Origin of the sequence: Halostagnicola sp. A56, from assembly GCF_000691505.1 — an archaeon.
GTDB lineage: Archaea > Halobacteriota > Halobacteria > Halobacteriales > Natrialbaceae > Halostagnicola.
On the sequence record NZ_JMIP02000015.1, the window covers coordinates 56,006 to 113,676 of the forward strand.

Annotated in this window: 48 protein-coding genes and 4 pseudogenes (1 of these 52 cut by a window edge); 29 read left to right on the forward strand and 23 right to left on the reverse strand. The window is 63.1% G+C overall.

All coding sequences use genetic code 11. The features are described 5' to 3' along the window. Window positions 1-200 precede the first annotated feature (200 nt). A complete protein-coding gene (locus EL22_RS05620; protein ID WP_050050570.1) occupies window positions 201-803 on the forward strand; it encodes a hypothetical protein in 603 nt (200 codons plus the stop codon). 120 nt (window positions 804-923) lie between these two features. Here the strand turns inward: EL22_RS05620 and EL22_RS05625 are convergent, their stop codons facing one another. Next, window positions 924-1,121: a DUF5800 family protein gene (locus EL22_RS05625; RefSeq protein WP_050050571.1), complete on the reverse strand. Its 198-nt coding sequence runs from the start codon at window positions 1,119-1,121 to the stop codon at window positions 924-926. Window positions 1,122-1,338: 217 nt separating this feature from the next. Here EL22_RS05625 and EL22_RS05630 point away from each other — a divergent pair, with 217 nt between their 5' ends. The 5 genes from EL22_RS05630 (at window position 1,339) to EL22_RS05650 (ending at window position 6,939) form a co-directional block, all read left to right on the forward strand. After that, window positions 1,339-2,193, forward strand: coding sequence for a polymer-forming cytoskeletal protein (locus EL22_RS05630; RefSeq protein ID WP_050050572.1), 855 nt, complete (start codon window positions 1,339-1,341; stop codon window positions 2,191-2,193). A gap of 156 nt (window positions 2,194-2,349) precedes the next feature. After that, on the forward strand, window positions 2,350-3,213 hold the full coding sequence (locus EL22_RS05635; RefSeq protein ID WP_050050573.1) for an electron transfer flavoprotein subunit beta: 864 nt from the start codon (window positions 2,350-2,352) through the stop codon (window positions 3,211-3,213). Window positions 3,214-3,215: 2 nt separating this feature from the next. Beyond that, entirely contained in the window at window positions 3,216-4,844 is a 1,629-nt protein-coding gene (locus tag EL22_RS05640) for an electron transfer flavoprotein subunit alpha/FixB family protein (RefSeq protein WP_050050574.1), read from the forward strand. After that, window positions 4,844-6,541 carry an FAD-dependent monooxygenase gene (locus EL22_RS05645; protein WP_050050575.1) on the forward strand — a complete coding sequence of 566 codons (1,698 nt, stop codon included), beginning with the start codon at window positions 4,844-4,846 and terminating at the stop codon, window positions 6,539-6,541. Before EL22_RS05640 ends, EL22_RS05645 begins: the two co-directional genes overlap by 1 nt. A gap of 11 nt (window positions 6,542-6,552) precedes the next feature. Further along, window positions 6,553-6,939 carry a hypothetical protein gene (locus EL22_RS05650; protein ID WP_050050576.1) on the forward strand — a complete coding sequence of 129 codons (387 nt, stop codon included), beginning with the start codon at window positions 6,553-6,555 and terminating at the stop codon, window positions 6,937-6,939. 369 nt (window positions 6,940-7,308) lie between these two features. Here the strand turns inward: EL22_RS05650 and EL22_RS05655 are convergent, their stop codons facing one another. Continuing rightward, the gene (locus EL22_RS05655; protein ID WP_050050577.1) at window positions 7,309-7,803 is read right to left on the reverse strand and encodes a MarR family transcriptional regulator; all 495 of its coding nucleotides are present in this window, start codon (window positions 7,801-7,803) and stop codon (window positions 7,309-7,311) included. Between the two features lie 503 nt (window positions 7,804-8,306). Here EL22_RS05655 and EL22_RS05660 point away from each other — a divergent pair. Genes EL22_RS05660 through EL22_RS05675 form a run of 5 tightly spaced genes read left to right on the forward strand, consistent with a single transcriptional unit; the run spans window position 8,307 to window position 13,881 of the window. Beyond that, window positions 8,307-9,704 carry a nucleotide sugar dehydrogenase gene (locus EL22_RS05660; RefSeq protein WP_050050578.1) on the forward strand — a complete coding sequence of 466 codons (1,398 nt, stop codon included), beginning with the start codon at window positions 8,307-8,309 and terminating at the stop codon, window positions 9,702-9,704. Next, window positions 9,701-9,871 (forward strand): hypothetical protein, encoded by a 171-nt coding sequence (locus tag EL22_RS17070; protein WP_156184065.1) that lies wholly within the window; start codon window positions 9,701-9,703, stop codon window positions 9,869-9,871. Before EL22_RS05660 ends, EL22_RS17070 begins: the two co-directional genes overlap by 4 nt. After that, window positions 9,868-10,944 carry a DUF354 domain-containing protein gene (locus EL22_RS05665; protein ID WP_050050579.1) on the forward strand — a complete coding sequence of 359 codons (1,077 nt, stop codon included), beginning with the start codon at window positions 9,868-9,870 and terminating at the stop codon, window positions 10,942-10,944. Before EL22_RS17070 ends, EL22_RS05665 begins: the two co-directional genes overlap by 4 nt. A 2-nt stretch (window positions 10,945-10,946) precedes the next feature. Then, window positions 10,947-11,909: a glycosyltransferase family 4 protein gene (locus EL22_RS05670; protein WP_050050580.1), complete on the forward strand. Its 963-nt coding sequence runs from the start codon at window positions 10,947-10,949 to the stop codon at window positions 11,907-11,909. Further along, window positions 11,899-13,881, forward strand: a complete 1,983-nt coding sequence (locus tag EL22_RS05675) for a DUF2206 domain-containing protein (protein WP_050050787.1) — start codon at window positions 11,899-11,901, stop codon at window positions 13,879-13,881. Before EL22_RS05670 ends, EL22_RS05675 begins: the two co-directional genes overlap by 11 nt. Before the next feature lie 990 nt (window positions 13,882-14,871). Here the strand turns inward: EL22_RS05675 and EL22_RS05680 are convergent. Together EL22_RS05680 and EL22_RS05685 are read right to left on the reverse strand one after the other, a co-directional pair. Continuing rightward, the gene (locus EL22_RS05680; RefSeq protein WP_050050581.1) at window positions 14,872-15,873 is read right to left on the reverse strand and encodes a DUF1616 domain-containing protein; all 1,002 of its coding nucleotides are present in this window, start codon (window positions 15,871-15,873) and stop codon (window positions 14,872-14,874) included. Window positions 15,874-16,237: 364 nt separating this feature from the next. Next, window positions 16,238-17,026 (reverse strand): TrmB family transcriptional regulator, encoded by a 789-nt coding sequence (locus tag EL22_RS05685; protein WP_050050582.1) that lies wholly within the window; start codon window positions 17,024-17,026, stop codon window positions 16,238-16,240. An 83-nt stretch (window positions 17,027-17,109) separates the two neighbouring features. Here EL22_RS05685 and EL22_RS05690 point away from each other — a divergent pair, with 83 nt between their 5' ends. Next, on the forward strand, window positions 17,110-17,442 hold the full coding sequence (locus tag EL22_RS05690; RefSeq protein WP_050050583.1) for a multidrug efflux SMR transporter: 333 nt from the start codon (window positions 17,110-17,112) through the stop codon (window positions 17,440-17,442). 61 nt (window positions 17,443-17,503) lie between these two features. On the opposite strand, the pseudogene EL22_RS05695 reads toward EL22_RS05690, so the two are convergent. Next, window positions 17,504-18,779 (reverse strand): annotated as a pseudogene (locus EL22_RS05695) (RNA-guided endonuclease InsQ/TnpB family protein). Continuing rightward, complete coding sequence (locus EL22_RS15905; protein WP_007540613.1) at window positions 18,776-18,931, reverse strand: DUF2080 family transposase-associated protein; 156 nt, start codon at window positions 18,929-18,931, stop codon at window positions 18,776-18,778. Before EL22_RS15905 ends, EL22_RS05695 begins: the two are co-directional and overlap by 4 nt. A 53-nt stretch (window positions 18,932-18,984) precedes the next feature. Here EL22_RS15905 and tnpA point away from each other — a divergent pair, with 53 nt between their 5' ends. From tnpA to EL22_RS05710, 3 genes and pseudogenes are all read left to right on the forward strand, one after another. Next, window positions 18,985-19,383: an IS200/IS605 family transposase gene (gene tnpA, locus EL22_RS05700; RefSeq protein ID WP_050050584.1), complete on the forward strand. Its 399-nt coding sequence runs from the start codon at window positions 18,985-18,987 to the stop codon at window positions 19,381-19,383. Window positions 19,384-19,515: 132 nt separating this feature from the next. Continuing rightward, a pseudogene (locus tag EL22_RS15910) lies at window positions 19,516-20,073 on the forward strand (NAD(P)/FAD-dependent oxidoreductase); the annotation flags it as partial. A 342-nt stretch (window positions 20,074-20,415) separates the two neighbouring features. Continuing rightward, entirely contained in the window at window positions 20,416-22,143 is a 1,728-nt protein-coding gene (locus EL22_RS05710) for a methyl-accepting chemotaxis protein (RefSeq protein ID WP_050050585.1), read from the forward strand. A 117-nt stretch (window positions 22,144-22,260) separates the two neighbouring features. On the opposite strand, the gene EL22_RS05715 is transcribed toward EL22_RS05710, so the two are convergent. The 7 genes from EL22_RS05715 to EL22_RS18395 all read right to left on the reverse strand — a co-directional run bounded on the left by EL22_RS05715 (window position 22,261) and on the right by EL22_RS18395 (window position 30,934). Then, window positions 22,261-24,654 carry a S8 family serine peptidase gene (locus EL22_RS05715; protein WP_082146687.1) on the reverse strand — a complete coding sequence of 798 codons (2,394 nt, stop codon included), beginning with the start codon at window positions 24,652-24,654 and terminating at the stop codon, window positions 22,261-22,263. Window positions 24,655-24,733: 79 nt separating this feature from the next. Further along, window positions 24,734-26,209, reverse strand: a complete 1,476-nt coding sequence (locus EL22_RS05720) for an NAD(P)/FAD-dependent oxidoreductase (RefSeq protein ID WP_050050587.1) — start codon at window positions 26,207-26,209, stop codon at window positions 24,734-24,736. Between the two features lie 85 nt (window positions 26,210-26,294). Next, a complete protein-coding gene (locus EL22_RS05725) occupies window positions 26,295-27,461 on the reverse strand; it encodes a hypothetical protein (protein ID WP_050050588.1) in 1,167 nt (388 codons plus the stop codon). A gap of 141 nt (window positions 27,462-27,602) precedes the next feature. Then, window positions 27,603-28,556, reverse strand: coding sequence for a bifunctional 2-dehydro-3-deoxygluconokinase/2-dehydro-3-deoxygalactonokinase (kdgK1, locus tag EL22_RS05730; RefSeq protein ID WP_050050788.1), 954 nt, complete (start codon window positions 28,554-28,556; stop codon window positions 27,603-27,605). A gap of 112 nt (window positions 28,557-28,668) precedes the next feature. Further along, complete coding sequence (gene rtcA, locus EL22_RS05735) at window positions 28,669-29,718, reverse strand: RNA 3'-terminal phosphate cyclase (RefSeq protein WP_050050589.1); 1,050 nt, start codon at window positions 29,716-29,718, stop codon at window positions 28,669-28,671. Window positions 29,719-29,803: 85 nt separating this feature from the next. Next, the gene (locus EL22_RS05740; protein WP_050050590.1) at window positions 29,804-30,769 is read right to left on the reverse strand and encodes a proline dehydrogenase family protein; all 966 of its coding nucleotides are present in this window, start codon (window positions 30,767-30,769) and stop codon (window positions 29,804-29,806) included. A 27-nt stretch (window positions 30,770-30,796) separates the two neighbouring features. Continuing rightward, complete coding sequence (locus EL22_RS18395; RefSeq protein ID WP_231587892.1) at window positions 30,797-30,934, reverse strand: hypothetical protein; 138 nt, start codon at window positions 30,932-30,934, stop codon at window positions 30,797-30,799. 116 nt (window positions 30,935-31,050) lie between these two features. Here EL22_RS18395 and EL22_RS05745 point away from each other — a divergent pair, with 116 nt between their 5' ends. After that, window positions 31,051-32,640 carry an aldehyde dehydrogenase family protein gene (locus tag EL22_RS05745; protein WP_050050591.1) on the forward strand — a complete coding sequence of 530 codons (1,590 nt, stop codon included), beginning with the start codon at window positions 31,051-31,053 and terminating at the stop codon, window positions 32,638-32,640. 60 nt (window positions 32,641-32,700) lie between these two features. On the opposite strand, the gene EL22_RS05750 is transcribed toward EL22_RS05745, so the two are convergent. The 5 genes and pseudogenes from EL22_RS05750 to EL22_RS05770 all read right to left on the reverse strand — a co-directional run bounded on the left by EL22_RS05750 (window position 32,701) and on the right by EL22_RS05770 (window position 41,385). Then, window positions 32,701-34,368: a globin-coupled sensor protein gene (locus EL22_RS05750; protein ID WP_050050592.1), complete on the reverse strand. Its 1,668-nt coding sequence runs from the start codon at window positions 34,366-34,368 to the stop codon at window positions 32,701-32,703. Window positions 34,369-34,489: 121 nt separating this feature from the next. After that, window positions 34,490-35,890: a globin-coupled sensor protein gene (locus tag EL22_RS05755; protein ID WP_343123184.1), complete on the reverse strand. Its 1,401-nt coding sequence runs from the start codon at window positions 35,888-35,890 to the stop codon at window positions 34,490-34,492. Window positions 35,891-35,916: 26 nt separating this feature from the next. Continuing rightward, window positions 35,917-37,968, reverse strand: a pseudogene (locus tag EL22_RS05760) (DNA-directed RNA polymerase subunit A'); the annotation flags it as partial. A 1-nt stretch (window position 37,969) separates the two neighbouring features. Then, window positions 37,970-39,798: pseudogene (rpoB, locus tag EL22_RS05765) on the reverse strand (DNA-directed RNA polymerase subunit B). Between the two features lie 6 nt (window positions 39,799-39,804). Continuing rightward, window positions 39,805-41,385: a DNA-directed RNA polymerase subunit B'' gene (locus tag EL22_RS05770; protein ID WP_050050594.1), complete on the reverse strand. Its 1,581-nt coding sequence runs from the start codon at window positions 41,383-41,385 to the stop codon at window positions 39,805-39,807. A gap of 283 nt (window positions 41,386-41,668) precedes the next feature. On the opposite strand from EL22_RS05770, the gene EL22_RS05775 reads away from it, so the two are divergent. The 13 genes from EL22_RS05775 to EL22_RS18400 all read left to right on the forward strand — a co-directional run bounded on the left by EL22_RS05775 (window position 41,669) and on the right by EL22_RS18400 (window position 52,642). Then, window positions 41,669-43,180: a phosphoenolpyruvate carboxykinase (ATP) gene (locus tag EL22_RS05775; RefSeq protein ID WP_050050789.1), complete on the forward strand. Its 1,512-nt coding sequence runs from the start codon at window positions 41,669-41,671 to the stop codon at window positions 43,178-43,180. 208 nt (window positions 43,181-43,388) lie between these two features. Further along, a complete protein-coding gene (locus tag EL22_RS05780) occupies window positions 43,389-43,574 on the forward strand; it encodes an HEWD family protein (RefSeq protein ID WP_050050595.1) in 186 nt (61 codons plus the stop codon). A 91-nt stretch (window positions 43,575-43,665) separates the two neighbouring features. Then, window positions 43,666-43,968 (forward strand): divalent-cation tolerance protein CutA, encoded by a 303-nt coding sequence (cutA, locus tag EL22_RS05785; RefSeq protein ID WP_050050596.1) that lies wholly within the window; start codon window positions 43,666-43,668, stop codon window positions 43,966-43,968. 102 nt (window positions 43,969-44,070) lie between these two features. Then, a complete protein-coding gene (locus EL22_RS05790; protein WP_049952550.1) occupies window positions 44,071-44,547 on the forward strand; it encodes a 50S ribosomal protein L11 in 477 nt (158 codons plus the stop codon). Between the two features lie 137 nt (window positions 44,548-44,684). Beyond that, on the forward strand, window positions 44,685-44,972 hold the full coding sequence (locus EL22_RS05795) for an amphi-Trp domain-containing protein (RefSeq protein WP_050050597.1): 288 nt from the start codon (window positions 44,685-44,687) through the stop codon (window positions 44,970-44,972). A 169-nt stretch (window positions 44,973-45,141) separates the two neighbouring features. Next, entirely contained in the window at window positions 45,142-45,774 is a 633-nt protein-coding gene (locus tag EL22_RS05800; RefSeq protein WP_050050598.1) for a 50S ribosomal protein L1, read from the forward strand. A gap of 1 nt (window position 45,775) precedes the next feature. After that, entirely contained in the window at window positions 45,776-46,813 is a 1,038-nt protein-coding gene (locus EL22_RS05805; RefSeq protein WP_050050599.1) for a 50S ribosomal protein L10, read from the forward strand. A 15-nt stretch (window positions 46,814-46,828) separates the two neighbouring features. Next, entirely contained in the window at window positions 46,829-47,176 is a 348-nt protein-coding gene (gene rpl12p, locus EL22_RS05810; RefSeq protein ID WP_050050600.1) for a 50S ribosomal protein P1, read from the forward strand. 117 nt (window positions 47,177-47,293) lie between these two features. Continuing rightward, on the forward strand, window positions 47,294-48,535 hold the full coding sequence (locus tag EL22_RS05815) for a tripartite tricarboxylate transporter permease (RefSeq protein ID WP_050050601.1): 1,242 nt from the start codon (window positions 47,294-47,296) through the stop codon (window positions 48,533-48,535). Between the two features lie 83 nt (window positions 48,536-48,618). Next, complete coding sequence (locus EL22_RS05820) at window positions 48,619-49,425, forward strand: N-acyl homoserine lactonase family protein (protein ID WP_050050602.1); 807 nt, start codon at window positions 48,619-48,621, stop codon at window positions 49,423-49,425. Next, the gene (locus EL22_RS05825; protein ID WP_050050603.1) at window positions 49,422-50,735 is read left to right on the forward strand and encodes a hydroxyacid-oxoacid transhydrogenase; all 1,314 of its coding nucleotides are present in this window, start codon (window positions 49,422-49,424) and stop codon (window positions 50,733-50,735) included. The genes EL22_RS05820 and EL22_RS05825 overlap by 4 nt, the downstream gene beginning before the upstream one ends. Window positions 50,736-50,832: 97 nt before the next feature. Continuing rightward, window positions 50,833-51,738 (forward strand): PLP-dependent cysteine synthase family protein, encoded by a 906-nt coding sequence (locus EL22_RS05830; protein ID WP_050050604.1) that lies wholly within the window; start codon window positions 50,833-50,835, stop codon window positions 51,736-51,738. Window positions 51,739-51,901: 163 nt separating this feature from the next. Further along, entirely contained in the window at window positions 51,902-52,642 is a 741-nt protein-coding gene (locus tag EL22_RS18400) for a hypothetical protein (RefSeq protein WP_050050605.1), read from the forward strand. A gap of 76 nt (window positions 52,643-52,718) precedes the next feature. Here EL22_RS18400 and EL22_RS18405 read toward each other — a convergent pair whose 3' ends face one another. The 5 genes from EL22_RS18405 to EL22_RS05860 all read right to left on the reverse strand — a co-directional run. After that, window positions 52,719-53,663, reverse strand: coding sequence for an alpha/beta fold hydrolase (locus EL22_RS18405; RefSeq protein ID WP_050050606.1), 945 nt, complete (start codon window positions 53,661-53,663; stop codon window positions 52,719-52,721). After that, window positions 53,660-54,310: a DUF5804 family protein gene (locus EL22_RS05845; protein WP_050050607.1), complete on the reverse strand. Its 651-nt coding sequence runs from the start codon at window positions 54,308-54,310 to the stop codon at window positions 53,660-53,662. Before EL22_RS05845 ends, EL22_RS18405 begins: the two co-directional genes overlap by 4 nt. A gap of 103 nt (window positions 54,311-54,413) precedes the next feature. Then, window positions 54,414-55,517: a DUF354 domain-containing protein gene (locus tag EL22_RS05850; protein ID WP_050050608.1), complete on the reverse strand. Its 1,104-nt coding sequence runs from the start codon at window positions 55,515-55,517 to the stop codon at window positions 54,414-54,416. Window positions 55,518-55,809: 292 nt separating this feature from the next. Then, entirely contained in the window at window positions 55,810-56,988 is a 1,179-nt protein-coding gene (locus EL22_RS05855) for a tRNA sulfurtransferase (protein ID WP_050050609.1), read from the reverse strand. A gap of 131 nt (window positions 56,989-57,119) precedes the next feature. Next, window positions 57,120-57,671, reverse strand: partial view of an MFS transporter gene (locus EL22_RS05860; protein ID WP_050050610.1) — the 3' portion only. The gene runs 723 nt beyond the window's last position; only the last 552 of its 1,275 coding nucleotides appear in the window; its start codon lies beyond the right edge, outside the window; the stop codon is at window positions 57,120-57,122.

Below are 57,671 nucleotides of genomic sequence, written 5' to 3' on the forward strand. Positions count from 1 at the left end.
CTCGTTTCCGGGCTCGAAACAGCCGCTGGCACGGTACAGAGCGATCCTTGACGAGTGCAGTCGCGCCGTGGTCCCCGGGTCGGTGAACGCCTGTCGGTCGCGCTCGGGGACGTTCGCCTCGAGTAATCGGTGCCAATACTCACGAGCTGGTGATAGTACGGAGATCCTACCTATGTCGCTCCGACGCGAGCATCGACGCGATGGAACGATCCGATTCGATAGCCCGCCGCCGAGTGCTGGCGTTGGCTGGCAGCCTCACGACGACCGCGCTCGTCGCCGGCTGTCTCGGCGACGGCGAGGCGGCGACTACAACCGACGAATCGTCGAACGACGGCGGATCCGATAGTGACGGCGACGGCGGCGGGTCCGGCGCAAACGACGGCGAACCCGATGGTGGCGGCGACGGCGACACCGAACGAGACGACACTGACGATGAGGCGGCAGGTTCGGAGTCCACGTCTCCGGAGGCGTGGGCTGACGTCGAGGAAATCCGGTTGAGCGCAACCACCTCGCGGTTCAAAGGCGTCGAACCCGCACTCATCGAGGGCCAAGAAAATCCGACGCTGGTCCTCACCGAAGGCCAAGAGTACGTGATCACGTGGGAAAACGAAGACGGGCAGTCGCACAATCTCGAGCTCTGGGACGAGAACGAACAGGTCGTCGACGGTCACAGCACCGAGGTGATGGCCGAGAAAAACGAAACCCGGTCGCTCGAGTTCGAGGCCACGGCGGCGATGACCGAGTACGTCTGCCGAATTCACGTCGACTGGGGCAAACGCGGCGATATCGAGATCGTGACCTGAGAGCGTTGTACGGGCGGATTGGAACGCTGTTGTACCGTTTCGCTACTCGATACGTCGAAGGGAGCCGTTCACTCGAGATGCTGCGGAGAAGTATTCGCTCGAGATGCTGTGAAGAATCAGTTACTCGAGAATGTCGCCGATCCGGCGCGGCTCGCCCTGCAGGTCCGGCTGTTCGGCGACCATCTGGAGCACCTCGTGGTCGGTGACGTCGTAGTAGGACTTCTCGGTTGCCTCCTCGATTAAGTCCTGCTCGAGTCGAAACTCCGTTCCTTCGTAGACGACGTCGACGCCGGTGTCGTCGAACGCGAGCGTAGTCATACCAGACGGTACGGGCCGCTTGACTAAAAGCGGGACGACTTCCGCGCCGAACCTGTCCGGACTCTCGGTCGCTTGTGGCTCTGGGTGGTCCCCTGGGGTTCACAAATCGACACGAATCCGCGGGCGCGGCTCGCGGCACGGAACCTGTCAGCAGTTCGTCTGACGAACGGCGACGGCGCGAGAGGTTTAATACAGGGGGGCCACATTCGTTGGGAGTGTGGCCTTCAGTAGGGATCCGCTCGACGAACTCGTCGTTCCCGACGGGACGGAAGCCAAGGAAGTCGACCTCGTGACCGACGGCGACGTGCTCGTCGGCGGCCGATCGACTATCGAGTTCGGCATCCGTGGCCGAAACGTCCTGCTCGGGGAGAACGTCGAAGTCGACGGCGCCATCGAAGCCGAGGGCGACTGTCGCCTCGATATGTGGTGTGACGTCGACGACGATGTCCTCGTTGGGCAGGACGCCTACCTCGGCGAACGCGTACACATAAACGGCGAACTCAAAGTCGCCGGGGACCTCGATATCGGCGACGACGTCGACATCGAGGAGGGGTTCGAAGCCAACGGCTGGATCGTCATTCGGAACCCGATGCCGACCATCGTCTTCCTGTTCGTCTACCTCAAGCACCTCCTCCTGATCGGGGAGGACGACGCGGCCCAACAACTCATCTCCGAGATGGTCGACGAGGACGAAGCAGCCGAAACCGAGCCGCTCGTTATCCCCGGAAACGCAACCGTCAACGACGACGCCTGGCGCGTGTCGACGCCCGCCCGAATCGGCTCCGACTGTCGGCTCCACGGCAACGTCCGAGCCGAGACGATCGACGTCGGTGCCGACTCGAATATCTTCGGAAGCCTCCGCGCTCGAGGCGACATCTACGTCGGAAATGGAACCCGGATTCACGGCGATCTGACGACCCGAAACGGGGACGTCGTCCTCGAGAAGGACGTCCGCGTGCTCGGCGACGTCTCCTGCGAGACGCTCGATATTGCCCCGCGGGCCGAAGTCGACGGCACGATTCGCGCCGACGGCGACATTACGATGGGAACGACCGAACGCGACCTCGAGTAACTGCTGGACTGCCAGAGTGCGTCAGTTCGACGCTCTAAAAGAGCGCCAGCCCACTCTTCCGCCGGTGATTTTCACCCACATTCTTAAGAGCGAGAGTGTCGATAGAGTGAGGTGAGTTATGTCACGGATACACATACCACAGCTACGGAGGGATGCATGCGATCCGTCGTGTTGACCAAAGGCGTCCCCGACTTCTCGGAGGGAGCCGTCTCCTTCGACGAGGATGGCCACCTAGAGCGCGGGAAGACGCCGACGGTGATGAATCCCAACGACGAGGTGGCACTCGGGGCCGCGCTTCAGACGAAGGTGCGCCACGGCGGCCACGTCACCGGCGTGAGCATGGGGCCGCCGGGCTATGCGAGCGTCCTCGAGGAAGCCATGGAGTCGGTGTACGCCGACGACAGTTACCTCCTCTCGGATCGGGAACTCGCGGCCTCGGACACCTGGGCGACGGCGATCACGCTCTGTTCGGGCCTCGAGAAATACCAGGAGGAGATCGCGGATATCGACCTCGTCTTCGCCGGGTTCAAGACGGCCGACGGCGAGACGGGCCAGACCGGCCCACAGACCGCCTGGGCGCTGGAGTGGCCGATCGTCACGCACGTGCTGGCTCTGGACATCGACCCCGACGAGCGGGTCCTACGGGCGAAACGGCTCGTGGAAGGCGACATCGACGAGATCGAAACCGTCGAAGCGCCGCTGCCGTGTGTCGTCATTGCTGATCCGGAGTTCTCGCCGACCTACCGCACGGCCTCGCACCGACTGACACACAAGCGGCTCCGTACGGAAACCCAAGCGCGGGCAGCCGACCACGAGGACCACCTCACGACCTGGAACCACGAGGACCTGAACCTCGATCCGGACTACATCGGCCTCGACGGCTCGCCGACCATCGTCTCCTCGGTCGATCCGATTCCGAAAGCGCCCTCCGAGCGAGACGCGACGATGATCGAGCCCGGAGATGAAGACGGGATGGGACAGGTGCTCGAGGAACTCGGAGCGTACGCGGGGGGTGACTGACCGTGGGAATCGACCCCGACGAGTACACGACCGACGAACTGAGCGAGGAACTCGAGACGGTCGACGACGCCGAGGAACTGAACGCGGTGCTCGAGGCGGAGCGATCGGGACAGGATCGAAAAACCGCTCGAGAAGCGGTTCACAGGCGGCTCGAGGAGATAGGCGAACCGGCGAGAAACGGGTCCGAAGCTGATGAAGCCGATGCGGACGGTGACGAAACGAACGACGGAACCGAAGGCGAGTACGAGGAAACGAAAGAAGACGTCGGCGAGGAAGCCAAAGGCGAGGCGGTCGAAAGCGACGAAGTCGATGGCGGGGCGGAAGACGAAGCAACTGAGACGGAAGATGAAGAGTCCGAAGCAGCGGACAACCTCTCACACCCGACTCGAGACAAGCGCCACGTTCGCGCGCTCGATGGCGGCGAGTACGAGGACATGTGGGTCTTCTGCGAGACGCAGGGGGGCGAGTTGCTCGAGGTCTCGCGGGAGATGCTCGGCAAGGCTCGAGCGTTGATGGACGAGTTCGAGGCCGAATACGGCGACGACGAGCGCGTCGTCGCGTTCCTGATGGGCGACGACTGCGAGGCCCTCGCCGAGGAGTGTATCGCCTACGGAGCGGACGTCGCCGTCTACCACGACGACGATCGGCTCGAGCGGTTCTTGCACAAACCATACACCGAAATTTCGGCACACATGACCCGCGGGGAGGGAACGGCCGAGAGTACCGAGTGGCGCGAGTACGATCGGCCGCGATACATCCTGTTCCCGGCCACGAACAACGGGCGAGACCTCTCGGCGAAGGTGCAGGCCGAACTCGATTCGGGGCTGGCTTCGGACTGCTCGGACCTGTTCATCGAAGAAGAGGAAGTTTCGAATCCCGTCAAGACCGGCGAGCCCGGCGTCAAGAAGACCTTCGAGAAGGTACTTCACATGAAGCGTCCCGACTTCTCGGGCTTCGAGTACTCGACGATCCTCTGTCTGGACAATCCCGGCCGCGACTTCCACCCGCAGGGCTGTTCAATCATTCCGGGCAGTTTCGAGCCGATCGAACGCGACGACGACCGAGACGGCCTCGTCGTCGAACACGATATGGCTCTCGAGGACGACTGGTTCACGGTCGAGATTACCGAGTACGACCGCCTCGAGGAGGGGGTTGATCTGACCGGCCACGACGTGATCGTCTGTCTGGGACGGGGAATCGGCGACGACCCGACCGAGGGGATGGAACTCGGCCTCAATCTCGTCGACGCACTCGAGGACGCCGCGCTGGGGATCACGCGCGGGATCGTCACCTCTTCCTACCAGTTCGAGGGCCACGTCGAGCGCTACTCGAGCGAAGAGCGCCAGATCGGCGAGACGGGACAGGTCGTCGCGCCCGATCTCTACGTCGCGGCGGGGGTCTCGGGTGCGGTCCAGCACAAGGTCGGGATGGACGAATCTGACACCATCGTGGCGATAAACACGGATACGGACGCGAGAATCAGGGATTTCAGTGATTACTTCATCGAGGGAGACCTCTTCGAGGTGCTCCCGCAGCTCACGGCGGCGGTCGAATCGGGCAAACTCGAACGCGAGACGGCGGCCGACGGCGGTGGTGAGGAGACATCCAACACGAACGGAGGTGGAGACTGATGGCGACCAGTAAACGGACGCGGGCGGACGACGAGTACGAACACTACGAAGCCGTCGTCGTCGGCTGCGGTCCAGGCGGGGCCGCCGCCGCCGCGAGGTTCGCGGACCACGGTGTCGAGACGCTCGTCTTAGAGCGCGGGCCCGAAGCCGGGTCGAAGAACGTTTCCGGCGGCCTCATCTACGCCGAGGAGTCGGCTCCGTACACGATCGACGACCTCTTCGAGAACTTCCGCGAGGAGGCGAGCGAGCGGCCAGTCACCGACTACGAGATCCACAACATCTCCGGCAACAAGGTCAAAACCTACGATCTGACCGACCTCCACGAGCACGACACCGAGTGGTGTGATGCCGTGCTCCGGCGACCGATGGATTCGTGGCTTGAGCAACGCGTCCACGAGAAGACGAGCGAAACGGGCGGCGGCGTCCTGACCGACGTTCGGGTCGACGGCCTCCTCCGAGAAAACGGCGAGATCGTCGGCGTCACCTGCGACGAACTCGATCCCATTACGGCGGACATCGTCGTCGCGGCCGACGGCGTGAACTCGGAACTCGCCCGCGATGCGGGCCTGATGGACTGGGAAGACCCCGACGAGTGGTTTCAGGGCGTCAAGGCGACCGTCGAGATGGACGCCGAGACGATCGCCGACCGTTTCGGGATCGACGACGACGAAGGCGTCGCACACCTCTTTTCGGGGGACTTGTTCGACGACGTTCGCGGCGGCGGCTTCCTCTACACCAACGAGGACTCGCTGTCGATCGGCACCGTCTTTCACCTCGACAGTCTGGTCGCAGAGCAGGCTGAACCCCACGAACTGCTCGACTCGCTGCTCACCCACCCGCTGCTCGCACAGTGGTTCAGAGACGAGTACCACGAGCGCGAGTACGCCGCGAAGCTCGTTCCCGACTCGAAGAAGGTCGCACACAGGGAACCGTATCGGGATCGGCTCGTCCTCGTCGGCGACGCGGCCGGCCAGATGCAGGCCCAGGGGCCAATCATCAAGGGGATGAATCACGCGGTCAGCGCCGGCGCGCTCGCGGCCGACGCGTACGTCGTCTCGCGGGGTAACGCCGATCCGGAGAGTGTGGGCCGGCGATACACGAAGATGCTCGAGCGGTCCGGGACGATGGAGAAACTCCGACCGCGGCGGTACGACCTCGCCCGCACCGTCGGCGAACACGACGCGGTCGCGAACGCCGTCGATCGCGTCCTCGAGTCGCCGATCGGGAGCGTGGCCATCGGGAACCCGCTCTCGAAGCGGGCGATGAAACTGGCGTACAACTCGCCGTTTCTCGTCTCGATGCTGCCCGACACCGCCACGGGCTACGTGACCCTCCCGTCGATCATCGGCGAAGAACACGGCCGAACGATCCACTGGGACAACGAAATCGAGCCGCCATCCCTCGAGGAGCGGATCGGCGAGCTGACCTACGATACGGACGTCGGGAACCCCCACATCCACCTTCGGGACGACTCGGCCGAGGCGAGCGGGGCCGCCGTCTACGCCTGCCCGGTCAGTGCCGAGGATTTCGGCGGCGGCTGTTATCGATCGGAGACGGTTCGGGCGAACGGCAGCGAGGAGACGCTGGTCAGTCTGGACACCCAGCCCTGCGTCGAGTGTGGGACCTGCGCCGTCGTCGCCGATACCGACTGGGAGCACCCGCGCGGTGGCAAGGGCGTCGAGTTCCGCGAGGGGTGATACCGCGAACTATGAGCCGATACGGTCCGCGAATCGCGGCGCTCGCCCGTCGAGCCGACCGCGACCGAGCGGCGTTCGATCCCAGAACGGCGACCCCGGAAGAGGGCCGGACGTACCTCCGCGAGGGGGCCGGACCCGCGATCTGGCTCTACCTCGAGGCACACACTGGCGGTCGGACGGGCCGTTTCACAGCGCCCGAACTGACGGCCCTCCGCGGGGCGATGAACGCGTGGTTCGAGTGCTATACGCGCTGTCACGGCGTCTCCTTCGAGGCGGAGTTCACCATTCGCGAAGCGGCGACGGTGTTGCTCGAGACGCGGAACGTGTTCGAGACGGCGCAGTTGCTGACGCGAGTTCCACAACGAGTCGAACGGACTCGTCGAACCAGTCAAACGTGAATCGGTGAACTCGAGGAGAGCAAGGCACTACAGCGTTAGTTTTCGTATTCCGCCGAAATATCTTCGTTCCCAGGGTCTGGACCGATGAGCCGCTCGTTTTCGGCCTCACGGACTATCGTTTGTATAAGCTAGCATCCATCCAGAATATCTCATATAAATAACAGATAGTTACTGTTTTCCCCGGAAAATAGCAACTATTGTTTGATTTCTGTGGGTGTTGGCGTCAGACGATGTTTCAACGCTCGAAAAATAGTTGCACTGTATCGATATGGTTCTCGAGGGCCCCTCTAGAGGGTCTTATCAACCGAATAAGCCGGTCGACGGTCGACGAGAAAGGATGGCAAAACGAGTGTCCAACCGCGCGAGCGATCAGGCGACGGGGTTGCCGACGTTGTCCGAATCGGATTGATTGGGGTCGTTCGCGTCTACCTCGGCCAGCGTGATGACGTTCTCTCGGCCGAGCGAGGTCTTCTCGATCGTGCCGTTGTCGTGCATCTTCGAGAGCGTGCGGCTGACTTTCGACTTCGACCAGCCGGTTTCGTCTGCGATCTCGTGTTGTCGGATGCGGCCGTGGTTCTCGACGAGCAATCGGACGACTTGGCCCTCGTCGCTCAGAAGTTCGGGCGGCGTTTCGGCGGAGACGACGCTCTCGTAGGCGGGTGACTCCGTCGCCGGCGGTTCGTCTTCCGGGGGGGCCTCGCGGCGGTCGTCCTCGGACGGGCGCTGGGGCGAAACCGAAACCTCCCGATCGGAGAGGGCAGTTGTCACCCGGACCCCGACGAGTGCGGCGATCAGGACGAACAGGACCACGATCAGAGCCGACTCCCACACGGAGATCGACCGGACGAGCTGTATCAGTGGCATGTCTCCGACGGAGGTGACGGTAATTTCGACGACGTGGGCTGTCGACCCGTCCGGAACGGCGAGGTGAGATCCCGAATCCAGGACGGTATCGGTAGCTCGAGTCGAGTCAGTACGGCGTGAGCAACGCTGCTATCGGGCTGTAAGCTGGACACCATAGTTTCGCCATGTGCTGATCGCGCGGGGCCGAACGTGTTGTTTCGACATCACGCTGATCATACTATGTACCGGACCTATAGCACCTTCATTATGGGTTTATACAGCTTCGTTTAACAGGCTGCTAACGCGCGAGCGGGCCGAAATCGGCGAACGAGTGGGATACGGGCGTCTCGAGACTTCCTTCGTGGAATCTCGAAACGGGTGAGCGCGAGACAACTGTTTATCTGCGGTATAGTAAACCGCTCGAGCCTGCTTGTCGAGTCTGACGCCGGTTCCACGAACGCGGGACCACGGGGAGTGGTTCCGTCGCACGATCGCGTGCGCTGGACCTGCAACGAGAGAGACTCATGACTCCTACAATTAGCGATACAGAAGAACGAACTGGCGAGCAAGAGACCGACGGACCGGTCAACCCCGGCCAGGACAGCGCGTCGCTCGATCACGTTCGGGAGACGGCAGCGGACAAACCGACTATCTGCGTGGTCGGGCTCGGCTACGTCGGGCTGCCGCTCGCGGTTGGATTCGCCGAATCCGACTACCGCGTGATCGGTTTCGATGTCGACGACACGACCGTCGAAACCCTGCGAGACGGCACCGACACGACCGGCGACTTGAGCGACGAGGCGGTCCAGAACGACGAGCTCACCTACACCTCCGATTCGGCGGCGGTGAGCCGGGCGGAGTACGTCATCATCGCGGTCCCGACGCCGGTGCGGGACGACGACCGACCAGACCTCAGCTTCGTCGAGAGCGCGGCGACCACCGTCGGCTCGAAGATCGAGACGGGCACGACGGTCATCCTCGAGTCGACCGTCTACCCCGGCACGACCCGCGAGGTACTCGTCCCGGCGATCGAACGCGCCTCCGGGATGACCGCAGGCGAGGATTTCTCGGTCGGCTACTCGCCGGAGCGAGCGACGCCCGGCGACGCGGAACACGGGCTCGAGGACGTCGTCAAAGTCGTCAGCGGACAGGACGAGGAGGTCCTCGAGGACGTGGCGACGCTGTACGAGTCGATCGTCGATGCCGGGGTCCACCGCGCGCCGGCGATCGAAGTCGCCGAGGCGTCGAAAGTCGTCGAGAACTCACAGCGCGATCTCAACATCGCGTTCGTCAACGAGCTCTCGATCGCGTTCGAGCACATGGACGTCGACACGCAGGCGGTGCTCGATGCCGCGAGCACGAAGTGGAACTTCCACGGTTACCGGCCGGGACTGGTCGGCGGCCACTGTATTCCGGTCGATCCGTACTTCTTTACCTACCGGTCGGCCCAGGAAGGGTTCGATCCCGAACTGATGGAGACGAGTCGGAAGGTAAACGAATCGGTGCCCGACCACGTCGCCGATCTGACGATCAAGGCACTCAACGACTGTCAGAAGGCACTCAGCACGAGTCGCGTGCTCGTCCTCGGACTGGCGTACAAACCCGGCGTCGGGGACATTCGGAGCTCGAAAGTCGCCGACGTTATCGAGTCGCTCGAGGAGTACGACATCGATATCGAAGGCTACGACCCGTTCGCGGACAACGACGCCGTGAGAGATGCCTTCGGCATCGACGTACAGGAGACGCTGTCGTTCGAGGGCTTCGACGCGATCTTGCTCGCGACACCCCACGCGGAGTTCGAACACATCGACCTCACCGCCGTCGCCGACGAAGTCGCCGACGATCCGGCTCTCGTCGACGTGATGGGCGCACTCGAGCACGACGCGGCGACGGCTGCGGGCTTCGAGTATCGGAAGCTATGACTGATTGGGGGGACACAGCCGTCGTCGGGGGAATCGACCTGGGGAAGCCGTGGATCCAAACTGCTGTCTCAGTGCGGCAGACGGCCTCGCGTTGGGAACCGGCCGCTCGAGCGGGTTCCGTCCCCACCGAAAGCACTGCGTTCACCAACGAGGGAGACCACGAGTGAAAGTCATCGTCACGATCCAGCATCCGGGTCACGTCCACTTCTTTCGCAACGCCGTCGCGGAACTCGACTCGCGCGGGCACGATGTCTTCGTGTTCGCACGCGAGAGCGAAGTCGCGACCGACCTGCTCGAGGCCTACGGGATCGAATACGAACTACTGGCGGGCGAATCCGACTCGATGCTCTCGCTCGCGACCGTCCAGGCGACCTACGAGGCGCGGTTGCTCCGTCGCGCGCGCCGGATCGAACCGGACGTGATCACCGCCATCGGCGGCGTCGCGGCGGCTCACGTGGCGACGCTCCTGCGGACGAAGAGCCTGGTGTTTTACGACACGGAGCACGCGACGCTCATCCAGCGGCTGGGGTATCCGTTCGCCGACGTCATCTGCACCCCCGAGTGTTACCGCGGGGAGATCGGCGACAAGCAGGTCACCTATCCCGGCTACCACGAACTCGCGTATCTGCACCCCGACCGGTTCGACCCCGATCCGGCCGTTCTCGAGGCCGTCGGACTGGCGCCCGAGGAGACCTTCGCCGTCGTCCGCCTGAGCAGCTGGGACGCCTCTCACGACGTCGGACAGGGCGGGTTCGCCGACCCCCGAGCGGTCGTCTCGCGTCTCGAGGACGCCGGTGCAACGGTCTTGCTCACGGCGGAAGGCGACCCGCCGCCGGATCTCGACCCCTACGAGTTCACCGCACCGCCGGAGCGGATGCACGATCTGCTCGCGTTCGCCGACCTGGTCGTCGGCGAGGGGGCGACGACCGCGGCCGAAGCCGCCGTGCTCGGGACCCCCTCGGTCTACGTCAACTCCCAGTCGCTCGGCTACACGAGCGAACTCGAGGAAGAGTACGGCCTCCTGTTTGCGTTCAACGGCGACGATCGCCACGCTCGCTCCCTCGAGAAGGCGGTCTCGATCCTCGAATCGACGACGGCAGAGACCGACAGGTGGAAGCGACGACGCGAACGTCTGCTCGAGGAACGCATCGACGTGACGTCTCTGATCGTCCAGCAAATCGAATCGGCGGCGCGCGCGACCAACGCGGATCGGTCCGCCGTCGCCACGAACCACGGATAGCAATGAAGGTACTACAGTTGGTTACGTCCCCGCGGCCGTTTTTCGAACAGCAGGTGTCGGTTCTCGAAGATCGCGGCGTCGAGTGTACGGTTCTCGGCGTTCCGGGCGAGTACGACGGTGATGCGGGCCGAACGCCCCTCGAGTACGCACGATACTACCCGAAGATCCTCTCGCAGGTCCGAGCGACCGACTTCGATCTGGTCCACGCGAACTACGGCCTCACCGCCCCGTTCGCGCTCGCACAGCCGCTCCGACCGGTCGTGCTCACCCTGTGGGGAACCGACCTGATGGGCGACCACGACTGGCTCCGCGCGGTCAGTCGGCTCGGCGCCCGCCGATCTGACGCCGTGATCGCCCCGAGTCGGGCGATGGCCCGGCGACTCGAGACGGACCACGAACTGATCCCCTTCGGTGTCGACACGGACCTGTTCAGACCAATATCTCAGATTCGCGCGCGCGAGCGGGTCGGCTGGGAGACTGACCGACCGATCGCGCTCTTTCCGTACGACGAGGAGCGCTCGGTCAAGGACGTCTCCCGCGCTCGCGAGCTCGTCGAGCGGACGAATGCGGACCTAGAGTTGCGGACGGTACACGGCGTCGACCACGAGCGAATACCAGACTACATGAACGCGAGCGACGTCCTCCTCGTCACCTCGAAGCGCGAGAGCGGGCCGATGGTCGTCAAAGAGGCCGCCGCGTGTAACCTACCGGTCGTCTCGACTGCGGTCGGGTTCGTCCCCGAGACCGTCGGCGACGTGTCGAACTGCGTCGTCAGCGATCGCGACGAGGACCTGATCGCCGGACTCACGACCATCGCCGAGGAGCGTCCGCTCTCGGACGGCCGCGAGGCGATCGACGGCCTCAGCCTCGAGTCGATGGGCGAATCGATCGTCTCTCTCTATCGGACCGTCCTCGAGACGGACGGATCGGCGCGAGCGAGCGGAGGTGTCGCGCGTGGGTCTTAGGTCGCTCTCCGAGCACCGACCGTTTCGACTCGATACAGTCGCTGCGATCGCCGGCCTCCTGATCGCGCTGGCGCTGTTACCCCTACAGCTGCTCGTCTCCGAAGTCTACCTCGAGACGGTGCCGATCGTGCTCGCGCTTGCCTGCGGGTTGTATCTCGTCTCGTTGTACCAACAGACCGACGCGGACGCCTTGCCGGCGCTGCCCTCGAGCGTCGCGATGACCCTGCCGTCGATCGTCCTCGTCGGCCTCTCGGCCATGGTGGTACTGCCGGTTATGCAGGGCGAGCGGACCATCCACTTCTTCGCGCTCTCGGCGATCGTCGGGACGCTCGTGCTCCTCCAGATCCTCTGTACCGCCGATCGAGACTTCAACCGGGGCGTCGTGCTCCTCCAGATCGTGCTGTTCGCGATCGTCTTCCGCTTTACCGCCCTGTACGTGACGCCCGGCTACATCGGCATCGACGTCTGGACGCACATGGAGTTCGTCGAGCAGATTCGGGACGCGGAGATGCTCGGCGCGATCTCCCACGACAAACACTACGGCTCGCCGTTTTACCACTTGCTGGTCGTCGCGAGTTCGTTCATCTATGATATCCCGCTTCGCGGAGCGCTGTATCTCTCCGTGGGAGTCGTCATGCCGCTCTCGGTCGTGCTCGTCTACGCGACGGCAAACCTGCTCGTCTCCGCGCGGTGGGCGACGCTCGCGACGGCGCTCTTTGCCTTCGCCAACTACGTCTCGATGTGGGGGATGCAACTCATCCCGACCAGTCTCGGGCTGTTGTTCTTCCTCGGCATGCTGTACGCGCTGATCCGGGTCATGCGCGTCGAGTACACCGGCCGGGACTTCTCGCTTTTGATCCTCTTTAGTATCGCGATCATCCTCACACATCAGGTGTCGACGTTCATCATGCTTGTCTTGCTGCTGGCCGCGTTCGCCGCACAGCTGATCTTCGTGGTCGGTCCCGTCGGACTGGCGCGACTCGACACCAGCGTGTTCCGCGCGAAGAAACCGGTCAACCTGATCGGACTCGTCGTCTTCAACTTCGGACTGACGATCTTCATCTGGTCGCTGACACCCTACGGCGAGAACTCGTTCCTCGGAACGGTGTTGCAGTTCTTCACCGAAACCCTCGAGGAAAGCGCCGGCTTCCTGAACATCGCGGGCGGCTCGACCGGCGGGGCGGCGAGCGGGGCAGAGGCCGGGACGACGCTGCTCGAGCAGGTGTTGCCGTACATCGACAACCTCGGGTTCCTGCTCTTGCTCTGTGTGACCTTCGCCGGGTGTCTGTACGTCGTCCATAGACGGCGGGCCGAGCAGTCGGTCTTCACGCTGTTGATCGGTGCAGCGGTCATGCTCGTGTTCATACTCGTCCTGCCGATGTTCGGGATCCGGAACTTCATCCCGACCAGGTGGTTCGCGTTCCTGTTTGCGCCGATGGCGATCCTCGGCGCGATCGGACTCCGTTCGCTCAACCGAAACCTGTCGCCGCGGATCGTCGTCAGCGTCCTGCTGGTGTTCGCACTCGTCTACCCGGGCGCGATGATCGTCGCCGTCGAGAGCAACGCCGAGAATCCGATTTTCTCGGACCAGCACGAACGCCTCGCCTACGACGAGTCGGAACTGGCCGCAGTCGAATCGATCGGCGACCTGACCGGCTCGCCCGACGGGAGCGAAATCCGACCTGATCAGCAGTTGTACACGGATCATCCGTACCAGACGGTGTTCAGTCGGACGAGGGCGTATCCGTCGACGGAACCCGCGACGATACCCGAGAACGGATCCGTCCAGCATCGGTACACGGTCTATCGAACGGCCCAATCGGCCGACGCGACGTACTTCGTGGACGAAAACGGTCAGGAGCGACAGGCCTCCGTCTCCGAACACCAACTCTGTCGACCCGGACAGGCGGTCGTGTACACCAACGGCGACGTCTCGCTGTGTACGCCGTCGCCCGTGACGAACTCGGCCTGAACCACCGCGGGCTCGAGTGAGCCGACCTGAAGTCGGTCCGATCGGCCGTTCGTTTTCTCGATCGTATCGACGAACCGCTCGAGTCCAGATACTACCCACACGAACCGATCGACGCCCCCTCCTCTGACCGTCGGTGTGTCACCTTCACAGAGGAAGCTGGTGAATCGACAGAGAGCATTGGGGTAGACATTCGTAGTGACGCTTCGAATGAGCCCAATCGCTTGGCTATCAGCGATTCGGCGAAAACTGAAACCGGAATCGTCCGAAAATGGTGCAGTGAGCTACCTGATATAGCGACAGCAGACGATTGCCGTCTAGCGATTCACCAGAGCCCCAGAGGCCGACCGAGCGGCTGTTCGAGCTACCAAAGTACTGTTCCCACGAGGCGCTCAGACGACGACTGATCGGCTTTGACGCCGCGAGCAGAGCCCTCGGCACGGTGGCATCGATCGTGTCCAGTCTCTCGAGCACCCTCGAGGCGTTGCACAACGGACCCTTCGTCCCTCGACCCGCCGAATCGATTCCAGAGTGCTGAGAATCCTCCGAATCACGGTCGCTACAGGATCACACTCCGATCGTCAGACGTCGCCTGCTCGTCCCAGAACGAGACTGAGTCCCCGCCGTCGGGGCGGTGAATACGCGAATAGTGTGGCCTGGTACCGAGGCTCTCTTAGCCTGTTTATAGGGCGTCTCCGACGCGACTTACTGGCTCGATCGACGCGCTCGGTCTTGAATCGCATCGCTCGCTGTCGTCGACGAATCACCCGCGAAACCGTTCGATCCCCGGCGGAAACGCGAGACTCGCACGAAGATGCTCGCGTTCAGTTACCCCGTTACGCTCGAGAACGGTTACCTGTAGTCCGGACACGACCGCCGTACGCTCGAGAACGGAAGCGGATGTCTATAGCTCGCTGGAGTACTGGAAAACCGATTTTTACGCAAAACAACGCGGTCGACGAACGCTGAGAGCTGGTGGCCGTCGGGTGAGCCTTATTCCACTTCGATCGGAAGCCGAAGGGACTCGTCGGCGTTTTCGGGCGTCGGATTCGCCGGCGGCTCCCCGGTGTACAACAGGAGTGTGAGCCGCCGATTGTCACCTGCCGACGGCGGCGTGACCTCGAGCGATTCGTTTCGGGTTTCGCCGTCGGCGACGCTGATCGATTCGTTGGTAAGGGCCGTCCGCTCTATGACCGACGCCGAGTTCTCGCCCCCGTCGCCGTACTCGACCTGTTCGAAGAGCGCGACCACGGTGTAGGTCTGATCGCTGTGTTCCTGGTTCGTGATCGAGAACGGAACGGTGTACGGCTCGCCGGCGGTCGCCGTCGAGTCGTACACTGTCTGCATCTCACCGTCTAGCTCCGATCCCTGGACCGAAAACTCGGTGAAGCCGTCGTGCTGAACTGGATTCGCGACGGCGAATCCGGCGCTCGCGACGAGCAGGGCTAGTCCCAACGTGAGGGCGACGTTGTACGGCCGAGTATTCGTCTTCGTGTACGGTGACGACTGGTCCCCACCAGTTAGCATGGGTAAGACTAACATGTTCGACGGAACGAACCGATTCGAGGGTGGAACGCGGTACCGAGAGACGATCGCCACGAGGGTGAGACAGACCGTCAGTATTGAAACCCCGAGGAGCACCGGTCTGGAGGTGATACCCCATGGGGTTACGGTCGCAATGAGGGGTACCACGGGGACGAATGCGACGCTAAACGCGATCGACAGAATGAGACGCTCAATCGGCTCAATTCCCCCGCTGAGCAGCACCGCTCGTCCGAGCCCAGTTCGTTCGTCGTCGAACGACCGCTGATCGTCGCCGACCGTATCCGGAAACAGGATAGCGACGAGTGCGTATCCGGGGAAGAACACGACGAGCGGAATGGCCAGTAGAATCCGCAGATAGCCCGAAATCCCCGCGAACAGTCCGATCGTGATGGCACCGGTACCCGCGACGACGAGCGCAAGGTCGAGAAACCACCAGTTGGTGTCACTCATACACGGCTGAACGGGCCGAACACGGTTTATTATCACTCCCGTAAGCCCGGAAAATCAGGGCTATTTGGGGGTCGATCTTCGACTTCTTATAAGATATCTGGTGAGTGTTTTGCAGATAAGAGTTTCGCCGGTTCTGTACCGTTTCAAAATCGGAAATGGCCGTAAATTCGGTAGGAAGGTTACTATATTTATTCCCGTCCGCAGGAAACATGTTGGAATGTTGGTGGTTTGTGGGAATCCAAACGCAGAATCTGTGTGGTCTACCGGCAGGGGTAGGAGTTGAGACTGGTCTTCTCAATGCACAGAGGCAATATCGGTTTGAGTCAATTACATCACATCACGTCTTCCTCCCATCATCACTGTCTCACTCAAGGAGGGGAACAGCATCGGTCCACAGTCGTTGGAAGTACTGCTCAAACTCGGAGACTACCTGCGAATCTTTGATCCCGATCACACCGATCCTGTCTTCACCAGATACTGGATGTAGCACATCGATCGTCGTCTCCACATTGTCCACGATATCAAACGAAAGCGCAATCTCAGGAGTCGTTCTGACAGTTATGTCTGCGGGCTGTTTTTTAATTAGATGTGGGAATCGGTCGGGGAGTACGGTAACTGCTTTTTCACTGAAGAGGAGGTCAACAGACAAATCCGTATTAGCACCCTCGAAAAAGCCTTCCACTTCAGATTGGAGTGTCTCCCACGTCGCATCCTCGTAGGGAGGCCCGACAGTTGCTTTGACAACATTCTCCGCGGTTCGCATATGCTGCTGGAGCGCTGTACTCATTTCGTCACTCCCGAGCGATCCAAGCCAGAAACTACTCTCTGTTGGTGGTGTCGGCAAAAGGTTCGAACGAACTGTTTCTGCTTTCTCGCGGTAACGATCCCACTCTTGTTTCAGTTCATACGTTCGTTCAGCCAGAAGCCTGTCGACGACGGTTTCTGGCTGTACGGCCACGTACCGATTTGGGTCGCTTGACTGTCTCCAGATCAACTTGCGAGCTTCAAGGCCGTTTAGTACGTCGTAGATACGGCCTTTTGGGACTCCACTAGTATCAGAGAGTTCAGCTGCCGTCACTGCTCCTGTTACGAGAAGGGTTCGATAGGCCTTCTCCTCGTAACTTGAGAGTCCAAGCTCGCCCAATTCCGTCATGCTTTGTCATTGTGCCTCCAAACAAATTGTAAGTGCTGTTTTGTTTCAATAGTCGTATCTCGGGGGCTTCGAGACCTAACGATATGCATCCATACGTACTGCTCGCTGGTGCAATACTCTCCGAATTATTCGGGACAACTGCCCTCAAACTCTCGGAGGGATTTTCACAACCGGTTCCCAGTATTGGGGTTGTCCTCGGATATGGGGCAGCGTTCTATCTACTATCCCTGACGTTAGAGGAATTACCGATGGGTGTCGTCTATGGGACATGGGCAGCATTGGGTATTGTCGGTGTGGCAGGTATCGGGGCCGTTGTTTTTGATGAACCAGTTGATCTGGCAGGCCTTCTCGGAATTGGCCTCATTATCGGTGGCGTCTACTGCGTCAACGTGTTGTCACAGATGTCTGCCCACTAAGATGGTGGGCACCGGGCCTGTGTGAACCGCCGCGGGGTCAAGCCCCGAGGCTTCCCGTGGGTTAGTCGGACACTCCCTCGAGACCATCGGTATGATATCCTGTAGCGGTGTCGTGGGTCACGGTCGGGGCGTCCACGGCCCCCGATGCCTGCCGTCGCACCGTCCGCACTTGGGGAAGGCTGTTGAGAGCAGGCACATTCCAGTCCTGATGCTTCTCGATGCCTTTCACGGCGATGTTGACGCTTGCACCTCGGTCGCTGTGGTCTTGATGCCCGCACGACCGACATTTGAACCGTTTCTTGTTTCGGTTCGCTCGAGCCGTGTGTCCGCACATCGGACACCGTTGGCTCGTGTACGCAGGATCAATCCACGCAGTCGGGATGCCCTCGAACGCCGCCTTGTACGACGTATAGAACTGAAGAGCGCGGAATGGGAGGTGGTGCAAACGTCGGTTCATCCGCGTGCCGTAGTCGATACTGTCGCACATTTCTTTGAGGTCTTCAAAGACGATGCACGCCGTCTCGAACTGACGGCTCCACTCCACGATGTGCCGAGATACCTTGTGGAGTCGGTCGCGGACAAACCGTTCTTCGCGCCCTTCGAGCGTGTCGTGAGTACTGTCTTTCCCCGCGTTCTGGACGCGCTTCCGCATCGTGAAGTAGCGGTGGCGCTCGAACTTGATTTCGGGGAAGTCGATAACCAGCGTGTCCTCTACGCCATCCTCGGAGAGTACGGTGAGAGCCACGTTGTCCTCGTTCACGTCCACACCGACAACCGTCCGTGAGTTCTGCTTGTTCCGAACGGTCTGCTCGGTGTTGGTGACGTTGACGTGCAACTCGGGGTTGTCGTTGTGGAATAGGGCTTCTGTCGTCCCAATCTTGCACACGTCGCTTGTGAGCGCGGTCTTGAGAATGTCGAGGTTGGCGTCGTCGCCTTCGAGGACGCCCTTGACGTGCTTGTAGGGCTTTGCGCTGATGCGGAACGCCACATCTCCGTCGTCGGTGAGCGACAGATTGTACCCTTCCTCGTAGTTGGCTCGGAGCGGGTACGTTCCGTCTTTGTGTGACTCGGGAGTCCGAAGTCGTCGTACTCGTAGTAGTTCTCCATCGCACCGAGGGCTTTCGCAACGACGCGCTGAGTCGTGTTCTTCACGAGGTCGGCGTCGTCGCCACGCGGTCGGGAATTGCGTCCCAGTCCACGCCTTCTTTGGCGAGACGGATGGTTTCGTTGTAAACCGAGCGGGCTTCGAGCGCGGCGTCGTACAACAGACTCTCGTTGTCACTCTGAATGTCAAGTTGGAAGTCTAGTGTCTTGACGAGGGCCTGTTCGTCGGTCATTCTTCGTCTTGTTCGGTGGGTTCTGAGGTTCGGACGACTTTCACGTCGGCTCCACGCCAGCGTTTGGGGACGGTGACGTGGGCGCTGTTCCCGAACGGTTTGACCTCGCCGTCGAGAACTTCCTCGCCGTCGATTTCAAAGCGATTCGCCATACCTGTGTATATCCTTTGGATATACTTAACTGTATCGGTGGAATAGGTTCGATATGGGAGAGAAGCGGTCGAATCACACGGTGTACTACGTCAATTACCACTTCATGTGGTGTCCAAAATACCGCCACGCGATTCTCGAACCAATCGAGGACTCGCTGGAAGCGAGTTTCCGCGACGTGTGTGACGAGTACGGCTACGAGATACTGTCGCTCCACATCTCACCCGACCACACACATCTGTTCCTCACCGCCCACCCAAAACACGCTCCGAGCGAGATTGTGCGAACGGTCAAGAGCATCACGGCGCGGGAGATGTGGGAACAACACGAGTCGTTCTTGGAGGAGGACCTGTGGGGCGGAGGATTTTGGGAGGAATCGTACTACGTGGGAACGGCGGGAGATGTTTCGACCGACACGATTGAGCAATATATCGAGCGAACGGAACACGTTTAACGGAGCTTACGGCCTTCACCCTCGGGGTCAAGTCCCGAGGCACTCGGCCTGCTCCGACTGTAGAAACAACCGAAAAGTGGCACTGTGTTCCAACATCTTGTTCGTCCGCTCTTGAGTTGTTGTTCTCCAACGATGTCAAACAGGTATGATGTAATCATCGCTGGGGCAGGTCCAGCGGGGGCGCAGTGTGCACGAGATCTAGCTGACCGTGGGTACGATGTTGTCGTCCTAGAAACCGAAGCAGAAGATGAATTCCCAGCTCAAAGTAACAAATCTACCGGCGGAACGTTTGCGTCAATGATGACCTCCTTCGGCATCCCGGATGACGTCGTTATGCACGCGACTGAATCAGTAGTTCTTGAATCTCCAAATGAACACTTTATCCAGGACCAGCCGGGCTTTGTCTTGGACTTCGAGGCGTTCAAGAAGTTCCTTGTCGAGGATGGTCGTCACAAGGGTGCTGAGTATCGGTTTGATGCTCGTGTTCGTGACCCGATCGTCGAAGATGGTGATCTCGTTGGTGTCCGTTATAACCGTGACCAGGAGGTCTTTGGCGAAATCGTTATTGATGCTACGGGTCCGGCTGCGCCACTGGCTAAAGATCTGGGGATAGCCAATCTTGAGCGGGAGAACCACGCGATTGGTATTGAATACTTATTCGAAGGCGTCGATCTCAATCATCCCGAGTTCCCCCATGTTACTGGAACACCCGATGACTGAGAGGGGTTTCGCTACTAATTTATCTGGCCCACAAGATGACATACATTAGATGTTTTCGACGTTTGATAGCGAGAGTAGCGCGCAGGCCTCGCGGCAAGAATTTCGGTTCGAGAGCCGTTCGTTCACGGCATGGGGTCGTGACACGTACGATCTCGCAGATCGTGTAACAAATCGGGCGGTTGGTCTCTCGAGAGTACGGATTCTCGAGTCGCCGGAGAACTGAACAAATCGTGTAGGACCGCCGAACTGTTTTTCGGATACCGACCGAAATCCGCCATCCGATTTAAATATTGGGTCTGCATACCGCTTGCCATGCGTAACTTAGTGACGGGGTTGGTCGGCCTGACCGGCCCAGCAGCATCGGCAGATTCGTCGACGGAATCTGGACCTAACGAGACCGAGGAAACGACCGTCGGCGGCCATACCGGCAACTGGGAGGACGTCGACGGTGCGTTGGTCGACCCGACCGGCGATGTCGAGCGCGTTTCAGCGGAAACGCCGTTCGGAGAGGCAACCGCCGAGTCGATCATCGTGAGCTACCTACAGGGGTCGACCGACCCGATTTTCGTCATCGACGCCGAGGGGAACTTCACCCACTCGAACGCGGAGTGTCGCGACCTCTTCGGGCGCGTTCCCGGCGAGCTGCTCGAGAAGAACCTCTTCGATCTCGACGAGGCCGACAACTCCGTGATGAAAGAGGTCCTCGAGACCGAAGAGTCGATCCAGAACTTAGAGGGCGTCGTCGAGGTCGACGGCGAGACGATCTACGTTAGCCGAACGTTCTTCCCGCTTTTCGATGCCGACGGCGAACTGACCGGGGCGATCGAGATCAACCGCAACGTGTCCGAACGCGTCGAGGCGGTCAATCGCCAGGAGACCTTAGAGCAGTATCAGGCCTACCAACAGGAGGTCGTCGAGTCGTTCCAGGGATGGATGGACAGGCTCAGCGACGGCGATTTCACGATCGACCCGACGGTTCCGGAGCCCGAGGGCGACTCCGAGGAGGTACAGGAAGCCTACGATCGGTTCTCGACGATGGCCGCGGACCTCTCGACGGCGGTCGACGCCATTCACGACGCCCTCGCGGAAGTGCGACACAATTCGGCGCAGTTGAGCGAGATCAGCGACACCCTCGTCGACGCGGCCGAGGAGACCTCGAGCGCGACCGTCGAGATCGATCGGGCGAGCCGGGCCGTCGATTCGAAAACGAGCGAGCAGGCCGAGCAGGCGGCCGTCGCCGAGGAAAACGTCTCGAACCTCTCGGCAGCGATCGAGGAGATCACGGCGAACGCGGGCACCATCGAGCAGCGGGCGTCGGAGGCGAGCGACCGCACGGATCAGGGCGCGACCGACGCCGAAACGGCACTCGAGCGCATGGCGGAATCGATGTCGGCGTCAGAGGAGACGGTAACGAAGATCCAGACGCTCCAGGAACGGATGGGAACCATCGGGGAGATGGCGGAACTCGTCGGCGACATCGCCGACCAGACGAACCTGCTTGCGGTCAACGCCAACATCGAAGCGGCGCGCGCCGACGGCACCGGCGATCGGTTCGCAGTCGTCGCCCAGGAGATAAAGCGCCTCGCCGACGAGTCCAAAGAGACCGCCGAGGGGATCTCGAGCGACCTTGAGGGGATACAATCGGATGTCGCCGATACCGTCGAAACGGTCGAACGGAGCAACAGTACGATCGAGACGAGCGCCGAGGCCGTCGACGGCATCGTCGATCACATCGACGAAATCGACGACGCGGTGCGTGAAACGGACCAGGGAATCCAGAACATCGCCCGCGCGGCCGAGGATCAGGCGGCCGACGCACAGGCCGTCCAGGACATCGTGACCGATCTCTCGGAGCGCAGCGCCGAGATCGACGACCGGATGGACGCCGTCTCGACGAACATCGACCAGCAGACCGAGACCATCGACCGGATGGCCGAGATCTCGGAGTCGATCGACGAGATGGCCGCCGAAATGGAGACGCGCCTCGACCGGTTCGACCTCGAGACCGCCGGAAGCGGACCGGATTCGGCCGCCCCGTAGCCGTCGTAGGCCCGAAGGTATCGAAGCCACGCCCGTGTGAGCCACGCAGCAGTCGGGCGTGAGCCACGTAGCCATCGGAGATCACGCAACTGTTGAAGGCTACACAGCGTCGAACCGTTATAGACGGTTTCGATACCGCCTCATCGTCGTCCACCCGAAGAACGAGGCCATCGCGATCACGGCCGATACGGCTCCGAATCCGCTGGTTGGAAGCGTGCGCCTCGAGAGGACGACCGTCACGGAGTCTCGCTCGCCGCTCTCGAGAATCGCGCTCTCTGCGGATCCCGATCCCGCCCCGTCCGCTTTTGCTTCGATCGTGTAGCGCTCTCCCGTTCCGGGCACCGTCACCGCGAGCGTTCCGTTCCCGTCGGTCCGCTTCGTCGATTCGAACGCCGCTCTCGAGCCACGCGCGATCGACAGCGACGCGTTCTCGACGGGGTCGCCGTCGCCCGTTTCGGCGGTGATCTCGAGGGTCGCGTTCCCATAGAGCGCGTACGATTTGGTGACCGAGTCGGCATCCGCCTCGAGCGAGAGCGAGGCGGTTTCGGGTTCGTAGCCGTCGGCGGCTATCTGCAGGTCGTACTCGCCCAGCGTCGGGACGTGCCCGGCGACGTAGGTTCCGTTTTCGACGTGGGTCGCAGTGTACGTTCCGTGTTCGCCGACGAATTCGACCGTCCCGGCGTCGATTCCGGTCCCGAAGTGGGCGTCGGCGAGTCGTATCTCGGCCGTCCCGGAGCCAGCGAGCGCGGAATCGATCATCGTCGTCTCGTCGGCCGGAACGTCGCTCGTCTTAGTGACGCCCTCGTAGCCGTCCGCACCGATGGAGACGGTGTACTTCTGCGCGCCGGGGAGCCCCGTCACGTCGTACGCGCCGTCCGCGTCCGTCGTCGTCTCGTACTCGGTGCCGTCGGCTGCGGTCAGCGCCACCGTCGCGTCGGGGATCGGATCGCCCGTTTCGCGGTCGGTGACCGTCCCGTCGACGGTGGCGTGGGTCCCGAGCGCGTCGATCGCCGCGGAGGCGTCGACGATGCCGTGTCCGTAGCGCGTGTCGGGTTCCGTCTCGCAATCGTCCGATCGCATGCACGCGTTGTCCGGTTTTTTGGCCGTCTCTCGAAGCGCCTCGACGATTTCCTCGGCCGCGAGATCTTCCGGCGTCGCAGACTGTACGAGCGCGACCACGCCGGCGACGTGCGGTGCCGCGATGCTGGTTCCGCTTGCCGTCCGGTAGTCGTCGTCGGGGGCCGTGCTCTCGATGCCGACGCCCGGCGCGACGACGCCCGGCGTGTGGTAGGTCTCGGGCCAATCGTCCGGCGCGTCCCATCCCCACGCGTCGTCGGTCTCGATCGTTTCGCCGCTCGAGAACGGGGCGACGCCCCGGGATTCGTTCGTCGCACCCACGCTCAGCGCGTCGTAGACGTTCCCCGGCGTGAGCGAAGAGCCGTTCCCACGATTGCCGCTCGCGCCGACGACGACCGTTCCCGCGTCGTTCGCGGTCTCGACGGCGTCGATGAACGACTCGCTGTAGCGGTACCAGCCGAGGCTGATGCTGACGGCGTCGGCCTCGTGCTCGACGGCCCACTCGAGTCCCTCGAGGACGGCCGATTCGGATGTCCTGCACGTACCATCCGAACAGTCCGCGACGACAGCGCCGTGGAGGAGGGCCGCGTCAGGCGCGACGCCGATCGGCGTGCCGCGCTCCACGCCGCCGGTCGCGACGCCGGAGACCAGCGTCCCGTGGTCAGCGTAGACGGTCGGCTCGGCGGACGGATCGGTCGTGAAGTCCTTCCACCGCTCGAGGTCGATGTCGGGGTGACTGTCGTCGACGCCGGAATCGAGGACCGCAATCGTCGCGCCCTCGCCGGTCGTCCGGAACTCCTCCCAGACCGCAGAAACGTTAGTTTGCTCGAGGTTGTACGGCACGTCGTCGGTGGTACTCGAGGCGAGCGCGGCCGCGTCCGAGTCCGGCGACTGGTCGTCTCTGGCCTGCAGGACAGAGATATCCGCTTCCGGGCGAACGTGGGAAACTCGGTCGAGTTCGGCTATCCCAGCCACGGCGTCCGACGGTTCCACTCGGTCCGCGTCCACGGTCACCACCGCGGCGTTGTCGATCCAGAACCCGTGTTCGAAGCTGACGCCTGCAGTTTCGTTTGCGTACGTCTCGAGCGGCTGCTGGAGAGAATCGGCCGCTGCCCGCCGCATGGCGGCCTCGTCCTCGATCGAACGGGTCGTCGGGTCCTGGAACTCGACGACGACGGACTGCGTTCCGGTCGCGTTTTCGAGGGCCGGATCGATCGTCGGCTGGTTCGAATCGGTCTCGAGCGCATCGGTGGCTCCGACCCACTGGGGCTGTGCACCCGATAGATCGCTCTCGCTTCCACCGTCCGCAAGGGTGTCGGTTCCGGCGGCGGCCGCGGGCCCGCTTGCCATCGCGAGTGACACCGCGAGGATCACCACGAGCGTGATCGAGCGCCAGTTTCGACGTCGATCTCCACCCCTCACTGACCGTGACATTATCGAATTCGAGACAGTCCGCTCGCTTAAGAATGGGGTTACGTTGTCTCGAGTCGACAGGATGGCCGCAGAGGGGCGGCTACTCGGATCGTTCCTCGAGTTCTACCTCGGCCGCCCGCAGGAGGCTGTCGATGATTTCGGGCGTCGTCGGGTGATAGGCCCGATCCGGAATCTTACGAACGTCGAGCGCCATCTCGACGGCCAGTTGCATCGTCTTTGCCATCACGTCAGCGTGGAGGTGAAGCCCCTGGTAGCCAAGCACCGAGCCGTCCTCGGCGTTGACGACCAGCGTCGCCCGTCCTTCGGAATGGTTCTTCGACTTGAACACGCCCTCGGAGGACGCCTCGCTCGAGACGACGATGGTATCCATATCGCTCGCGCTCACCGTCGCCGGGGTGTGTCCGATCCGAGCGAACGGGTAGACGCCCAGTCCCGAGAAGATGACGTGGTGGGGGACGTTCGCGTACGCCTCGAGATCATGCCCCCGGTCGTGACGGAGCACGTTTCGCCCGGCCGCGAACCCCTGTTCCTTGGCGACGTGTAAGATCGGCTCTCTCCCGTTGACATCGCCGACCACGAACACGCGCTCGTCGTCGCGGGCCTGCATCGTCGAGCCCACCCAGCCTTCCTCGACCTCGAGTCTCGTGTTCTCGAGCCCCAGGCCGTCCACGTTGGGTCGGCGACCGGTGAAGAGATAGAGCTCCTCGGCCTCGAGCGTTTCTTCTGTGCCGTCTCGGTCGACGTGCAGGCGAACGCCGTCGGACGCGGTCGCCGTCGCGTTGCGATCCCGGTTGCTCTGATCATCGCCCGATCCGATAGCCTCGAGTCGTTTCTCGTCCGTCTCCGTGAGAATCTCTACGTCGAAGTGCTCGCGGTAGAGCTCGAGGACCGTCTCGCCGTACTCGGGTTCGAACTCGTCCAAGGGGTGCTCGTCGTGTTCGATGACCGTGACGTCGACGCCGCCGATCTCCGAGAGGTAGGGAACGAGCTCGAGGCCGATGTAGCCAAAGCCCATCACGATGGCGCTGTCGGGGAACTCGGTCGCGTCGAGGACGTCCGCGCTCGTCGAAAACGGCACGTCCTCGATGCCGGGCAGATCGGGAACGTCGACCACAGAGCCCGTCGCGATGACGACGTAATCGGGCTCGAGCGTTCGATCTCCGACCTCGAGCACGCGGTCGTCGACGAACTCGGCGGTGTCGTGGACGAACTCGACGTTCTCGCGTTCGGCGAGTTCGTGGACGTGGTCCCGGCGGTGCTGTGCGAACCCGAGGACGTGGTCGTCTTTCTGCTCGACGACGCGCTCGGGGACGACCTCGGGAACGCCCTCGAGCCGGTCGTCATGTCTGACTTGGTACCGGTGCTGTGCGGCCGAGAGAACGTCTTTCGAGGGCATACACCCCCTGAGAATACAGAGCCCCCCACCCGGTTCGCCGTCGTCTATCAGGGTTAGCTCGAGGTCGCGTTCGGGGTCCTCGTCCGCGCGGTCGATCAGTTCGTCGGCGACGGCGACGCCCGCGCTGCCGTAGCCGCCGACGATCGCGACGTGTACCATAGGATGGCTTTCGCGCCGACACAAAAAATCGTTCCGCGACTACGGAGACGGAGAGCCTGGGTACCCAATTCAGTTGTCGTGCCGATTAGCTGTAGACTCGAGCGGCCGCGGCCGACAGCAGCGTCACGACCGAGACGCCGACGCCGAAGCCGGGCACGGTGTCGCCGAGCGCGCTGCCGTCGGCGCTCGCGCTCTGGACCGCCACATTTCGCTCCGAGAAGTGGTTGACGGCGATGAGCACGTCAGCCGACGCGTCGGCCTCGCCCGACTGGGTCACCATGTACCGCGACTGGTCGCCCCCGATGGCGCCCTCGAGTTCGCTGTAGGATGAGGCTTCGGCGGCGGCCTCGCCGTCGACCGTCACCTCGAGGTCGTCGGCCGACTCGGCACCCGCCACCGCCGCATCGGAGACCGACGCGATGATAACCGTGCCCTCGCTCTGGGCGCGTTCGGCGGTCATCTCGAGGCGCTGTTCGCTCTCGGCCTGCGTCTCGACGGCGATATCCTCGCCGTAGGTGGCCACGTCGGCGACCCGCTCGCCGTCCTGCTCGTTTGCGTAGACTTCGGCCGTCGCCGTGCCGTTCGCGATCAGCCGTTCCTGTTCCTTGGCTGCCTCGTCGCGCTCGCCGTCGTCGTACGATCGGAAGACGAGCGTCGAGTCGCCGCTGAGGTCTGCCGTCACGTCGCCCTCGTCGTTGACGCGGACCTCGCCGTCGCCGGCGACGACGAGGGTTCCGGTTCGGTTCTCGCTTTCGACGACGACGGCGTCGCCGTCGCTCTCGGCCGTCGCGTTGCTCTCCTCGGCGAGCGCCACTTCGACGTACTGGGATTCGCCGCCGGCATCAACGGTCAAGATACCCCGTTCGGTGTCGTGGGCGCTCATCGAGGCGGATCCCTCCGAGGCAATCTCTACTCGGGTGTCCGTCTGCGCGCTCAACTCGAGTCCGAGTCCGGAGACGTTCGTCACCGCCGACAGTCCCGTACTGCTCCCGATTCCCGTCTCGCTCTCGTGGTCGCTCTGGGAGGTGACACTGACGTTCTCGAACACCGTCTCGCCGCCGACGCTGTAGTTCGTCACCGCGGTGTTCGATGTCTCGAACGCGACATGCGTTCCCGCGTAGGCCTCGCCCTCGGCGTCGCTCGACTGGGTCGGTTCCTGGGTGTTCGCGCCTGCGGCCCCGCCCACCGCGGCGGCTGTGAGCATCGCGGTCGTTACCAACACTGCGAGTGCGATTGCGGTTCGTCTGGACATGACGGTCTCGACTTCCGACGGGACGATAAAGCAGTTTCTGGCAAAACCGTCCAATTGTGTTTGCTATTCGCTCGCAAGAGGGGCGATGCTACTACCTCGGTGGAATCGGCTAAACCGGCGAAAACACAGTTTAGCGGCCGCTCATCGAGAGATATCCGACGTCTGCTCGCCGACGACCGAGTCGACTTCCTCCGGCGTGACGACCGCGATATCGCCGGGGATGGTCCGTTTGAGCGCGGCCGTCGCCGCGGCGTACTCGAGCGCGCTCGAGACGCCGTCGCCGTCGATCCGGCGGGCGAGAAACGCGCCCGTAAACGCGTCACCGGTCCCGATCGGATCGACGGTCTCGGTCTCGTAGGCGTCGTGTTCGTGGTACTCGCCGTCGTGCCAGGCGAGCGCGCCCGCCGAACCGCGGGTGATCACGACCGTCTCGAACCCGTGTTCGGTCCCGAGCGTCTCCGCGAGGGCCTCCGCGTCGCCCTCGAGGTCCAGTACCTGACGGGCGTCTCGAGCCGCGACGACGAGTAGGTCGACGTTTTCGAAGAGCGCTGTCAGCGTCTCCTTCGCCTCGGACGAACTCCAGAGCTTGTTCCGGTAGTTCAGGTCGAACGCCGTCGTCGTCCCGGCCTGGCTCGCGGTCTCGAGCAGCGTCGCCGTCGTCTCCGCGAGCGTCGTCGACAGCGCGGGCGTGATCCCCGACGTAAAAAACACTTCGGCGTCTCGAAGCGCCTCGAGATCGAACTCGTCGGCTTCGGCGGTCGTTACCGCCGCGTTCGCTCGATCGTAGACGACGTTCGTTCCGCGCGGCTTTCCCGCCTGCTCGAGGTAGTAGGTTCCCTGCCGGCCCTCCTCCGTCCAGACCGGGTCGGCGTCGATGCCGTATCGCTCGAGTTCGCCGGCGACGCGCCGCCCCAGCGGGTTGTCTGGCAGCTTCGAGAGCCACGTCGAGGGGGTTCCCAGCCGCTCTGCTGCGATTGCGACGTTGCTCTCTGCACCCGCCGCGCGAACCTCGAACTCGCCTGCAGTCTCGATTCGCTCGTTTCCGGCCGGCGAGAGCCGAAGCATCGTTTCGCCGAAGGTAACGAGATCACTCACGAGTTTCACCGCCACAGGGGCGTGCTGTCTGCCGTAATTCGGTCATGTCTGCCAAAACGGATGGCGTAATAAAAGGTATACTGATCTCTCGAGCGCTCGCGGGAGACGTCCCCTACGTTCGCCTGACGAGAACGGAGTCGCTCGTGCGTTCCCGGTCGAATTCGTAGCCGAATCGCTCGAGCAGGCCGAGACTGGTCTCGACGTGGTCGGTGACGGCCGGCAGCCGAACCACGCCGCCGGCGAGTGCGAGAAAGATTAGCAGTTGATCTCCGAGGTGTCGGTCGACCGTCGCGTCGGACTCGAGGAATCGATTCGCCGCGTCCGCTGCATCCTCGCCGACGTGCTCGGCCGGTTTCCCCCGCTCGCCGAGCGAACTGAACCCCGCCAACCCGCCGGCGTGTTCCAGTCGGAGCACGATCGCCGACCCCGGACAGTCGCTCGCGGCGGTCGTCAGCCGTCGAGTCCGAACTTCGATCCCGTCGGTATCGTCGTCGCGCGTCGAAAGCCGCTCGAGCGCTCCCCCTGCCTGTCTGTGGGCCACGTCGCTGTCCGCGAGCGACGCCGACTCGGTCGAGTACGCTCGCACGCCATCGACCGGCCCTCGGGTTTCGAGATCGATCGGCTCGAGATCCGACGGGGCCAGGTGAATCGTCGCCCGCCCGCCGCCGTCCGGATAGAAGCCGCGGCGGTCCACGTCACAGCACACCTCGAGCCCGAAGCGCCGTAGGAGCGGGTATTTGACCTCCGTCGCGTACTCGATCGGCGGCGACCAGGCCACGTCGGTCCCGCCGGTGACGGTGAGCGAGAGCGGGTCCTCGAGCGCGCTCGCGAGCGGCAAGACGGCGTCGAACAGGAGCGTGATGCTGCCCGCGGTACCGATGTCGACGGCGTAGCTACCGCCCGGGACGGTTGCGTTTTCCCCGCCGGCGTCGAGACTGGGATCGAACTCGATCGTTTCCGAGCCGACCTCGCTGCCAGAGATGTCGGCAGCGCAAACCGCTGCCATCGTCTCGAGCACCGCGAGGTGCTGGGGTCGAAGCCCCGGCGTTGAGCGATTGCTCCGGACGTTCTCGATTCGGACCGGTTCACTCTCGAGGGCCGCGAGCGAGAGCGCCGTCCGGACGAACTGGCCGCCGGCGTCCGCGCCGTCGAGTTCGCGCATAGCCGTCCCTTGGGCGGGCCAAGTGGATTGCTCTGTCGTTCGCGGTCTAACACCGGTCGCTACGGACGAAACGTACGGCTGTCGCTCACGAAAGGATCGCGCGGACGGCGAACAGTAGGTTCTCCTTTCGTTCGCGGACGCGCCGGTAGAAGTACGACAGCCAGCGCGAGCCGTAGGGAACGTACTGATAGACCGTGACGCCGTCGGCCGCCAGGTCGCGTTGCGCGTCGCCCCGAACGCCCATCAGCATCTGGACCTCGTAGGGCGTTCCGTGCTCCTCGTGTAACTGCTTCGAGTAGTCGATCATCTCCGGATCGTGGCTCCCGACCGCGATTCCGCCGTCTCGGTTCTCGAAGGCGTCCTCGAGCAGGGTTCGGTAAGCCTCGTCGACCCGATCCTTCTCTTTGTAGGCGATGGACTTCGGCTCGTCGTAGGCCCCTTTGACGAGTCTGACTTTGCCCGGCACGTCCGCCAACCGCTCTACGTCCTCGCGCGTGCGTTTGAGGTTCGCCTGCAGACAGAGCCCGAGGACCCCCTCGACGGCCGCCCGGTCCTCGTCCACCGCTTCGCCCGACCCGTTCGTCGCCGCCGCCGTCGTCTCGCTCGCAGCCGATTCCGTCGGCTCGCCATCAGCCGGTTCCGTCGCTCGAGCGCCCCGGTCCGGCGCGTACTCTCGAGCCAGCCGTTCGTACGCCTCGAGGGTCGCATCGGTCGTCGTGTGATCTTCCATGTCGACCCAGACGAAGACGCCGCGTTCAGCCGCCTGGGAGACGATCCGCTTGAGGTTCGACTCGAACTCCTCGGAGCCGATATCGAGGCCGATCTGCGAAGGCTTGACCGAGATGCAGGCGTCGAACGCCGTTCGCGCGATGGAGTCGACGAGCGACCGGTAGGCGTCGACGTCCGCGGCGACCGCGTCCGGGTCCGCGTGGTGTTCGCCGAGCACGTTGAGGATCGCTCCGACCTCCTCGTCGTCGAGCGCCTGGACGTGCTCGAGGGCCGTCGCTGGCGACGTTCCGGCGACGAACCGGGTAGCGATCGGTGGTATCATCCCACATGATATTTCGGCCGAGGGTGCTTAAGCGCTACACCGATATCCGCTTTGAGTGCTGGCGGTCCCAGAAGAGCGCTCGAGCGTCGGCGCCTTCGATGCGTCCGAGTTCCGCTCGGCGGACGAGGCCGACACGTCCGGGAGCCGACCGACTGATTCAGACATTGATGTACCGTATTCTCCACCGCACATATTATATATTTCCTGTATTCTATTTATTTTACACCATCTCTCCGCTTCGTGAGGGGTAGCTACAATTCTCTCGAGGGTGAACGAAGCGTATGGACCGCCAATCGACCGAAGATCCGTACGGACACTACGTCGCAGGCGAGTGGACCGCCGGCGACGGAACGGAGACGTTCGACAGCACGAACCCGGCGACCGGTGAGGCGCTCGCGACGTTCGAACGCGGAACCGAGTCGGACGTCGACCGGGCGCTCGCGGCCGCCGCCGAGGCCGCCGACGAGTGGCGGGCGCTCTCCTACATCGATCGCGCGGAACACCTCTGGGACATCTACCACGAACTCCGCGAGCGGACGGACGAACTGGGCGAGATCGTCACGAAGGAGTGCGGCAAAGAGATCTCGGAGGGGCGGGCGGATGTCGTCGAAGCCTATCACATGGTCGAGTGGGCCGCGGGCAACGCTCGCCACCCCCACGGCGACGTGGTCCCGAGCGAAATCGCTTCGAAAGACGCGTACATGCGCCGCAAACCGCGCGGCGTCGTCGGCTGTATCACCCCCTGGAACTTCCCCGTCGCGATTCCCTTTTGGCACATGGCCATCGCACTGGTCGAGGGCAACACGGTCGTCTGGAAGCCCGCCGAACAGACGCCGTGGTGCGGCCAGATCATCGCCGAGATGTTCGAGGACGCGGGCGTTCCAGACGGTGTCTTCAACATGGTCCAGGGCTTCGGCGACGCTGGCGCGGCCATCACCGACGACGAGCGCGTCGACACGGTCCTCTTTACCGGTTCGGCGGAAGTCGGCCAGGAGATCGCAAGCAAGGTCGGCGGCGAACCCGGCAAACTCGCGGCCTGCGAGATGGGCGGCAAGAACGGCATCGTCGTCACCGAGAAGGCAGACCTCGACATCGCCGTCCACGCCGCGGTCATGTCGAGTTTCAAGACCACCGGCCAGCGCTGTGTCTCTTCTGAGCGCCTGATCGTCCACACCAACGTCTACGAGGAGTTCAAAGACCGCTTCGTCGATGTCGCCGAGCGAATCTCGGTAGGCGACCCGCTCGAGGAGGACACGTTCATGGGGCCGGTGATCGAGCCCGATCACGTCGAAAAGATCGCGAGACACAACGAACTGGCCCGCACGGAAGGAGCCGAGGTGCTCGTCGACCGCTTCGAACTCGGGGACGAAGAGATTCCCGAGGGACACGAAAACGGGGCGGCCACCGCCGCCGATGGCGAGGGAAGCGACAGCAACGCGAACGGCTACTGGGTTGGGCCGTTCGTCTACGAAATTGAGTACGACCCCGACCTGCGTTCGCTAAACGAGGAGTGTTTTGGCCCGCACGTCGCGCTCATCGAGTACGACGGCGATATCGACCGGGCGCTCGAGATCCACAACGACACCCCCTACGGCCTCGCGGGCGCGATCATCTCCGAGGACTACCGACAGATCAACCGCTTTCGCGACCACGCGGAACTGGGGCTCGCATACGCGAACCTGCCGTGTATCGGCGCGGAGATCCAGCTACCGTTCGGCGGCGTCAAGAAATCCGGCAACGGCTATCCGAGCGCGCGAGAAGCCATCGAGGCGGTCACGGAACGCACCGCCTGGACGGTGAACAACTCGAGAGAGATCGAGATGGCACAGGGGCTCTCCGCGGACATCACGACCGGCGAAAAACGCGAGTAGCGACGCGGAACGTGACTGAGGAGATCGAACAGGAGCCGTCGGTAGCTCCGATAACGAGCGTTAGTCGTCGTGATCCCGTAGGTTGTGGACCTCGGCCTCGATCTCCTCGGCGAGTTCGGCCTGATATTCGTTGGCCTCGGCGATTTCGTTGCTGGCCTCGGCGATCTCCTCGGCTTTCCCCATCGAGGAGTCGGTCATGCTGGCGACCTCTTCGGTGCTTGCGGCCTGATCGTCCGTCGCGTCGGCGACTTCCTGAATGCCGGTCGTCGCTTCCTGAACGGAGGTTTCGATTCGGTTGAGGTCCTCGACGGCGTCCTCGACGAGATCGACCGCATCGTCGGTCTCGGCTCCCGCCCGATTCATGCTCTCGACGGTGCTCTCGGTCTCGCGTTGAATCTCTTCGATCATCTGCTCGATGTTCGTCGCCTCCTCCTGAGACTCCTCGGCGAGGGCTTTGACCTCGTCTGCGACGACGGCGAAGCTGTCACCGGCCTCGCCCGCGGTCGCCGCCTCGATCGAGGCGTTGATCGCCAGCAGGTTCGTCTGATCGGCGATCGTGTTGATCACCTTGACGATTTCGTCGATCTTCTCGACCCGCTCGCGGAGGTTCTCGACATCCTCCGAGACCTCACTGGCGGCCTGCTCGAGGCTCTCCATCTTCTCGAGTGCGTCTCCGGCCGTGTCGGAGGCGTTATCAGCGATATCCCTGGCGTTCTCGCTCGTCGAACTGACCTCCTCGGCGTTCGAGGCGATTTCCTCGACCGTCGCCGAGAGGCTCGAGACTTCGCCGGACACCTGGGACATCGATTCGACTTGCTCGTCGGCGAGTTGACCGACTTCGTTCGACCGCTCGACGACATCGTCGGCGGACTCGCGAAGCTCCGAGACGCTCGCTTCGACGCTTTCTGACACCCGCTCGCGCCGTCTGAGTTCCGCCTCGATGTCCGCGTAGGAGTGAATGTACGTGTCCATCACGACCTGCTGGTCGAGATTGATGAGTTTGAGCGCCGAGAGCGTGCGCTCGACGACCTCGTCGACGGCCTCGTCGACCGCCGCCTGCGCCTCACTCGCGGTGAGAAGCGTCTCGTCTCGAGCTTTCGTCGCCGCCGCGCTCGAACCCGGTGCTGCATCCGTCTCCGCCGCGCCCACATCCCCCGTCGTGCCTGAATCCGCCGCATCCGCATCCGCGACGCCCGAACCCGCAGGCGACTCCGCCGTTGCTGTCGGCTCGGTTTCCGTCGGCTCGCGGGCAAGCGTCGGCCGATCTTTGGCTTCGCTCGCGACCGCCTCGAGAATCCCCTCGTAGTAGATCGAATACGCGCCCAGATAGATTTCCGGACCGAGATCGAGCATATCGTGTAGCTTCCCGATCTTCGCCCGCCGATCGAAGTACTGCTGTCCGTACTCGCCCCGACCCAGGTCCCTGAGGTACTCCGCCTGGGTGCGTTTGAGCGCCTCGACCTCCTTGCTCGAGGCGTTCAGTATCTCGGTTGTCTCCTCGTGAGACTGCATCTCCGCGTAGAAGTCGTCCACGAGATCGTCCGCGATGGAATCTAACAGCCCCGACATCGACTCGAGACGACGCACGTCCTCCCGGTCGAACCGCGTGAATTCCTTTCGCCACTCGATCCGCGTCGCGTCGATGCCGAGTTCGTCGGTCAACTGCGACCCGCTAACGCTTCGACGATCCGCATCAGAGATCTTGTACTCGCTCCCATCACCGGTCATAATAACGATTTTTCAATTCTCTTTTGAGTATATAAATCCACTTGTTATTCCGGGCAGACGGGGTTTCTGGAGGCGGGACTGACGGCTCTGAACGGAGCGATTCAACACAAACAGATTCGCGTTACTGATCCTCAGTCAGTCGTTTTGCTTCCGTCTCGAGGTCGTCCATGAGGTCGAACTGCTCGTCCGCGACGTCGGCGATTTCTTCGGACTTATCAGACACTTCCTCAGTCTGACGTTTCGCCTCTTCTGTCATACTTGCGACTTCCTCGATGCTCGCCGCTTGATCGTCGGTCGCCTCCGCGACCTGATTGATTCCCTCGGAAGTGTCGCTGACCAGATCCTCGATACGCGAGAGGTTGTCGACCGTCTCCTGGACCATCTGGACGCTCTCGTCCAGTTCCTCGATCGCCGTCTCGAGACTCGTCGCGGTGTGTTCGGTGTCCTCTTGGATCTGCGTGACCGTGCGTTCGATGTTCTTCGCTTCCGTTTTGGAGTTTTCGGCCAGCGACTTCACCTCGTTCGCGACCACCGCGAACCGATCGCCCGTCTGGCCGCTGTCTGCGGCCTCGATCGAGGCGTTGACCGCGAGCAGGTTCGTCTGGTCTGCGATGTCGTTGATGACCTCGACGACCTCGTCGATCTCTTGAACACCCTCTCGCAGGGCCTCGACGTCTTCGGAGACCTGTTCGGTCGCTTGCTCGACGCTTTCCATGCTCTCGATCGCATGCTCGCCGTTCTCGAGGGAATCCTCGACGAACTCGGCGCTCTCGTCACTGGTCGAACTGACTTCCTGTGCGTTCGAGGCGACCTCCTCGACCGTCGCGGAGACCGTCGAAACTTCGCTCGTGACCGTCGAGATCGATTCGGACTGTGTTGAGGTCATCGCATCGATCTCGTTCGAGGCTTGTTGGACGTCTGTAGTCGCATCCCGGAGTTCCGCGACCATCTCCTGGGTTCGCTGGGCGATCGATTCGCGGCGCTCGAGGTCCTCCTCGAGGTTGGCGTAGGACTTGACGTACTGATCGACCGCGACCTGCTGGTCTAAGTTCAGTAACTTGACCATCGACACGATCCGCTGAACCAGCGTCTCGACGCCATCTCGGACGGTATCGGCGGCGACGTCGGCATCGGAATCGGCGTCCGCGACGCCGATCTCCTCGAGCATATCAGTCGCGATCCCTTCGGCCAGGATCTCAGTGTGAATGGTGTAAGCGCCGATGACGATACTGGGCTCGACTCCCATCTGCTCGTAGCGCTCGCCCGCGTCTGCCCGTTCCTGATAATACTGCCTCCCGTACGACCCGGACGCCATCTGGTCTACGTAGCCGTACGTTTGCTGTCGAAGGTTCTCGGCACCGGCCGAGTCGATGGTTCCCATCTCGATCGAGTGATCTGCGATGGTTTGAGCGATGGTGTCTGACTGCGATCGGATGACCGACGAGATTTCCTCGAGTCGTTTCCGATCGCTCTCGTCGAATCGCGTGAACTCCTTTCGCCACGCCAGCGATTCGCCGTCGATGCCGAGTTTCTCGGACTGATCGACTGCTTCGTGATGGTGTCGACGATCTCGCCACCGAACTCGCCGACCTCGTCTTCGGCGATGGTTCCCTCGATGAGCTGTCCGTCCTCGATGATGACGTCCTCGCCGATCGTTCCGATGAACTCGAGATCGAGATCGTTCGGCAGGAGTTCGGAGAAGACGTCCCGGCCGGTCCAGAACGGCTCTCCCTCGTCGTCGATACCGCTGGGTTCGGGCAGTTCGTCGATCCGCGTCGCACGGAGCAAGTCGAGTGCCTGCGTCTCGTTGAATCGTGGGTTGTCGTGGGTAAGCAGATACGTTCCCGAGATGTGATCCTGAATCGCGCCGATGATGTTCTCACCGAAGCGCGGCGAGAGGATCTGTTCTTGCACGCGCATGAGAACTCGGGCCTCTGCTCGAGCCTCCTCGTTTTGCAGCGCGTGCATGTTCATCTCGTCGCCGTCGAAGTCGGCGTTGTACGGCGGACAGACGACGGTGTTCAGTCGGAACGTCTTGTACGGCATGACCACGACCTCGTGGGCCATGATCGACATCCGGTGCAGCGACGGCTGACGGTTGAAGATGATGATGTCGCCGTCGATGAGGTGCCGGTTGACCTCCCAGCCGGGACCGATCGTCTGAATGCCCTCGGCGTCTGAGTCCTCGGTCATGCCCGCGAGCGCCTCACAGTTTTTCTCCGTGACCTTGAGTCGGCGGCCGTCGGGCCGGCGAACGTAGTTCGCGCCGGGGTGCGTGTTCGGCCCGTTCGCGACGTACCGTCGTGCTTCCTCGACGTTTCGCTCGGTGACGAGCATCGTCTGGGTCATCTCCGAGGCGACGCGATCCGGTACCCCGACCTCGTTGAGCGAGAGGGTCGGGTCGGGCGAGATGACGGTTCGGGCGGAGAAGTTCACGCGCTTGCCCGAGAGCGAGCCGCGGAATCGGCCCTCCTTGCCCTTCAGTCGCTGGCTGAGGGTTTTGAGGGGGCGACCCGAGCGGTGGCGGGCCGGCGGCGTTCCCGAGATCTCGTTGTCCATGAACGTCGTGACGTGGTACTGGAGCAGTTCCCAGAGATCCTCGATGATCAGCTGTGGCGCACCAGCCTCGCGATTCTCCATGAACCGCTGGTTGATCCGGATGATGTCCACGAGCTTGTGCGTGAGGTCGTCCTCGCTACGCTGGCCGTTGTCGAGCGTGATCGACGGCCGCGCCGTCACCGGCGGCACCGGCAGGACGGTGAGGATCATCCACTCCGGCCGGGAGCGGTCGGCGTCGATGCCGAGCACCTCGATGTCCTCGTCGGGAATCGCCTCGAACCAGTCCCGGATGTCACTCGGCATCAGCTTGTTCGTGTCCTCCTCGGTGAGGTCGATGTCGAGTGCCTTCTCGATGGCCTTGCGCTGACTCTCGCGCGGGCGGAACGACCCCGAGAGGATCTCGTTGACTCGAGTGATTTCGATGTCGGTCTTCTCGGCGAGTTCATCGGGTGTCGTTCGCTCGATGCCTTCCTCCTCGTCGCCCTGCATCGCGCCGGCGATGCGCTGGGAGAACTCGCTGGTGAGAACCTGCTGGACCTCGTAGTAGGTCGTCGGCTTCTCGTGGTCGATGTCGTACTGAATTTCGCCGCAGTGTGGACACCGGTCCTTCTTTCGCGCCTGTCGAATCGCCGCCTTGGTGACATCGTTCAGGTCGCGGCCGAGTTTCCGCGACTCGGTGATGTCGTCGCGGAACTCGTCGCGTTCGTCCTCGGTCAACAGGAGCTTCGAACACTCCCGGCAGGTGCCACGAAGGAGGCGTCGGATGAGTTTCGTAAAGCCGACGTGGATAACCGGCGCGGCCAGTTCGATGTGGCCGAAGTGGCCGTTACAGGACCCGGAGTGTTTCCCGCAGGTCTTGCACTCGAGACCGGGGTCGATGACGCCCAGTCGCGGGTCCATCAGCCCCATGTCGATGGGGAACCCGTCGTCGTCGTAGGTGTCCGCGGTGATGATCTTCGTCGCGCTCATCTCCCGATACTCCTCGGGCTCCATGAGCCCGAAGTTTATCGATCCGATGTCTTTTGGTGTGCTATCTTGCATGTTAGACGGCGTCTATTAGTTCCAGTCGTGGTGCGATACCCAGCGCCTTCATCTCGTCTAAGAGGAGCTTGAACGCGTAGCTCATCTCGATCTCGTGGATGTCGGTCTCCTCGTCGCAGTTCGGGCAGTAGACCCGACGCTGCTCGACGTTCTCGACCGCGCTCATCCCACACTGTCCGCAGACGTTGATGAACTCGCGGTCGGACTCGTCGAGCAGTCGTTCCTTGAGCGTCATGGCCGCTCCATGGCCGATGAAGACGTCCCGCTCCATCTCTCCGATACGGAGTCCGCCCTCGCGGGCGCGACCCTCGGTCGCTGCCGGGTGAGCACCTGCACCGGCCCGCGAGAGCGGGCGTGCAGTTTGTTCGAGACCATGTGGTAGAGCTTCTGGTAGAAGATGATCCCGACGAAGATCTCGGCCTCGATCTTCTCGCCCGTGACGCCGGAGTACATCGTCTCCTTGCCCGACGAGTCGAAGCCGGACTCCTCGAGTCCGCCTCGTAGCTCGTCTTCGTCCTCGCCGAGGAACGGCGTCCCGTCGACGCGCCGCCCCTCCATCGCGCCGAGTTTGCCGCCGATCATCTCGAGGATGTGTCCGACGGTCATCCGCGAAGGCAGCGCGTGCGGATTGATCACGAGGTCGGGGACGACGCCCGCTTCGGTGAAGGGCATATCCTCCTGTGGTGCGAGGTGGCCGACGACCCCCTTCTGGCCGTGGCGGCTGGCGAACTTGTCCCCGAGTTCGGGGATCCGCTCGTCGCGCACGGAGACCTTCGAGAGCTTCGAGCCATCCTCGCCTTCCATCAGTGTGACCGTGTCGACGACGCCGCTCTCTCCCGAGCGCATCGTGACCGACGTTTCGCGGCGTTTCTGCGGCGAGAGACCGCCCATGTCGTCGGGCTCCTCGAGGAAGCGCGGCGGGCTCGTCTTCCCGAGCAGGACGCTGTTTTCGTCGACATCCGTTTCGGGGTTGACCAATCCGTCCTCGTCCAGATGCGTGTAAGCTTCTTCGCCGCGAGCACCGCGGACGTCCTGGGAGGGGATCTCGAATCGATCCTCCTGTCCGCCTGGGTAGCGTCGTTCTTCGCCCTCGTAGGTCCGGAAGAAATGCGAGCGAGCGAGCGCGCGCTCGACGCTGGCTTTGTTCATGACCAGCGCGTCCTCGATGTTGAACCCCTCGTAGCTCATCACGGCGACGACGAAGTTCTGCGCCGCAGGCCGTTCGTCGAAGCCGATCTGCTCGGTCGTCTGCGTTTTGACCATCGAGAGCTGCGGATAGTGCAGCAGGTGCTGGCGCGTGTCTGGACGGATCCGGTAGTTCGCAGAGGGCAGCCCCAGCGACTGTTTGACCATCCCCGCACCCATCGTAATCCGCGGCGAGGCGTTGTGTTCCGGGTACGGAATCATCCCCGCACCGATCCCGAAGATCAGCTGCGGGTCGATCTCGAGGTGCGTGTGGCGTTCGTTGAGATCGTCCTCGTCGACCGCGACGTAGATGTCCTCTTCTTCCTCCGCGTCGATGAACTCGATGTAGCCGTGGGCGACGAGGTCCTCGAACTCGAGTTCGTCGTTTTGGAGCGCTTCGATCTCCTCGTCGGAGATCCGCGGTTCGCCGTCCTCGACGACCAACAGCGGCCGTCGCGCCCGTCCGGCGTCGGCGTTGATGATCACTTCGCGCGTGCGCTCTTTGACGGAGACGTTGACCATCTCCGAGACGTCGCCGAGACGTCGTGCTTCGCGGATCTGTTCGGCAAGTTCGTGCGGATCGTCGTGGGTCCCCACCAGCGATCCGTTCACGTACACCTTGGCTTCTCGTTGTTGGCTACTCATTAGTGGTTAGTCGTCTGCGGGCGACGTCGTTCGCTCGATGCCTTCGATGCCGGGAATCCCCTCGACTCCCATCGACGCCAGTTCGCGTTTGAGTTCCTGTTCGTCCTCGACGTTCTGGGAGAGTTCCATCGCCTGTGCGAAGTTCTTCACCAGCCCACAGTTCGGTCCCTCGGGCGTCTCCGAGGGGCAGATGCGACCCCACTGGGTCGCGTGCAGGTCCCGCGCCTCGAAGTGTGGCTGTGACCGCGAGAGCGGCGAGCGAAGGCGGCGAAGGTGTGACAGAACTCCCATGAAGTCGGTCCGGTCGACCAGCTGGGAGACGCCCGACCGGCCTCCGACCCAGTTGCCCGTCGCGATCGGGTGCTCGAGTCGTTCCGTGAGCACGTCCGATCGAACGACGGTGTTGACCGACAGCTGACGGTTTCGCATGTTAGCTCGCTCGAGCTGATATTTCACGTCCCGGGCCAGCTTGTTGAGCGCCGTCCGGAACAGGTCTTTCATCAGGTCGCCGCTGACCTTCAGGCGCTTGTTCGCGTAGTGGTCCTTGTCGTCGGATTCGCGTCGATCGAGCGCGAGTTCGAAACACGCCTCGGCCATCCGACAGAGGTAGTGTGCCTTGTTGATTCGGACGTCTTCCTCCTCAACGCCGTCCTCGTGGAGGTGCGGGAGCAGGTACCGGTCGATGACGTAGTTCGCTCGTTTGAGCTGGTAGTTTTTGCCCTGCCCGGAGGCGACTCGTTTCCCGAGTTCTTCGATCGCCTGCTCTTCGGTCTGGACCTCGGCTTCCTCCAGATTCTCGAGCATGTACTTGACGACCTCGGGGTCGTTCGAGACCTTGTGGACGATCTCCTCGTCGGACTCGAGTCCGAGCGCGCGAACGAGCGTGACGAAGTTGATCGAGCCCGAAACGGACGGGAACGAGACCTCGAGGAGGCCGTCTCGAGTACGTTCACACAGCACAAGCGCGCGATAGCCACGGCGCTGGGAGAACGTCTTGGCGACCTGAATCTCGTCGCCGTACTTGGTATCGTACTCCGCGAGGATCTTGTTCGGCGCGAGGTCCTCGCTGGTCATGAGCACGCGCTCGGAGCCGTTGACGATGAAGTAGCCGCCGGGGTCGGCCGGGTCCTCGCCGATGTCGATCAGTTCCTGATCCGAAAAGCCCGCGATGTTACACTTATCGGAGCCGACCATGACCGGCATCCGACCGATCTTCGTCTCCGTGGAGTCGACGACCCGCTGATCGCCCTCCTCGCCCTTGACGATGGACATCTCCATGAATACGGGCGCGGAGTAGGTGATGTTTCGGAGTCGAGCCTCCTGCGGGTACAACAGCTCCTCGGACCCGTCGGCTTCCCGAACGCGGGGTGTGACGACGCGGACGTCGCCGAGTTCGACGTGCACTGGCTCTTCGCCCTCTTTGTCGCCGATGTCCGTATCGATCGTCTCCTTCTCGTCGACGACACGTTGCATCCCTCGGTTGAGAAAGGAGTTGAACGAGCGGTAGTGATGTTCTGCGAGTCGTTCCTTCGAGAAGTATTCGCGCGAAATGTCCCGTCGTTTGGATCTGTTGAGTTCTGTTGCCATTTATTCCACCACGAGTCGGTAAATGACCGCCTGATCGGTCGTCCGCCGTCGGTTTTCCGGGCGTCTCGAACGGGATGCTGATCTCGAAATATCTTATCTCCGACCCGAGTTAAATCTCAAACCAAACAGATTAATTACCCTTTGTATCGGAAACCGTATCCGGGCCGTTTCAGCGGTTACTCGGTAGTAGGTTCCATCTGATAGCTTCGACCAGGGTAGGTCGTGACATACTTCGATCAAAAACCTCCGGGTTTATACGGTCGGATGGTGGCCGGTCATGTATATGTCCGAAACCGGGGCGGAGTCCCGTCCGCTGGTCAGACAGCTTCCCGATCCGATCACAGCGTCGAACGTCCGAACCAACCCGTCGCTCGAGGAACTGCGCGAGTTCGCGAGCCCGGACGAGACGACGACCGAGTACGGGTCGCCGTCGTACGTCAGCGAGGTGCGCTCTCGAAGCGCGGACCGGACGAAAAACGCGATCGATGCCGAGTTCTCCGACGACGACTCCGATCTGCTCGCCGACGCCGTAGCCATCGCCGACGAGCGGGAGATGCTCTGCGTCGACCGGTTGCTGGGTCGCCACCCCGACGCGACGTTTTGTTGTCGGCTGTTCGTCCCGGTCGAACACGCTCGGATCGCGCTGGCGTGGGCGAAGTTGTTCGAGCCGACGGACGGCCGCGACCCCGACTTCGTGACCGTCCAGGCGCCCGACTACGACGAGCGGGCGATCCGGGTCCTCCCCGACGAGGGGTTCACCGCCGTTCTCGGGACCGATTACCTCGGCGAGGCGAAGAAGTCGTTCCTCCGGCTGTTCATGCGTCGGATCAAAGAACGCGGCGGCCTCGGTCTCCACGCGGGCAGCAAGCGCGTTCGCGTCCGCGACGACGACGGCGACCTCCGGACCGTCGGCCAGGTCTTCATGGGCCTCTCGGCGACCGGTAAGTCGACCCTAACCTCACACGGCTGCTGGCTCGAGGAGCCCGAAGCGGCCGTGATGGTCCAGGACGACGTCTGCGGATTGTTGCCCGACGGCTCCGTCCCCGGAAGCGAGGGCGGCGGGCTGTTCATCAAAACCATCGGTCTCGATCCCGACGAACAACCGGGCCTCTACGAGGCGGCGACGGCCGAATCCGCCGTCCTCGAGAACGTCGCCGTCGACGACGACGGAACGGTCGACTTCGACGAGCCGCGATACACCTCGAATTCGCGCGCGGTCGTCCAGCGCGACGAACTCGAGAGCGCCGACGAAGAGATCGACCTCGACCGGATGGACCAGGTCTTCTTCATCACGCGCAACCCGCTGATGCCACCCGTTGCGAAACTCGACACCGAGCAGGCCGCCGCCGCGTTCATGCTCGGCGAATCGATCGAGACCAGCGCGGGCGACCCATCCCGCGCGGGCGAGTCGATCCGCGTGGTGGGAACGAATCCATTCATCGTCGGTCCGGAGGGCGAGGAGGGCAACATCTTCCAGGACCTGATCGACGATCTCGATGTCGACTGTTATGTGATCAACACCGGCTATCTCGGCGACGAGTCCAAGGACATCGGCGTCACCGAGTCCGTGACGGTCCTCACGGAAGTCGCGCGCGGAACGATCGAGTGGACCGACGACGAACGGACCGGACTGACCATCCCCGAGTCGGTGCCGGGACTCGCCATCGAGGAGTACTACGTCCCCGACCACGTCGACGACTACGACGACGCCCTATCCTCGCTGCGGGCGGACCGACGCGCCTATCTCGAGGCATTCGGCGAACTCCGCGACGAGATCGTCGACGCCGTCTACTGACCGCTCGAATCGGAGTGGGATTGACGATCGATCCGGTTCGGCGACTCGGACGGCGCTCGAAACCTGTTCGGTTTCTTCGAATTTACGATATTCCAATAGTGGCTCTGTCTCGATGGTACTCGCTGAATTCTTCACGATTTTTCGCCGATACATGCAGCGTTTGCCGAACACAGTCACGGTTATATGTGTCCAGTTCGCATACCCGCCAATGAGCGTCGAACTTCGAACTCCGACCGCCCGCGTCTGTGAACGGTGTGGTCGCGGTGAACGGTGGGACGAAACGCTTGAAGCCTGGCAGCTTGCAACCGAAAACGGCGAAAAACAAGTCGGAAACCCGCACTGTCTCCACGAGTGGGATATTAACGGCGCGTTCAATCCGATTCAAGGAAACTAACCCGTCACAAGCACCGGGAGAGCGAGCGCGTAGCCGGGTGCTCACTTCTCGAGCCGCGACGTTTTTCCACCGCTGAGCCGTCTCTCGATCCGTGCCGACAGTCTATCTCACATCGCCGCCGGACGCGGCCGCGGAGATCGCCGAAACCCTGCTCGAGGAGCGCCTTGCCGCCTGCGTGAATCGACTCCCGTCGGAGTCGATCTATCGGTGGGAGGGCGAGATTCAACGAGAAGCGGAAGCCATCCTGCTCGCGAAGACGACCGACGAGGCTTACGACGATCTCCTCGCGCGCGTCGAGGAGGTACACCCCCACGAGGTCCCCTGTATCGAGCGCTTCGACGAGGATCACGTACTCGAGTCGTTCGCGACCTGGCGAGCCGAGAACGTCGATTGACGACGGTCGTCGGGCCGCCGGTCACTCTCCCTGTCAGATTGTCACAGGATCGGACTGCCCGAAAAAGCAACCCTTAAAACTCGAGCGAGGATTCATTCGGGTATGGCTGGAACCATCGAAGTGCTCGTTCCGGGTGGCCAGGCCAACCCTGGCCCACCGCTCGGTCCCGAGCTCGGACCGACGCCCGTCGACGTGCAGGCGGTCGTCAACGACATCAACGAACAGACTGAAGCGTTCGACGGCACCGAAGTACCTGTCACCGTCGAGTACGACGAAGACGGCTCCTACTCGATCGACGTCGGCGTCCCGCCGACGGCGGCGCTCGTTAAAGACGAGGCCGGCTTCGAGACGGGAAGCGGCGAACCGCAAGTCGATTTCGTCGCCGACATCTCGGTCGAACAGGTCAAAACGATCGCCGAGCAGAAACATCCGGACCTGCTCGCCTACGACACGAAAAATGCCGCCAAAGAGGTCGTCGGCACCTGCGCCTCGATGGGCGTCACCATCGAGGGCGACGACGCCCGCGAGTTCAAGGCGAAGGTCGACGACGGCGAGTACGACGACGTTCTCGTCGAGTAACTCGAGAGCTCCCCGATCGAGCTCACGATTTTCGTTGTTCGTCCCTCGAGAGATATCGCTCGGTGATACAATCGCACTTCCAGCAACCGGCACGGACCGGGAGTAGCGTTATTTTTCTGGGCCCGAAAGCCACGTCTATGTCCGACGACGAGACGGAACTCGAGTACGAAAGCACGCTCTCGCGCGAAGACGTCGCGACCCACTTCGAGACGTTCGCGGAGAACTTGCGTTCCTCGGAGGGGTTCGACCTCGAAATAGGCGACGAAACGGTCGCCATCGCACCGCCCGAGTCGCTCGAGTTCGAACTCGAACTCGAGGACGAACCGGAAGACGACGGCGTCGAGCGAAGCATCGAGTTCGAACTCGAGTGGATGCGCACCGACGAGGAGGACCCGCTCCCCGAGCCCGACGTCGTCGAAGAGTGAACGATCAGGTGCGGTTTTCACGGCCCCGTCAGGCCCTCGCATGACGTCGCGGTCTACGAGCGCGCGGTTCGACGGTTTTAAGTTCGTCATGGGATTTCTCTCAAAGGAGACAGGCTTCGCCTGTTTCACTGACCCGTAGGAGCATCCCTGCGTACTACGGAGGTGAACGATGGCAAATTCGGATATCGAAACAGCAGTCGCTCGAGCGCTCGAGGACGCGCCGGATCGGAACTTTACCGAGACGGTCGACCTCGCAGTCAACTTGCGCGACCTAGATTTAGACGAACCGTCGAATCGTGTCGACGAGTCCGTCGTCTTGCCGTCCGGAACCGGCCAGGAAACCCAAATTATCGTCATCGCCGAGGGAGAAACTGCAGTCCGCGCCGAAGAGGTCGCGGACGACGTTCTCTCGGGCGACGACGTGGCCGATCTGGACGACGACGAGGCCAAAGACCTCGCAGACGAGACGGACTTCTTCATCGCCGAAGAGGAGATGATGCAAGATATCGCCCGGCACCTCGGGACCATTCTCGGTCCGCGAGGAAAGATGCCGGACCCGCTCTCGCACGACCAGGACGTCGTCGAGACCGTCAACAGACTCAAGAACACGGTTCAGATCCGCTCGCGGGATCGGCGCACGTTCCACACGCGCGTCGGTGCCGAAGACATGAGCGCGGAGGATATCGCCGACAACGTCGACGTTATCCTTCGCCGACTGCACGCCGACCTCGAGAAGGGTCCACAGAACATCGATTCGGTCTTCCTGAAGACGACGATGGGCCCGTCCGTGGAGGTGGCCTGAGATGAGCGCAGAAGCCGAGCGCAAAACTGAGAACCTGCCACAGTGGAAAGAACAGGAGGTCGCCGAACTCTCGGAGCTCATCGACGACTACGAGAGCATCGGTGTGGTCGGCATCGCCGGCATTCCGAGCAAACAGCTTCAGGACATGCGCCGCGGCCTCCACGGCACTGCCGTGGTCCGCGTCAGCCGAAACACGCTCCAGACGCATGCATTAGAGGAGGCCGGACTCGACGAACTCGTCTCCCACATCGAGGGACAGGTCGGGCTGGTCGCGACGGACAGCAATCCGTTCGCACTCTACAAGGAACTCGAGGCTTCGAAGACGCCCGCCCCGATCAACGAGGGCGAGGTCGCCCCGAACGACATCGTCATCCCGGAGGGTGACACCGGCGTCGATCCCGGTCCGTTCGTCGGCGAACTCCAGAGTATCGGCGCGAACGCGCGCATCGAGGACGGTTCGATTCAGGTCATGGAGGACTCGACGGTCCTCGAGGCCGGCGAAGAAGTGTCGGCCGACCTCTCGAACGTGCTCAACGAACTCGGCATCGAACCGAAGGAGGTCGGACTCGACCTTCGCTCGGTCGTCGCCGAGGGCGTGCAGTTCGACCCCGAAGACCTCGACATCGACGTCGACGCCTACGAGAGCGATGTGGCGACGGCCGCGGCTCGCGCACGGAACCTCGCGATCAACGCGACGTTCCCGACCGACGCGACCGCACCGACGCTCATCGCGAAGGCGACGGGCGAGGCCAAGAGCCTCGGCCTACAGGCGGCAATCGAGTCCCCCGACCTCGCCGACGACCTCGTGAGCAAGGCAGATGCACAGCTTCGTGCACTCGCCGCGCAGATCGAGGACGAGGAGGCGCTGCCGGAGGAACTCCAGGGCGTCGAGGCGCCGACTGCCACGCAGGCGGAGCCCGACGACGAAGACGAATCGGCTGACGACCAAGACGAATCCGACGACCAGGACGCCGAGGCGGACGACGACGATGACGACGAGGACGCCGGCGGCGAAGGTCTCGGTGCGATGTTCGGATAACTTGAACTTAGGACAATGGAATACGTATACGCTGCACTCATCCTGAACGAAGCGGACGAAGAGATCAACGAAGACAACCTGACGGACGTACTCGACGCAGCCGGTGTCGACGTCGAAGAATCCCGAGTCAAGGCGCTCGTCGCCGCACTCGAGGACGTCGACATCGACGAGGCCGTCGACGAGGCCGCAGCAGTTCCCGCCGCGGGCGGCGCAGCAGGCGGTGCGGCCGCAGCGGAAGGCGGCGCTGACGAAAGCGGAGACGACGAAGACGAAGGCGGCGACGCCGATGCGGGAGCCGACGAGGACGAAGACGACGAAGACGAAGGCGACGGTGGCGAAGGTCTCGGCGAACTCTTCGGATAACTCGCCTCGAGACGATTTCGATCCTTTCTTTCGACGATACACACAGAGCGCCGCCAGTGAATAGCGTCGTAGCGCCCGATACCAGGGTTAATAACCGATCCCGCGGCCAGACCGGGCATGGCCGTCCCCGCTCTCGAGTCGCTGGTCGATCCCACGTTGTCGGCCCAGCTCGTCGCGTGGGTACTCGCGGGCGCGGCCCTCGGGAGCTGTAGCGGGCTGATCCCGGGATTACACGCGAACAATTTCGCGCTATTGCTGGCAGGCGTCGCGCCCTCGATTCCCGGCCGGCCGCTTTTCGTCGGCTGTGCGATGCTCGCGGCTGGCGTCGTCCACACGTTCGTCAACGCCGTCCCGGCGATGGCACTCGGGGTACCCGACGCCGAGATGGCAGTCACCGCGTTGCCCGCACACCGAATGGTACTCGAGGGCCGCGGGTACGAGGCGATTCGACTCTCCGCGCTCGGGAGTTTGCTCGCGGTTCTCGCGGCGGTCCCGCTCGCGCTCCCGATCACTTGGGGCATCACTGCTGTCTATCCGACGATCAGCGCGAATCTCCCGATCGTGCTCGCGATGATCGTCGTTGCACTGATCGCCTCGGAGCGCACCTGGAAGCGACGTGCGGGGGCCGCCCTCTCTTTCGGTCTGGCGACGGCACTCGGCGCGGCGACGCTCGATCTCACCCCCGACGCGCCCCTCGAGGCCGGCGGGATGCTCGCGCCACTTTTCGCCGGACTGTTCGGCGCACCTGTACTGATCGAAGCGATTCGCGGCGGTGGCGTCCCGCCCCAGCGCGACGAAGCGATTCGGATGCCGCGTCGGCTGGTCGGGGTAACAGCGCTGGCGGGTTCGTTCGCGGGTGCCGTCGTCGGGTACATTCCAGGCATCTCCGCGGCCATCGCGGCGGTCGCCGTCCTCGTCTTCGTTCCGGGCGAATCGGGAAACCGGGGCTACATCGTCGCGACGAGCGGCGTCGACACGGCGAACTCGATTTTCGCGCTGTTCGCGCTCGTCTCGCTCGGACAGCCCCGAACCGGCGTCATGATCGCCTTCGACAACGTGAACGCGCCGCTCGACGTGCCGATCTTGCTCTCGAGTATCGTCATCGCCGGGCTGGCCGGTTTCGTCCTCGTGATCGTACTGGGTGACGCGTATCTCGAGTTCGTGGGGCGACTCGCCTACTGGAAGATCTCGATAGCGGTCCTCGGGTTGTTGCTCGCGCTTTCGTACCTGTTCACCGGGCTCGTCGGCATCGGCGTGTTCCTCGTCGCAGCCGCGGTCGGACTGGTTCCGGTCCGCCTTCGAGCGCGGCGCGTGCACCTGATGGGCGTGCTCATCGGGCCGCTGATGCTGGGGCTGTGAGGTCCCGCGGTCGCTTCTCACGCCCGTAGACCAACACGAACGATTATGTTCGTAATCCGTGTAGTACGACGGGGATCACAACCATGGTTAATGCTAGCATCGATGTCCTGTACCGCGGGGCGCTCGAGTGCGACCAGAACTACATGATCGAGGGGGAGACGCTCGGCACGAAAGACGAGCCGAATCCGGACCTGACCTACGACGAGATACCCGTCTGGAACCTCCTCATCGACCACCCCGAGGGGACGATCCTCTGGGATACCGGCTCGCACCACGACGCCCTCGAGGGCCACTGGCCCGAAGGACTCAAACAGGCGTTTTACCCGTACGACGCGCACGAATACCCGCTCGATGAGGTTCTCGAGGAGAACGGCTACGAACTCGAGGACATCGACTACGTGTTCCAGACGCACTTGCACCTGGACCACGCGGGTGGGCTGGAGTTTTTCGACGGCACGGACGTTCCGATTTTCGTCCACGAGCGCGAACTCAAATTCGCCTACTACAGCGCGAAGACCGACAAGGGAAGCGGCGCGTACATCCTCGAGGACTTCGATCACGACCTGAACTGGGAGGTTCTCCACCGCGATCGAGAGCAACACTTCGAGGATGTCGAGTTCGTGCGTTTCCCCGGACATACGCCCGGCCTGACCGGGACGATGATCCACCTCGACGACGACGGAACCGTGGTCTTTACCGGCGATCAGGTCTATCAGGCGCCGAACTACGAGGACGAGCAACCGCTCGGCGCGTCGCTGCTCTGGGGGAAAACCGAGTGGTACGAGAGTCTGCGGCGGATCAGGGAGTTCGAACGCCGCCACGACGCGGAGGTCGTCTACGGTCACGACGCCGATCAATTTGAAGCGATCCGCGAGGGGTGGGGACAGTGAGTTACGACCGATCGGTTTCGGCAGAGCAACACGCGCTCGAGCCCGAGACCGTCTGGCACTTACAGATGCCCCAGATCCGATTCGGCCGGGACGCCGTCGAAGAGTTGGGGTTCCAGCTTCGGGACCTCGGTGTCGAAGCGGGCGCGCGCGGGCTGGTCGTCACCGACGAGAACCTCGACGACATCGGGCACGTCGATCGGGTCACGGACCACCTCGAGGACGCCGGCTACGACGCGACCGTCTGGGACGGCGTCGAACGCGAGCCGTCGCTCGAGGTCGTCGGTGAGTGCATCTCGTTCGTTCGCGAGAACGAAGGCGAGGACGGGTACGACTTCTACCTCGGGTTCGGGGGCGGAAGCTGCATCGACGTCGCGAAGACGACGCGCGCCGTGATCGCCAACGGCGGCGAAGCGCTCGATTACATCGCCGAGCCGACGGGGAACGGCGAGGCGTTGACCGAGTCGGGACCGCCGCTCGTCCTCATGCCGACGACCGCCGGGACCGGCGCCGAAATCTCGCCTGTCGCGATCCTCTCGGTCGAGGAACAGGAGATCAAAGAGGGAATCTCGAGCAACCACATCCGGGCAGACGCGGCCGTGCTGGATCCGACGTTCACGACCACTCTGCCGCCCGAAATGACGGCCAAGACCGCGATGGACGCGCTCGGTCACGCCATCGAGGGCTACACGACCCACCCCTTCGACGGGCTGCTCCGCGCGACGGATCCACAAGAACGGCCGGTCTACGCCGGCCGAACGGAACTCACCGAGATGTTCTCCGAAAAGGCGATCGACCTGCTCTCGAGTAACGTTCGGACGGCCGTCCACAACGGCGACGATATAGCGGCTCGAGCGGCCATGCTCAAGGGCGCGCTGTTCGGCGCGATCGCTGGGCTCACCGCGGGTGCGAGTCTCTGTCACGCGATGGCCTACCCGGTCGGGAACCGCTATCACACGTATCACGGCGAGACGATCGCGGTCCTCACGCCGGCCTCGACGCTCGGGTACAACGCCGCGAGCGATCCGGAGCGATTCGCGGAGGTGAGCAGGCTACTCGGCGTCGATACGGGCGGCCTCGGCGCTCGAGAAGCGGCCGATCTCGCTCGCGAGGAGTACGTTCGGCTCCAGCAGGATCTGAACGTCATCCCAAGCGGGCTCAACGAACTCGCGGGCATCGACGAGGACGATATCGACTGGCTCGCGAGTCAGACGGTCGAAACTCAGCAGCGACTGCTCCGGTGTAACCCGCGACCCGTGACGGAGGACGACGCGGCCGCGATATTCCGGGACGCGCTGTATAACTGGGAGTAGGGGTCGATGCAGTTGTGTCCGGAGTCGGAAACGGGACACCGGCAGGACGTGCCGAGGTCCAGCATCGGTTTACGTCGCGACGCCCTATCCGGGTATCATGAAGGACAGCATTCTGGACACCATCGCATCGCCGCTCGTCCAGGTCGACTCCCGGGAGGGGGTGACGGTCGCCGCCAAGATCGAATCGTTCAACCCGGGCGGGTCGGCCAAGGATCGACCGGCACTCGAGATGGTCCGCGCGGCCGAACGCGACGGCGTAATCGAGCCGGGCGATCGCCTCGTCGAACCGACCAGCGGCAACACCGGGATCGGACTCGCGCTCGTCTGTGCCGCCCGCGACTACGATCTCACGATCGTGATGCCGGCCTCGAAGTCCAAGGAGCGACGCCAGATCATGGCGGCCTACGGCGCCGACCTCGAACTCGTCGACGGCGAGATGGAAGACGCTCGCGAGCGCGCGGACGAACTCGAGGCCGAGGGTGCGATCCAGCTCGGTCAGTTCGAAAACCCGGCCAACCCGGAGGCCCACTACCGGACGACCGGCGAGGAAATCGTCGAACAAGTCGGCGAGCGGGAGGTCGACGCCTTCGTCGCCGGCGTCGGCACTGGTGGGACGCTCTCCGGTGCCGGTCGACGGCTCCGCGAGGAGTTCCCTGACGTCGACATCGTCGCGGTCGAGCCGGAGCGAAACGCCGTCCTCTCGACGGGCGAGGCCGGGAGCGACGACTTCCAGGGAATGGGGCCAGGGTTCGTCAGCGACAACCTCGATCGCGACCTGATCGATTCGATCGAGACGGTTCGACTCGAGGACGCCGAAGACGAGTGCCGTCGGCTCGCGCGTGAGGAGGGCGTCCTCGTCGGCCAGTCCAGCGGCGCGACGAGCATCGTCGCCCGTCGCGTCGGTGAACGGATCGCCGCCCCAGACGCCGAGGACGATCCGCTGGTCGTCACCGTCTTCTGGGACAGCGGCGAGCGGTACCTCTCGACCGGGCTGTTCGACTGACGGAACTCGCCCACGCCCGCTGGTGTCGGAGTCGATCTGCTCTCGAACATCTGCTTCGTTTGCGAGTTCACCGTCGAGGGAGTGGACGAGACGGGATCGATGGATGAAAGACGTCTTTTAGCTAGCCGGAGATACATATTCTCGAGCGGTGTAGGGGGATACGATGACACGGTCCTCACGACGACACCTCCTCGCGGGCGGCGCCGGACTGATCGCGCTCACCGCGGGTTGTCTCGATAGCAGCGGATTGGCCGCCTCTCCCGGCCCGGGAAACGACGCTGACAACGAAACGAGCGACGACGGAACCGACACCGACGACGGCGGCGACACCGAGTCGAGCGACGCCGAAGGCGACGACAGTAACGGAGAACCCGACGACGGACTCGAGTCGACGACCACTACGTTCCAGCACGGCGATCGACCGGAAGACCCCACGGTCGACCTGTTGACGAGCGAAGACCAGGCGGACCGCTGGGTTTCCGATCGATCGATCGGCGACGCCGTTTCCGAGTTCGTCGACGAGACGGACTTCGAGGAGGCGGGCGTGATCGCGCTCGAGGCCGGGGCGAACACCGCGTGCTACGAACTCGCGGTCGAATCCGTCGGCCTCGAGGACGAGACGGTGACCGTTCACGCCGAAGTTACCCAGACTGGCGACGAGAACCAGCTGTGCGCCCAGCAACTCACGGCGGTCGGCGCGCTCGTTCGCGCGTCGATCGACGGCGAACAACCCGACTCGATTTCCGTCACGATCGTCGATGTCGACGGGGACGAGCACGGACGCGGCATCAGCGTGTCGAGTGGCAGTGCAAGCGCGAGCGCGTCCAAGTCCGTCTCGACGAATCGATCCGAGGGGGAGAGCGGTTCCGACGGCGACTCGGAGACCGACACCGCGTCCGACTAGTCGGTCCTCGCTCTCGCTCACGAGAGTTGTTCCGCTCCAGACGGTCTCGAAAGTAGTTCCGTCTCGGAGTCCGATCTCAGGCGCTGGTGCCGTTCTCGGCGTCGGATCCGCTCTCGGCGGTAGTACCGTTCTCGAGAAAGTCCCGTAGGCGCTCGCCGAACTCGGTGGGTCGCTCGCGCGGAACCCAGTGCCCGCAGTCCTCGAGGAGTTCGAGTCGCGAGTCGGGGAGCAGTTCGTGGGCCCGCTTCGACCAGCGGGCGGGAAAGAGCGGATCGTCGACGCCGTGGACGAGCAGCGTCGGCACCGACAGCGACTCGAGGTCGTCCGTAAAATCAGTCCGGGCGTCGCCTTCGGCGGTTATCTCCGCGCGTTGGAACGCCTCGAAGGCGGTTCCGGCACCGGGTTCGATCGCTCGAGCGCGAAACGCGTCGACGAACGCGGACTCGAGCGCGTCGGCGTCGGCGACGACGGCGTCCAGCGCGAACCTCGCGGTCTCCGCGGAGAGTCCCGTCGCGAGCCATCCGAGCGAGTTCGCGCCGGGGACATGCGCCGTCCCCTTGAAAAACTGTCCGCCCGGAATCCGTTTTCCGAGTCCGTAGCTGTCGACGAGCGCGAGTTTCGCGACGGTTTCGGGGTGTTCGAGTGCGTACCCGAGCGCCGCGGCGCCGCCCATCGAGATGCCGACGAGGGTGACCGGCTCGTCCGCGAGGCCGGTTTCGGCGAGAAATCCCTCGAGGACGGAGACGTAGCGCTCGATCGTCTGCTCGCCGATGGGGGCGCCGTTCCCGCCGGTAACGACGCTATCACCGTATCCCGGCCAGTCCGGCGCGTAGACTCGGTAGTCGTCGGCCAGTGCGTCGATGGTGTGGTTCCACGAGAGCGTCGCGTCGTCGACGCCGCCGCCGTGGAGCAAGACGACGGGATCGCCGCCGGTCCCGGCGCGGCGATAGCTGAGACGGATCCGCGACCGACCGGCTTGCCCGTCCGGTCGAATCGTCACGACGCCGGTTCCGCCGGTCATCGGGTGAACGCTGCTTCGGTGAGTCGGACGACGAGGGTCTCCTCGACGTCCCGAAGGTCGTATTCGGGCAGGTCGCCGTCAGTTCGGCGAACGTACAGCGGTTCGACCAACCGCTGTGGGCCGAACGCGGTCGCGACGCCGCGATCCGATGGCCGTTCGCTCGGTTCGGCGGTCGATTCGTCGGCTGACTCGTCGGTCGACTCGAGTTCGGAAGCAACCGAGCCAGGGCGACCGGATCCGCCCTCGCCAGCCTCGTCGTCGGGCGAATCGGCGTTCGGCCCTCGAGCTGTGTCCCCCTCTCCGGCAGTATCGGGCTGTTCGAGCCCGTAGACTTTGCAAAACTCGCCAGTCTCTTCGGGGTCGATGTCGCCGTTTCGGAGCCGTTCGGCCAGCCCCCGCGAGAGCCACTCCTCGTCGTCGATGCTCGGTTCCTGAACGAGACACTCCTCGACGAACCGAGTGAGGTACCACTGCAGGTCGTTGAGCAACGAGACGGCTGCGCCGACGCTGACGGTTCGGACGGCGAGTGCGTTCTCGAACGGGCGCTCGAGGTCGTACGTCGCCAGCGCTTCCCTGGACGTCTCTCGAGAGAGCAGTTCGTACTGGAGGTTCACACCGTCTTCCCCGATGAGACAGACGCGGGTCACTGGTGTGTTGTGCGTGGGACTCGGTAATGTGGGTTTCGCCTCCGCGTCGCGCTCGCGCGACCGATTCGGTCGCCTCGCCGATTCCGATCCGAAAACCGAGGCGTCACTGAGTCGTCGCCCGCGGTCTCTGCGCTTCGGCGCGCGGACTCGCGAGGACGCGCTCGACGTCGCCGCGAGCCTCCGCCACGTCGACGATCAGTTCCGTGAGGTCGACGAGTCCGCTCACGTAGGCGTCGCGTCGCTCGCGATGCCGGGCGCGCGCGTTCTCATCTCGGAGCACCTCGAGTGCGCGATCCCTGACTCGCCCGTAGTGATCGCACTCCTCGAGCAGGCCGACGTCCGCGAGCGCGGCGAACTCGCCGAACTCGCGGTCTTCGGTGCCGCCGTAGCGGATCGCAGGCGTTCCGAGCAGTCCCGCCTCGGTGACGATGGTTCCCGTATCCGCAACCAGCAGGTGCGCCTCCCGGATCGCGTCGTGGAGCAACGCCGGGTGGAGGTCGTACTCGCGCGCCGGGAGGTCTCGAAAGTCCATCGCCCCGGCCTCGTCGGAAACGAAAACGGTCGCCTCCTCCGAGAGCGCCTCGAGGAGGTCCCGGCGCTGTGTCAGCGAAAAGCCGGCTGCGCCGACGTCGTGAAGCGCGTCGAAGGCGTTGAACCGGACGATCGCGTACCGCTCGTCGTCGGCGACGCCCAGGCGGTCTCGAATGTCCGGTATCGGCTCGTAGACCGCCGGGTGGAGGTACGCACACTCTTTGAAGCCGTCGAAGGTGTAGTGATTCGGTCCGAGGTCACGCCGCGTCGCATGCGGGGTGATGATCGCGTCGGCGAACGGCCGGGAGACGGTGTGGTTGAAGTCGCCCGGTTCGTCGTCGAGCAACAGGACGGTGGGAGTCGAAGTGACGAGTCCCGAAAACGCGGCGTAGGGTCCGCGACCGAAGAGGACGTCGGGATCGAACCGTCGTGCCTCGAGTGCGATGTCTGCGAGCTGGCCGGTGAGTTCGCGCGCGAACTCGAGTCGGGAGTATGCAGTTGCTTCGTGACTGCCGTACACTCCGTACGTGATACCAAAAAAATCCAGAAGGTCGGTTGTGCATCCATACTCGCGGGCAAGCACGAGCACGTCGTGCCCTCGGTCGACGAGCCGATCGATGGCGTTTCTGTACGTGTGGACGTGTGCCGGCGTATTCGTGAAGACGAGAACCCGCATCGCCTCCCCGTTGCCGCTATCGACCCTTTGTAATTAGAATGGTACAACTGACGGTACTCGGTCCTATCAAAAATACATACATTAGCGGGCCGCTATATGTGTGTAGTCTCCCCGAAACGATCGAGTAACTGTTACATATATCCGGCTAGCCGTCGCATATGATAGTATACAAAAGTGGGTCGATAGCCGCAGAGGCACGACAGCTGGGGACAGCGACCGGACTATGATTCTGCAATGATGGGATTTCCCACAGATAGATTACGTGTCCAGCCGCGGTTCGATCGCGGTTCGATCACGGTTCGATCAGATCCGCGTCGTCGGCCGCCGCCGTCGCCCGCTCGAGCAGTCCATCGGGTTCGACCGCCAGAAGCCGCTCGAGTCGCGCGTTGGTTTCGGCCCGATCGGGGGCGACTCGATTACAGCCTGCATCGATAGTCGAATCGGCGTACGTCCCGATATCACGGGCCGTCGCGACGATATCCTGCTTGTCTCGGGTAAGCAGCGGGCGGTGGATCGGCAGGTCGGTGACGCGACTGGTGACGCCGAGGTTCTGTGCGGTCTGGCTCGATTTCTGTCCGACCGCTTCACCAGTCACGATCCCGCTCGCGCCGGTCCGCTCTGCGATTCGTTCGGCGGCCCGATAGAAAAATCGCCGCAGTGATAGCATCCGTCCCGTCTCCATCTCCTCGACGAGCGTCGCCACCGCCTCGCCGCCGGGAACCCGATAGACGCGCATGTCGAAATTTGGCGCGTACCGGGAGAGCACGCGAACGGTTTCCATTGCCCGCGCCTCGTGATCGATCCCACCGTACTCGCCCAGATCGACGTAGACCGGAACGATCGGCGATCCCCGTTTCATCATCTCGTAGGCGGCGACGGGCGAGTCGATGCCGCCGCTTACCAGCGCGACCATCGGTTCCTGGGAGCCGAGCGGCAGTCCGCCCGGCCCGGAGACCGAATCGAGGTAGACGAACGCCTCCTCCTCACGGATTTCGACGCCGAACGTGAGGTCTGGATCCTCGAGGTCGACCTCGGGTTCGAACTCGTCTTCGACGGCTTCCCAGACGACCGTGCCACCCTCTCGAGCGACGTCCTCGCTGGTGTAGGGAAGCTGTTTGTCCGCGCGGTTGACCTCGAGAGCGAACGAGCCCCCGGTGTAGTGGCGGCGCGCCGTTTCGGCCAACACGTCGTAGATCTTCGCTCGGTCCGGCTCGAGGGTGACGGCGGCGCTGGCCGAGACGACGCCGAACGTCGATGCGGCGGCTTCGACGGCGTCTTCGATATCGGTTTCGGCAGTCGTGATCAACGGTCGGTGCCAGCGCCGATCGACCGCGCCGGAGACCGATCGATCCTCGAGCGCGGCCTCGAGGTTCTCGACGAGAATCCGAAGCATGTACCGCTTGACGGTCGTGCTTTTGGTGTTTACGTCCCCGTGGCGAACGAGGACGGTGTCGGCTCCTGGCGGGTGCATAGCGTTCGATAGACGCGCCCCGATATAAGGGGGTTACGAGGCGAGGGAGTCGCCGTGGTTCGGTCGGACGACGCCGCGCACGACCGACACCGAACGAAAGTCCCGGTGACTTAGACGATCGATTCGGTGGCTTAGACGACTGACTCGTCGACCGTCGGACTGAGGCTTCCCGTGTGGGTGTAGATCCCTGCGACGAGAACGACCGCACCACAGAGCGGGATGAAGACGCTGAGCGCGTACAGGAAGTCGAACCCGACGGATTGTGCGATCGGGACCGCGATCAGCGGACCGAGTCCGCCGCCGACATCGCCGAGGACGTTGTTCGTGGCCATCGCGCGCCCCATCCTGTCTTCGGGCGTGAGATCGGCCAGCAGCGCCGTGAGCGGGCCGCCGACCCCGCCCTGACCGGCACCGATGAGGCCACAGGCCGCGACGACGTACCAGAACGAGGGCGCCATCGTCAGGACGACGAATCCGAGACAGTTCGTCAGCAGAAAGCAGACGAGAACGGGAACGCGCGCGCCGACGCTATCGCTGATGGCGCCGCCGGAGATCGTGAACACCGACCCCGAGAGGACCGAGACGGCCATCAGCAGTCCGGAGGTGCCCTGCTCCTCGTAGTCGATGGCTGATCCGAACAGTTCGACCGAGAGGGTGAGTGACTCGGCCTCGAGGTAGATGAC

Coding starts and splice junctions, on each gene's coding strand:
- EL22_RS05620 (WP_050050570.1), top strand. CDS start 201: ATGGAACGATCCGATTCGATAGCCCGCCGCCGAGTGCTGGCGTTGGCT.
- EL22_RS05625 (WP_050050571.1), bottom strand. CDS start 1,121: ATGACTACGCTCGCGTTCGACGACACCGGCGTCGACGTCGTCTACGAA.
- EL22_RS05635 (WP_050050573.1), top strand. CDS start 2,350: ATGCGATCCGTCGTGTTGACCAAAGGCGTCCCCGACTTCTCGGAGGGA.
- EL22_RS05645 (WP_050050575.1), top strand. CDS start 4,844: ATGGCGACCAGTAAACGGACGCGGGCGGACGACGAGTACGAACACTAC.
- EL22_RS05650 (WP_050050576.1), top strand. CDS start 6,553: ATGAGCCGATACGGTCCGCGAATCGCGGCGCTCGCCCGTCGAGCCGAC.
- EL22_RS05655 (WP_050050577.1), bottom strand. CDS start 7,803: ATGCCACTGATACAGCTCGTCCGGTCGATCTCCGTGTGGGAGTCGGCT.
- EL22_RS05660 (WP_050050578.1), top strand. CDS start 8,307: ATGACTCCTACAATTAGCGATACAGAAGAACGAACTGGCGAGCAAGAG.
- EL22_RS17070 (WP_156184065.1), top strand. CDS start 9,701: ATGACTGATTGGGGGGACACAGCCGTCGTCGGGGGAATCGACCTGGGG.
- EL22_RS05670 (WP_050050580.1), top strand. CDS start 10,947: ATGAAGGTACTACAGTTGGTTACGTCCCCGCGGCCGTTTTTCGAACAG.
- EL22_RS05680 (WP_050050581.1), bottom strand. CDS start 15,873: ATGAGTGACACCAACTGGTGGTTTCTCGACCTTGCGCTCGTCGTCGCG.
- EL22_RS05685 (WP_050050582.1), bottom strand. CDS start 17,026: ATGACGGAATTGGGCGAGCTTGGACTCTCAAGTTACGAGGAGAAGGCC.
- EL22_RS05690 (WP_050050583.1), top strand. CDS start 17,110: ATGCATCCATACGTACTGCTCGCTGGTGCAATACTCTCCGAATTATTC.
- EL22_RS15905 (WP_007540613.1), bottom strand. CDS start 18,931: ATGGCGAATCGCTTTGAAATCGACGGCGAGGAAGTTCTCGACGGCGAG.
- tnpA (WP_050050584.1), top strand. CDS start 18,985: ATGGGAGAGAAGCGGTCGAATCACACGGTGTACTACGTCAATTACCAC.
- EL22_RS05710 (WP_050050585.1), top strand. CDS start 20,416: ATGCGTAACTTAGTGACGGGGTTGGTCGGCCTGACCGGCCCAGCAGCA.
- EL22_RS05715 (WP_082146687.1), bottom strand. CDS start 24,654: ATGTCACGGTCAGTGAGGGGTGGAGATCGACGTCGAAACTGGCGCTCG.
- EL22_RS05720 (WP_050050587.1), bottom strand. CDS start 26,209: ATGGTACACGTCGCGATCGTCGGCGGCTACGGCAGCGCGGGCGTCGCC.
- EL22_RS05725 (WP_050050588.1), bottom strand. CDS start 27,461: ATGTCCAGACGAACCGCAATCGCACTCGCAGTGTTGGTAACGACCGCG.
- rtcA (WP_050050589.1), bottom strand. CDS start 29,718: ATGCGCGAACTCGACGGCGCGGACGCCGGCGGCCAGTTCGTCCGGACG.
- EL22_RS05740 (WP_050050590.1), bottom strand. CDS start 30,769: ATGATACCACCGATCGCTACCCGGTTCGTCGCCGGAACGTCGCCAGCG.
- EL22_RS18395 (WP_231587892.1), bottom strand. CDS start 30,934: ATGTCTGAATCAGTCGGTCGGCTCCCGGACGTGTCGGCCTCGTCCGCC.
- EL22_RS05745 (WP_050050591.1), top strand. CDS start 31,051: ATGGACCGCCAATCGACCGAAGATCCGTACGGACACTACGTCGCAGGC.
- EL22_RS05750 (WP_050050592.1), bottom strand. CDS start 34,368: ATGACCGGTGATGGGAGCGAGTACAAGATCTCTGATGCGGATCGTCGA.
- EL22_RS05770 (WP_050050594.1), bottom strand. CDS start 41,385: ATGGCAACAGAACTCAACAGATCCAAACGACGGGACATTTCGCGCGAA.
- EL22_RS05775 (WP_050050789.1), top strand. CDS start 41,669: ATGTCCGAAACCGGGGCGGAGTCCCGTCCGCTGGTCAGACAGCTTCCC.
- EL22_RS05780 (WP_050050595.1), top strand. CDS start 43,389: ATGAGCGTCGAACTTCGAACTCCGACCGCCCGCGTCTGTGAACGGTGT.
- EL22_RS05790 (WP_049952550.1), top strand. CDS start 44,071: ATGGCTGGAACCATCGAAGTGCTCGTTCCGGGTGGCCAGGCCAACCCT.
- EL22_RS05795 (WP_050050597.1), top strand. CDS start 44,685: ATGTCCGACGACGAGACGGAACTCGAGTACGAAAGCACGCTCTCGCGC.
- EL22_RS05800 (WP_050050598.1), top strand. CDS start 45,142: ATGGCAAATTCGGATATCGAAACAGCAGTCGCTCGAGCGCTCGAGGAC.
- EL22_RS05805 (WP_050050599.1), top strand. CDS start 45,776: ATGAGCGCAGAAGCCGAGCGCAAAACTGAGAACCTGCCACAGTGGAAA.
- rpl12p (WP_050050600.1), top strand. CDS start 46,829: ATGGAATACGTATACGCTGCACTCATCCTGAACGAAGCGGACGAAGAG.
- EL22_RS05815 (WP_050050601.1), top strand. CDS start 47,294: ATGGCCGTCCCCGCTCTCGAGTCGCTGGTCGATCCCACGTTGTCGGCC.
- EL22_RS05820 (WP_050050602.1), top strand. CDS start 48,619: ATGGTTAATGCTAGCATCGATGTCCTGTACCGCGGGGCGCTCGAGTGC.
- EL22_RS05830 (WP_050050604.1), top strand. CDS start 50,833: ATGAAGGACAGCATTCTGGACACCATCGCATCGCCGCTCGTCCAGGTC.
- EL22_RS18400 (WP_050050605.1), top strand. CDS start 51,902: ATGACACGGTCCTCACGACGACACCTCCTCGCGGGCGGCGCCGGACTG.
- EL22_RS18405 (WP_050050606.1), bottom strand. CDS start 53,663: ATGACCGGCGGAACCGGCGTCGTGACGATTCGACCGGACGGGCAAGCC.
- EL22_RS05850 (WP_050050608.1), bottom strand. CDS start 55,517: ATGCGGGTTCTCGTCTTCACGAATACGCCGGCACACGTCCACACGTAC.
- EL22_RS05855 (WP_050050609.1), bottom strand. CDS start 56,988: ATGCACCCGCCAGGAGCCGACACCGTCCTCGTTCGCCACGGGGACGTA.